Here is a 55,528-nt window from a genome sequence, read left to right as displayed (position 1 = left end):
TTCGGGTGGCCGAAGCTGCCGCCGCCGTGGACGATCACGAGGTCGTCGACGGCGTCGCCGGTCCCGCCGCTACCGTCGCCGCCTCCGCCCGAGCGAGCCGCCGCGACGGCCGACGCCGCCCGGTCGAGCTCCGGGCCGTCGACCGTCTCGTCGCGGTCCTTCTCGGTGACGACGCTGCCGCCCAGCTTGAGGACGGTCGTCATTTCAGGCGCCCTCCATGCGGTCGTCGCTCGGAGGCTGCTCGACGCGCACGCCGTCGCGGTCGAGTTCGGCGCGGAACGCTTCTTCGCAGCCCGGCGTGAACCGGAGCGCGGTACTCGTCTCGTCGGTCTCGTCGAGCGCGACGACGCAGCCGCCGCCGCCCGCGCCGGTCAGCTTCGCGCCCTCGGCGCCGGCGTCGCGGGCGGCCCAGACCATCCGATCGAGCGAGCGCGAGGAGACGCCCAGCGCCTCCAGCAGCCCGTGGTTGAAGTCCATCAGCCGGCCCAGCTCCGCGATATCGCCCTCGGCCAGCGCCTGCTCGCCCTCGCGGACGATGTCGCCGATCGCCTCGATCGTGTCGGCGGCGAAGTCGTACTCCTCGCGGAGCTGTCGGACGCCGGCGACGAGCGCGCCGGTGTCCCCGGCGCCGCCGTCGAAGCCGACGACGATCGGCAGGTCCGGCGCCTCGATCCGCCGGCAGTCGTCGCCCTCGACGCGGACCGCCCCGCCCATCGCCGAGCAGAACGTGTCCGCGCGGGACGCCTCGCCCGACTGAACCTCGTACTCGGCCTGAAACGCCCGATCGGCGACGGTCTCGGGCGACAGCTCGACTCCCAGTTCGCGCGTGGCGGCGTCGATCCCGGCGACCGTGACGGCCGCCGAGGAGCCGAGCCCGGCGCCCAGCGGGATGTCGCTCTCGATCGTGATGTCGAAGCCGACCTCGGAAACGTCCTCGCCGCGTTCTTCGGCGACGGCCTCGCGGGCCTGCTCGACGGCGGCGTCGACGTAGCCCATCGCGGCGTCGATCAGCGACTCGGAGACGGCGACGTCGGGCTTCGACTCCGAGGAACCGCTGTACTCGACCGTGAACCCGTCCAGCGAGAGGTCGTCGGCGTGGACGCGCAGCAGTTCGTCGTCGCGGCGTTCGGCTGTGACCCGCGCCCGCCGCTCGATCGCGCAGGGCACCGCCGGCTCGCCGTAGACGACCGCGTGCTCCCCGAACAGGTACACCTTGCCGGGAGCGCTCGACGTAGTCATGCGCTACGCTCGGCGGGCATCCGTAACAGTAGTTGCGGAATGATGGCGACGGCCGCGGTGCATCCTCGGCCGGCAGCGTCGAGGCGAGCAGCGCGGCGTCGAGGCGGGCAACGCGGCGTCGAGGCGGGCAACGCGGCGTCGTGACGCCGCTCCTGATCGCTCACTGCAACCCGAGTTCGACGGCCAGGGTATCGCTCTCGCCGTCGCCGATCGAGTGCGAGTCCGCAGCCTCGAACTGCTCGCGAGCCGCCTTACTTCGCTCCTCGTACCGGTCGTAGTCACCGTCGTCGCGCGCTGCAGCGGCCTCGCTCCACGCCTCGGCTGCGCTGCGGAAGTGCGCGGCTTTCGCTTCGGCGTCCGCACAGATGTCGACCGCCCCGTCTGCGTCGATGTCGTCCGACTCGGAGGCCGCTTCCCCGAACGAACTGACGGCGGCGTCGTACTGGTCGGCGGCGCTCGTGAACTCGTCGCTCGCGGTCGCCCAGTTTCGCTCGTCTATCGCGTCGTTGGCCGCCTGCCAGCGCTCGGCGCCCTCGTTGAACGAGCGTCTCCCCGCGAGGTACGCCTCGTGGATCGCCCGCCGCGTCTCGTAGTTCGGGATCCGATCGGCGGGGTCGTCCGACATGATCTCTTGGGGATCGTCGTCGTGACCCAGACCGAGCGTGTGCCCCAGCTCGTGAGTGATCGTGGTCTGGGTCAGATCGTCGGAGTAGCCGGTCTTGATCTGGACCGACGCCGTGTCGGGCGCGTCGCCGGTGATCAGCGGCGCGCAGCCCACGACCATGTACCCGTCTTCGCTCCGCTCGCAGGTCGAGATCTCGTCGACGAGCGTCACGCGAACGTCCGGGTCCGCGGCGTCGAAGTCGAGGGCGTACTCCACGTCGTAGCCGGCGTACTGCTCGGCGTGTTCCTCCCAGAACGCGGCCGAGGCCTCGATCAGTTCGGTGAAGTTCTCCCGGCGGTCGACGTCCTCGTCGTACGCGACGCCGAGGACGATCGGTTCGCCGCCCCAGGGGTGGTCGACACCGAAATTCTCTATCTTGGTGCCTTCGGCGGCTTCGTCGACGGTTTCGGAGAGCTGGGCGCAGCCGGCGGTCGCTGCGGTCGCACCCGCAATAGCGCCGAGGAGGGTTCGGCGTCGCACGGTTTGAATGTCAGTCAGTGGAGAGCGGGTTTGAGTGTTTCGCCCAGCATATGCGGGGTTCCCCCGGGGCCTTCATTAGCTTCGATCCCCAATCGGCAGGCGTTGTGTGGGGAGCGATCGCGGAGCTTCCGGAGTGGTTGCTGCTCGGGCTCGGGCTCGCCGGAGCGTCGACGTTGTTGGTCGCGCTCGCGTTCGTCGCAGGACAGCGCGCGTTCCCGCGCCTGGAGGACGATCCCGCCGGGTCGCCCGAGCGCGAGGGCGCCGAGCGACGCTTGGCGGAGATCCGACACTACCTCGAAGCGATCGACGAGCGCTACGTCGAAAAGACGACAGTGGCGGGACAACGCGTCGAGTTCTACCTCCCCGAGCGCGACGTCGCGGTCACGTTCGACGCGAGGGTCTTTTTCCGCCTGGAGGCGACCGACACCGACCCGGTGCTCGTCGAACACGAACTCCCGGGCGGCCACCTCGGCTCGCGACTCCCCTTCGAGACGCCCGAAATCGCGACCGACGAGGACGCGGACGCCGGCGTCGCGACGGCGTTCGCCGCGCTGGGACTGCCTGCTAGCGCGGACGTCGAGGAAGTACGACGCGCCTACCGCCGGCGCGTCAAGGAGGTTCACCCCGATCAGGGCGGCGACGAGGACGAGTTCCGGCGCATCCGCGAGGCCTACGACACCGCGCGGGAGCACGCCGACTGAGCGGGCAGACGGAACGGCGCAATATCGGTCCGGCGGCAGGCGCACACGATGCCGATAGCTCTTTATTTCGATAGCGCTTGCATCCCCACGTGACGACGCTTGCGTCCCCGCTCGCGACCGAGGCGATCTGGGCGACGGGAACCAGGAACCTGTTCGTCTGGGCCGCCATCGCCGCCTTCCTCGCGACCGCGGCGCTCGAACTGACCGGTCGAACGCGCGCCGCAAGAACGAGCGGCGTCGCCGCCTGGGTCGTGTTCGGCATCTTCTGGGGTCTGATGGTGCCGTACTTCTACTTCGACGCACAGAGCATCCTGGAGAGCGCGCTGAGCCTGATCGGAGTCCCGCTGTCGCTGTACGCGGCGTACCTGCTGTATTCGGGCCGGGACTCGCTGCTGATACTCTCCCGGGCGGTCGCGATGATGGGGCTGCTGTACCTCCCCGCGATGACGATCCCGGTCGTCAAGACGGTGCTCATCGAGTCCGTCGCCCGGCAGGCCCACTTCGGGATGGAGCTGCTGGGCTACTCGCCGGGGATCGAGACCGGCGCGAACGGCTACCAGAGCCGCTTCGCGTTCGAGGGGTACTCGACGTACATCGTCCTCTCGTGTACCGGGATCGGTAGCATCTCGATCTTCGGCGGCGCGATCATGGCGGTGCGGGCGCCGCTGGCCCGGAAGGCCAAGGCGTTCGCGATCGCCGTGAGCGTCATCTGGGTGGCGAACCTCGGGCGGAACGTGTTCGTCGGCCTGGCGGCGCCGCTGGGCTGGTTCGACTACCCGATCTTCCACGCGATCACCGACACGCTCGCGGGCGAGGAGATGGTGACCTCCTTTTACGTCTCCCACCACCTCATCTCGCAGACGCTGTCGGTGGTCGCGCTGGTCGGCATCACGCTGCTGATCGTGCGCGTGCTCCCCGAACTGTTCGCCGTGCTCGACGAGATCCTGTTCGTGCTGACCGGCACCGAGTACGACCTCCAATCGGAGCTCGGCCCGTCAGCGGCGTCCGGCGGAAGCGACGACGCCGCGGTCGTCGAAGACGCCGCGGACCCGAGCGACGACTGAATGGCGCCGCCCGACGCCTCGTTTCGCGACCGATCGCTGTACCTGCCCGCAGCGGACGCGCTCGTCTGCGCTGACCTGCACGTCGGCCGGGACCGGAGCTCGAACGTCGAGCTACCCCTGGGCGAGTCCGACGATCTGCTCGACCGGATCGAGGCGCTCCTGTCGAGGTTCGAGCCGAGCGAGTTCGTCGTCGCCGGCGACGCGCTCCACTCCTTCGACCGGGTTCCCCGCGGCGTCGCGACGACGTTCGCGGATCTCGCCGAGCTCGTCGCGGACGCCGGCGCCGAGTTCGTCGTCACGACCGGGAACCACGACACGATGCTCGACAGCGTGATCGGGGGCGACGCCGCGGCGACCGAGGTCGCCGGTGAACTCGCCGACGCCGCGACAGTCGCGGACGAGTACCGACTGTCCGGCATCGACGCCGTCGTCCTCCACGGCCACGAGCAGCCCGGCGCGGACGCCGAACTGTACGTCTGCGGCCACGATCATCCGGCGATCAGGATCGAGGGCAAGCGCCACCCCTGCTACCTGTTCGGCGAAGGCGTCCGCGGCGGGGCCGACGTGCTGGTCGTGCCCGCGTTCAACCGACTCGCTCCCGGGACGCTCGTGAACCGCGCCCGGTCCGACGGGTTCCAGTCGCCGCTGCTCGACCGCTCCAGCGCGTTCCGGCCGATCGTCCGCGACGACGACGCCGCGGAGACGTTCTGGTTCCCGCCGCTCGACGAGTTGCGGTCGATGCTGTAGGCTCGGGCGGCGACGGCTTCCGCCGCGCGACCGTCAGTAGTTACTGCCTCCGCGAGAGAGTACCTCTCATGGTCGACGTGAGCCACGAGTTCGTGGCCGAGAAGCTCTGGCTGGTCGTCGCCGTCGTGACGCTCCCGCTGACGTCGCTGGTCGCGGTGAGCGGCGCGGTGCTCCCCGAGGTGCTGGCGGGGCTGTTGGTCACGAGCATCCCGATCGTCGGCTGGTTCCTCCTGACGCCGCTGCTGTTGCTATTCGGCGAGGAGATCGCGGACTGGCTCGTCGGCGCCGACGCCGACGCGGGCGACGGCGAGCCGGCCGAACGCCCCGAGGACCCCGTCGAGACGCTCAAGCGGCGGTACGCCGCCGGGGAGATCGGCGAGGCCGAGTTCGAACGCCGACTCGATCGAGTGCTCTCGCAGGAGGACGGCGAAGCGACAACCGACAGCCGAGACGGGTCGCGTACGGACGACCGATCGAGAGCGCAGTCGTCCGAGTACGAGGACCTGCTCGAACGCGAGTGAGCGGGTCGCGGCGCCGTCGCACCGGTCGCTCGGAGCCGATCAGAGATCCGCCAGCGCGGTCTGGGCGGCGTCCCGACCGCTCTCCATCGCGCCCTGGATCGACGACCAGCGGGTGTAGTCGCCGGCGAGGTAACACCGCCCGGCGGGCGCGTCGACGCTCGGGAGATCGTCGAGACTGCCCGGCGGCTGGGCGAACTGCGAGAACGGGACGCGTTCGGTCCCCAGAAGCTCGAAGTCCGCGAACGAGTGCTCCGGGTACCACGACGACAGCGCGCGCCGCGTCATGTCGTCGAAGCGTGCGGGCTGCTCGTCGCGATCGCCGAGGAACGTCGCGCTCGCGAGGTGACGATCCTCCGGCGCGTGCTCGGGCGCGATCTCCGAGTTGACGACGACGTGGTTCGGGTCCTCGCCGCCGGCGTTGAGGATCAGGCGCTTGCCGGCGTCGAGCGACTCCGATCGAGGCATCGAGTAGTACTGCGTGACGCAGCCCTCGCCGTCGGTCGGGATCGATTCGACGCCGGTCAGATCGCGAGCCGTCGGCGGATCGGTCGCGACGACGACGGCGTCGGCGGTTCTGGTCTCGCCGCCGACGGACACCTCCGCTTCGGCGTCGTCTGCGTCGACCGACTCGACCTCCGTGTCGGTCATGACGGTCACGCCGGCCTCGCGGGCGCGCTCGGCGAGCTGCTCGGGGATCGCGCCCATCCCGTCTGCGGGAACCGCGATCCGACCCTCCGAGAGCATCTTGAACGTGTACTCGAACACCGTGCTGGACGATGAGAGCGATCGATCGAGCGTGATGCCGCCGTAAAAGGGCGCCGCGAAGTTCTCGACGAACCGCTCGGAGAAGCCCCGATCGCGGAGGTACTCCCGGATAGATCGGTCGCTACCGCTGAAGATCGCCGTCGGCGACTTCCCGGCCAGCTCCCGGCTGAGTTTCAGCGTCCGAACTTTATCCGTCATCGAAACTTCGGTGTTGAGCGCCGATGACAGCAGCGCCGAGCGATCCCGCAGGGGATCGGAGAGGATCGAACGCTCGCCGTCGCGAGCGATGCAGGCGCCCGGCGTGTAGTACCGCAGGTTCAGGGCGTCGTAGTCGAGTTCGCGCTGCGCGGCGGGGTAGGCGGTGAACAGCACCTGGAAGCCCCGATCCATCACGAAGCCGTCCTTCCGAGTGGTCCGCACGCGACCGCCCACCTCCTCTTCGCGCTCGACGACCTCGACGTCGACGCCGGCGTCCGCGAGATGCCGGGCGGCGACGAGCCCCGAGAGGCCCGCGCCGGCCACGATCACGCGCTGGTCGGTTGACATACCGCTCCGTTGGGACTCCCGGGTCAAAACTTCACGCGTGTCGGCTGCGCGCAGGACGGCTTTCGGCCGCGAACTCTCGAACCGGTCCGCCCGTCCCGCTCCGCAGTGTGATTTTGGCGAGGTACGAGCCGGTGCTGGGACGACGGATAAATTGGAGATCGCTATATCAAATCGGCGATGGTGACGACGCGCCGGGAACGTCCCGAGAGCGAACTCCGACGGATGAACAGGGCTTAGGGTCCGGCACCGAAATCGACGAGCATGCAAACCAGCGACGCCTTCGCCGGGCTGGAGTGTCAGGAGTGCGGCGAGCGGTTCGACGCCGCCGACGAGCGAAGCTCGTCGAGCCCTGACTCGCAAGTTCGTCAGGAGGACGAGACGGCCGGCCGCTGTCCCGACTGCGGCGGCGCGCTCGCGCCGACCTACGACTACGACGCGATCGACCTCGACAGGGAGACGCTCGCCGACCGGCCGTTCGGCAGCCAGTGGCGCTACCGCGAGCTGCTGCCGTTCGAACGGTCGGCTGCGGTGAGCATCGACGAGGGCGGGACGCCGCTGGTCGAGGCCGCGTCGCTCGCGGACGAGCTCGGCGTCGGCGAGCTGTACGTCAAAGACGACGGACGGAACCCGACCGGATCGACGGCCGATCGAGGACAGTCCGTTGCCGTCACGGCGGCCCGCGAGCGCGGCGTCGACACGGTCGCGCTGGCGTCGACCGGGGACGGCGGGCAGTCCGCGGCGGCGTACGCCGCCCGCGCCGGCCTCGACGCCGAGGTGTTCGTCCCCTCGCGCGCGACGTTTACGAACAAGGCGATGGTGAACGTCCACGACGGCGAGATGACCGTCGTCGGCGGGCGAGTCGGCGACGCATTGGAGGCCGCTGCGGAGTCGATCGAGGAGGAAGGGTGGCACGATCTGGGCTGGTTCGCGACGCCGTACCGCCACGAGGGCGCGAAGACGGCGCTGTTCGAGATCGTCGAACAGCTGGCGTGGGAGCTTCCCGACGCCGTCGTCGTGCCGACCGGCGCCGGGGTCGGGGCCGTCGGCGTCCACCGGGCCGCGACGGAACTGGAGCGACTCGGGCTGATCGACGAGACGCCGGCGATCTACGCCGCGCAGGCGGCCGGCTGCGCGCCGATCGTCGACGCCTGGGAGGCGGGTCGCGACGAGGTCGAGCCGGTCGAGTACCCCGACACGATCTGCGGCGGCATCGAGATCCCCGACCCGCCGGGCGGCTCGCTCGCGCTCGACGCCGTCGCGGAGTCGGGCGGCGGCGCCGTCGCGACCGAGGACCCCGACATCCTGGACAGCGCGGTCGCCGTCGCCGCCAACGAGGGGCTGGAAGTCGGCGCCAGCGCCGCCGCGGCAGTCAGCGGCGCCTGGGAGCTCTCGCGGCGCGGCGAGTTCGACGACTCGGACACGGTCGTCGTGCTCAACACCGGCGCGGGCTCGAAGTCCGACGACGTGCTCCGCAGTCACCTGATGGGCCAGGGGATCTGAGCGGGAACCGACCCGGTCGCGCTCGGCGCCGAAAGACGGAACGCGCGGCTGTTTCCGCGACGGCTAACGGGCGAGGTCTCGTCGCGAGAGGCTTTTCTTCCGGTACGACAGCCCGTCAGTCGGGGAGACTGTCGTCGACGTCGATCGCGGCGACCTCGTCGTCGAGCCACTCCTGGAACCAGCGGACGCGCTTGAGCCGCCGGTGGGCGATCCCCTCCGCGGCGTCGGTCTCGACGCGCTCGGCGGCGTCCCGCCCGCGTTCGAGCACGCGCTCGACCATCTGGCCGGCGTCCATGTGCGTCCGGGCCTCGTACCCCATGCGCAGCAGCATCAGCGCCGTGCCGTTGGCGCCGACCTTGTCGAGCAGGTCAGCCTCGATCACGCACCGCGTTTCGAGGGGCAGGTCGGTCAGGTCGCCCTGGTAGGAGTGGTCGCGGACGGCTCGACAGACCTCGTCGACGAACGATTCGGGGTACTCCCCGCGGTTCTCGAGGTACTGTCGGGCGACCCGTGCGCCCTCCTCGGCGTGGACGTCCTGATCGGCGTCGAGCTTGGCGACGTCGTGGAACAGCGCGGCGACCCGCGCGACGTCGACGTCGGCGCCCTCGGCGCGCGCGATCTCCTCGGCCAGCTCGACGACGTTCAGGATGTGGTTGTGCCGGTAGTCGGCGGAGTGCCAGGGGTACCAGCGCATCCGTCCGCCCTCGTCCTCGTTCTCGACGCTGGCGGCGAGATACTCGTAGACGAACTCGGACATGTCCGCGAACTCCTCGGCGGAGACCCGCGACTCCTTGATTTCAACCCCCACGGAACCACCTCAGAGAGACGAATCCGGTACTCATTCTTGTCCGAACAAAGGCGTGTTCGACTCTTTAGCGTTACGCAGGCGTCACCGACACTCGGCGGGTGGCCTAACCATCCCCGTGAGCCCCGGTTAGTCGCCTGCAGTCCCATCGAGCCCGTCTCGATCCGCGGCTTCACCGAATGTCGGGCTACAAGCCTGAGCGGTCGAGAGCCCCGGTGACGCGAAACTATATCCCTGTCGAGAATCGAAACACCAAGCCACGGATGCAACTCCGGCGAAAGTTCCTGTTGGCGTTCGTGCTCGTCGCGCTGACGATCGCCGGAGTGCTCGTCGTCACCTTCGACTCCCAGCGAGACGCCGCCGTGGCCTCGGCCAGCGAAGACGCCACGGAGCAGGCCGATCTGGCGGCGTCGACGATCGACCGCCAGCTCGTCGAGAAGCGACAGTCGATCGAGATCGCGGCCGATCACCCCGAACTCGTCGACGCGGACGACGCCACGCGTAACGAGCGAATCGCGACGATCAGGACACAGACCGACTTCGAGGGCGTGTCCGTCGTCGCGGCCAACGGGACGATGACGGCGCTCGCGAACGAGGACGGGACCGGGGGCGCTCCCGTCGGCGAGGACTTCAGCGATCGACCCTACGTTCGGGCGGCGCTGGACGGAAGAGTGTACGTCAGTGACCCGTTCACGGCCAGAACGGGCAACCGGATCGTCGTCGTGAGCGCGCCGATCCGATCGGACGGCGAGATCGTGGGGACGCTGAACGGGGCGTTCCATCTCTCGGGAAGCGCGCTGTTCGATCCGATCGAGGGACAGAGTGACCCGGACACGCAGGTTCGGATCGTGAACGACGGAACGACGCTGTACGCGGGCGACGAGGCGATCGACTCGACGGTCGACGGCCGGGCGATCGTCCACACCACCGGCTGGACAGTCACCGTCGACCGCCGCCAGTCGAGCGTCACGGCGCAGGTTCGACGCCTCGCCGTCGCACAGGGCGTCGCCGGCATCGTGATGCTCGGGGCGGTCGCGCTGTTCGGCCTCTGGATCTACCGATCGGACATCAGACAGGCCGAGCGGCTGCGCGATCAGTTCAGACGCATCGAGGCCAGGGAGTACGATCGTCGCGTCGAACTCACGGGGAGCACGGAGTGGTCGGAGATCGGCGCGAGCGTCAACCGGCTGACCGAGACGCTCGCGCGCCGCGAGCAGATGCTGCTCGTCCTCAACAGGCTGCTCCGGCACAATCTGCGGAACTCGCTCAACGTCATCGTCGGGCGCGCTGACCTGATCGACGCGGATGACGACCGGGACGATGGCCACGCCGCCGAGATCCGATCGGCCGCCGAGGAGCTGCTCCACCTCAGCGGTCGGGCCCGGAAGACGGAGGCGCTGATCACCGACGATCGAACGGGCGTCGGAACCCCGGTCGACGTCGCGGACGTCGTCAGAGAGCGGGTGGCGGCGTTCCGGACGGATCATCCGGATGCCGCCGTCGAGATCGAAGCGCCCGAGGCGGCGCGGGCGTCGATCGGGGGCGAGCTCGCGACGGTGGTCGACGAACTGCTCGCGAACACCGTCGACCACGCCGGCCCCGCGCCGAACGTGCGCGTCTCGGTCGCGCGCGTCGACGGTTGCGCCGGCGACGAAACCGCAGTGCAGTCGAACGCCCTCCGGTGGAACTGGTCGCACCGCGACGCGGCGTCGACGGGCGCGGCCGAACGAACCGGCGAGCCGACCGAACCGATCCGCGAGGTCGGGCGCACCGCAGCGAACGCGGACGTCGTCGAACTCCGCGTCTCCGACGACGGCCCGGGCGTTCCATCCGAGGAGCGAGCCGTGCTATCCGGCGAACGGGAGATCGACCCGCTCCACCACACCGGCGGTCTCGGCCTGTGGCTGACCGACTGGATCGTCTCGCAGGCCGGCGGAACGGTCGATATCGCCTGCGATGAGGGGACGACCGTGATCGTCCGTATCCCCGCCGCGACGGCGTCCGACGACGCCGAGTGACGGGTCGCGGGACAACGGCGTTCGACAACCGAGTGCTACTCCGCTTTCAATAAATCATTTACCGCGAGAGGTCCGGTGGTAGTGTATGAGCTCCGACGACCTGCGCGTGACGATGAAACGCGTCGGCGATCGCTTCGACCTCGGCGAGTACGAGATCGACGCGTACCTGGCGGTGATGGAACACGGAACGCTGACCGCCAGCGAGATCGCCGAACGAACGGATATCCCGCAGCCGCGGGTGTACGACACGGTGCGAAGCCTCAGCGACCGCGGGCTGGTGGAACTCCGCGAGTCGCGGCCGATGAAGATCATCGCCGTCGATCCCGCCGACGCGTTCTCGGACGTGCGAACGTCGCTGACGGACATGATCGACGAACTGGAGGCCCGGTACACCGCGCCGGCGCGGGACACCGAGGCCGTCTCGCTCGTGAAGTCCCGGTCGACGATCCTCCGGTACGTCGAGGAGGTGATCGAGTCCGCGGAGTACGAACTCGCGCTCTCGCTGACGCCGGAGCTGCTGGAGCGGTACGAGGACGAACTTGCCGCCCAGCGAGCCGACGGCGTCAGCATCGACCTGTTGTTGACGCCGGCGCGCGACGCGCCGAGCGCCGACGAGTTCGACTACCTCGAAGTCTGCACGGCCGCGCGGGCGCGCCGCGGCATCACGACGCCGGTGATCGCGGTCGCGGACGGCGAGCACTCGATCTACGCGACCCAGGACGCGATCCGGGACAACGACCGGGACCGCTACGGCGTGATCTTCAACCGCTCGGCGCTGGGCTTTCTCATCTCCGGGTTCTACGGGACGGTGCTGTGGACGACCGCGATGGAGACGCTCGCGGAGGACGGCGCCGATCGGCCGTTCCCCCGGCGGTACGCGTCGATCCGTCGATGCGTCAAGGACCTGCTCGAGGTCGAGGGCGAGATGTACGCGACGATCGAGGGACGCGACGTCGAGACGGGCGAGTCGCGCCTGGTCAAGGGTCGGATCGTCGACGTGTCGTTCGAGACCAACGAGGAGGTCGCCGGCCTGACCGTCGACACCGGCGACAGGCGCGTCGATATCGGCGGGCAGGTCGCGGCCTACGAGGCCGTCGAGGCCCACGAGATCAGGATCGGCCGCGACGAACCGCCGGCGCCCGTTCGCTGACGGGGCGGGCGAACGGTTGGAGCGACCGTAGCGGGCGGAACGGGCGCGGACGACCCGCGGCTACCGCTACCCCGACGCTTTTTGTCGCGGCGTGGTACCACAGCCCATGACGAAACTCGGCGTCGACGAGATGGAGTACACGCGGCTCGGCTCGACCGGACTCGAAGTATCGGAGTTCTGCCTCGGCTGCATGAACTTCGGCAGCGACGAACCGTGGATGATCGGGGACGAAGCCCAGAGCCGCGAGATCATCGACCGGGCGATCGAGCTGGGGATCAACTTCTTCGACACGGCCAACGTCTACTCGCGCGGCGAAAGCGAGGAGATCCTCGGGCGCGCGCTCGCCGAGTACGACCGCGACGAGCTCGTCGTCGCGACGAAAGTGTTCGGCGAGATGGGCGAGGGACCGAACAAGCAGGGTCTCTCGCGAAAGCACATCCGCGACCAGATCGAGGCCAGTCTCGACCGTCTGGATATGGAGTACGTCGACCTCTACCAGATCCACCGGTGGGACGACGACACGCCGATCGAGGAGACGCTGTCGGCGCTGGACGCGCTGGTAGAGGAGGGCAAGGTCCGGTACGTCGGCGCCAGCACGATGCCGGGCTGGAAGTTCTCGAAGGCGCTGTACCGCGCCGATATCGAGAACTACGAGCGGTTCACCTGCATGCAGCCCGAGTACAACGCCGTCGACCGCCACGAGGAAGCGAACCTGCTACCGATCTGCGAGGATCAGGAGATCGGCGTCATCCCGTGGAGCCCGCTGGCGGGCGGCTTCCTGACGGGCAAGTACGACCGCGACACGGATCCGGAGGAGGGGCGGGCCGCCACCGACGAGCACACCCGGAACCGCTTCACCGAGGAGAACTGGCAGGTGCTCGAGGAGATCGAAGCGATCGCCGACCACCGCGACGCCACGCCGGCCCAAGTGAGCCTCGCGTGGCTGCTCGAAAAGGAGGTCGTCGACGCGCCGATCGTCGGCCCCCGGACGATCGAGCACCTCGAGGAGAACGTCGCCGCGCTCGACGTGTCGCTGACCGAGGACGACGTCGAGCGGATCGAGGCGCCGATCGATCCGCGCTGGCCGAAATAGGACGCTTCGCGTCCTCCTGCCGATTGTTACTTCGGCGTCGCGACGACGCCGAGGTGGTCGTCGTGGAACGGGTCGAGCCGCTCGGTCTCGAGGATCTCGAACTCCGCTTCGAGTTCGGCGAGCACGTCGTCGAACACGTCGTCGGGATCGGCGGTCACGTCCTCGCTGCGGGCTTTGTACGCCGCGACGAGCCTGCCATCCTCGGCCAGGAACCGCCGGTTGAGCGTCGAGACGCGGGCCTGCCCGCTGGTCGCGACGTCCTGGACGACGGCGTCGAGGCCGCTCTCGACGACGTGGGCGTACGTCTCGGGCTTCCGGGCGTCCTTGACGAGCGGGAACAGCCGCTCGCGGTCGGCGGCGGCGTCGAGCAGATCGCGAGCGGGTCGGCTCGCGAACTCGACGGCGTAGGTCGGGCCGGCGAAGTCGGCGACGTGGCTGACGGTCGTCCCGCTGGCGGCGCCGAGATACAGGACGCTGTCGCCGCCCGCGAGCCCGGTGTCCATGCCGAGTTCCAGCATCGCGCCGAGCTTCGAGCGGCGGGCGTCCCAGAGCCGCCACTCGCCGTCGGTGGGCTCGCCGTACACCGGCGTCCCGCGCGTCGCCAGCCGATCCTCGCCGTCGAACTCGCGCCGGACGACGCCGTCGGGGAGGCTCACGCGTCCTCACCCCGCGATCGGATGCGCTCGATCCGCCGGTCGAGTTCGGCGTCGAGTTTGGGCTTGCGCTCGCCGGAGTAGTGGTCGACGCGCGCGGCGATCGAGAGCTTGCCGGCCAGCGCTCGCGCCGCCGAACCGCGCTCGTCGCGCTCGGTGCCCCGAACGTACTCGTGGGTGAAGATCACGCCGTGCTTGGGCGAGGGGCCCCGACCCCGGAGATGGGCGAACAGGGCGTCCTCGGCGCCCAGTACCTGCACGGTGCCGCTGGGCTGTTTGGCGAGCGATTCGAGGTCGCCCGCCAGCGCGATCAGCCGGGCGGCCAGCACCGGCCCGGCGAGCGCGCTCAGGTTCGGGGCGACGTCCGATGCCTGGCGCTCGACGAACCCGCGAAGCGCGTCGCGCTCCTCGGCGAGGTCGTCGACCCGCTCGGCCAGCGAGACGAGCTGGCGTTCGGTCGGATCCTCGGGCTCGGCGTCGGCGAGCTCGCGGGCGTAGGAGACGCCCGTTCCGGCGTCGTCGTACAGGCTGCCGGCCCACTCGGCGACGCGCTCGGCGAGCTCGTTTGCGGTGCGCTCGCAGTCGTCCATCGACCGGACGGCGTGGACGAGCTGCTTGTCGTCGGCGCGCTCGGACGCCGCGACCTCCTCGCGCGCCGCGGCCCGCGTGGCCGCTCGGAGCGCGTCGTAGTACGACTCGGCGTCGGCGGCGAAACCCGCCTCGACGGCCCGGTCCGGCCAGTCGGTCGGCGACTCGGCCTCGCCGGATCGGACTCGCTCGGCGGCCGCGTCGGCGTCGCCGGGGTCGATATCGGCGAACCAGCCCTGATCTCCGCTCATGGGCGTCGATTGCGGGCGGGGGCGATTAACCCCTTTGTTGTCCGCGTCGGGTGTCGCCTGGGTTGTCGGCGCCGCTCGTCGTGACAGCTCGCCGTGGGTCCCGAGGCCGTCGCGACGCCGACGCCGGGTCGGAGTGAGCGCTCGCCCCCGCTGTTTTTGTCGCCTGCAGCCGAATATCTCGTATGAGCGACGGTGACGCCGTGCGCGTCGGCGTCGTCGGCCTCGGCGGGATGGGGCGCATCCACGCCGAGAACGTCCGCGACTTCGACCACGAGGTCCGGGCGGGGGTCGACGTCGCCGCGGACACGCGCGAGAGCTTCGAACGCGACTTCGACGCTCGCACGTACGAGAGCCACGAGGAGATGTACGACCGCGAGGACCTCGACGCGGTCGTCGTCACGACGCCGAACAAGTATCACGAGCCGGTGACCGTCGGCGCGCTGGATGCGGGACTCGACGTACTCGTCGAGAAGCCGCTGGCCCACACGCTCGACAGCGCCGAGCGGATCGCCGAGGCGGCCCAGGCCGCGGAGGGGTTCTGTATGGTCGGGTTCCACTACCGCTTCTCGGGCGCGACGTCGATGTTCAAGGCCTACCAGCGCAAGGGGCAGTTCGGCGATATCAGGCACATCGAAGCCAACTACGTGCGCCGACGCGGCATCCCCGCGCTCGGCTCGTGGTTCACCAACCGGGAGCTCGCCGGCGGCGGCGCGCTGCTGGATCTGGGCGTCCACGCGGTCGATCTGGCGCTGTACCTGCTCGACTTCCCGGAGGTGACCGAGGTCGTCGGCGAGACGCGCTCGGAGTTCGGCACCGACGACACCTATGCTGACCCGGACAACTGGAGCAGCGAGTGGACCGTCGGCTCCGAGACGTTCGACGTCGACGACTCGGTCAGCGCCTTCCTCAAGTGCGAGAACGGCGCCACCGTCTCGCTGGAGGTATCCTGGGCGACCAACCGCGAGTCGACCGACGAGTTCGTCGTCCGCGGCGCGGATTCGGGCGCCCGGTTCGATCTGGGCGAGGACTCGCTGACGATCTTCGACACCGGACTGGACGGCGGCGACCACTACATCGACAGCGAGCAGACCGCCCACCCGGAGGTGACCGGTTGGCGCGCCGAGAGCAAGACGTTCCTCGACGCCGTCCGCGCCGGCCAGCCGCCGATGCAGAACTCGGTCGAGGAGGGGTTGCAGGTCCAGCGCGTGCTCGACGCCATCTACGAGTCGAGCGAGCGGGGCGACGAGCACGCGCTGCGAGTGTCGGAGGACTGAGCCGCGGCGTCGTCGGCAGCAGCCCCGCCAGCGGCGTGCAGCCGCGGCGTCGTCGGCAGCAGCCCCGCCAGCGGCGTGCAGCCGCGGCGTCGTCGGCATCGCCCGGTTCCGCGTCAGTCCACGGTTTGCGCGTCCAGCGAGGGGTTGACCTCGCCGGTCTCGGCGCGGACGCCGACCATCAGGACGACGCCGGCGGCGACCGGGATCAGCGCGCAGGCGGCGTACACCGGCGCGAAGCCGATCGACTCGACCAGCGGCAGCGAGACCAGCGGCCCCAGCGCGCCGCCGACGTCGCCGAGCACGTTGTTCGTCCCCATCGCCCGGCCCATGCGTTCGTCGGGCGTCAGATCCGCGATCAGCGCCATCATCGGGCCCGTCGTGCCGCCCTGTCCGGCGCCGATCAGCACGCACGCCGCGACGACGCCGGGGACGCCGCCGGGACGGGGTAACAGCAGGAAGCCGACGCCCGAGACGAGTAACGAACCGAGGACGATCGGCACCCGGTAGCCGTACAGGTCGCTGAGCTTCCCGCCCGCGAGCATCGACACCGAGCCCGCGAGCACGGTCACGGCCATGAGAGCGCCGGAGGTACCCTGCGCGTCGAACCCGAGCAGGCCGATCTCGCGGAACTCCAGGAATAGCACGAGCGTCGAGAACAGCGCGCCGACGTACGCGAAGAAGACGCCGAAGTTGACCAGGCCGACCGTCAGCGCCGGGAGGCTCCGGTCGATCTCCCAGGGCTTGACGGAGCCGCTCGCGCTCGCGGCCTCGACCGCCTCGGCGTGGGTTTCGGGGACGATCCGGTAGGCGAGCACGCTCGCGAACAGCGCGAAGGCGGCCGCGAGCGCGAACGCCACGGCGACGCTGTAGAGCTCGCTGACCACGCCGCCCAGTACCAGCCCCGCGGGGAAGCCGAAGGTGATTCCCGCGCGGACGGTGCCCATGCTCGTCCCTCGCGAGGCCGACTCGCTGACGTCGGCGGTGATCGTGTACGCGGTCGCGAACACGAGCGCGCTCCCGACCCCCCAGCAGACCCGCGAGACGAGGAACCAGAACTCGGGGAACGGCGCCGTGACGGCGACGACGTACCCCAGCGTGGCGACGCCCTCGACGAACAGCCCGACGACGAACGGCGTCCGGGTTCCCGCGCGGTCGACGAGCGCGCCGGCGGGCGCGTTCGCGACGAGCCTGGTGATCCGGTTGGCGCTCAATATTACGCCGACGAGAAACGGCGAGATGCCCAGCACCGCGCCGAGGTTCGGAAGGATCGGAAAGACGACGCCGCCGCCGAAGCCGACGAAAAAGGTGCAGGCGATCACGGCCGCGACGACGCGTCGGCTGTCGCTCACTGTACGAACTGACTAGTCGGTCAGCCTCTTAACCCGCTCGAAAGCGGCCGCTCGGTCGTGCGCCAGTGGTGTTATTACCGGTCGGACTAGACGTAGAGCAGACAATGAGCTGCATCCGGATGACCGACGTGCGCAAGTCCTACGGCGACTTCCTCGCGCTGGACGGGCTGTCGCTGTCGGTCGAGCGCGGCGAGACGTTCGGCCTGCTCGGGCCGAACGGGGCGGGCAAGACGACGACGATCCAGTTACTGACCGGTCAGGCGACCCCCGACAGCGGGGAGCTCTCGGTGCTGGGAACCGATCCGGCGACGGAGCCGATCGAAACCCGGCGGAAGGTCGGCATCGTCCCCGAAAAGGAATCGCCGCCGAGCTTCCAGAGCCCGCGCGAGTACTTCCAGTTCGTCGGGCGCGTGCGCGAGATCGACCCCGACACGCTGGCCGCGCGCGTCGACGAGTGGGCCGAGCGCCTCTCCTTTCGGGACAAGCTCGACGCGATGGCGACGGACCTCTCGCGCGGCCAACAGCAGAAGGTGATGATCTCGCAGGCGTTCCTCCACGATCCCGACGTGGTGTTCATCGACGAGCCCCTCGCCAACCTCGACCCGATCGTCCAGGCCCGCGTCAAGGAGTTCTTCGAGGAATACCGCGAGGACGGCAACGCCCTGTTCCTCTCGACGCACCACATCGAGGTCGCCGAGGAGATCTGCACGCGCGTCGGCGTCGTCGCGGACGGCAAGCTCGTTTCCGAGCGCGAACCCGCGAAGATGGGCGCCGACGAGTCGCTGCTCGACGCGTTCGTCGACGAGGTCGATCGGAGCGGCGACGGCGGTCGCTCCGACGAGTCAGACGCCGAAGGACGCTCGTCGACGCCGACCGCCCGACGATGAGCCGCAAGCTGGACCGGACGCTGTTCGCCGGCATGGTCCGCGAGGAGTGGCGGCTCCACGCCGAGCTGTTCGGCGGCCGCCGGTTCGCCGCGTTCCCCCTGTTCGTCGCGCTGATCGCCGGCGCCGCCGTGGTCGCGCTGACCGAAACTGGAACCTCTGTCGCGGCGGTCGTCGCCGGCCTCCACGCGCTGGTGTTCGCCTTCGGCCTCCACACCGGCACGATCGGGCTGGTCGGCCGCGACGCCATGGACAACCTGCTCGGCGAGGTGAACCTGCTGGTGTTCTCGGCGCGGACGCTGCCGGTCTCGCGCCGGCGCCTGCTCGTCCACTTCCTCGCGAAGGACGCGCTGTACTACTCGGCGCTGTTCGTACTGCCGGTCGCCCTGGCGTTTCTGCCCGCCGTCGGCGGCAGCGGCGGCGAGTTCGGCGTCGCGCAGGTGCCCCTGCTGTACCTCTCGCTGACCGCGACGTTCGTGCTCGGGCTCGTCGTTACGCTCGCATTACTGGGATTGTCATCTCGCGGCGTCGCGGGATGGCTCGTGGCGGGCGCGCTGGCGGCGGGCGTCGGGGGCGCACACGTCGCCGGCGTCGACTGGGTGAGCGCGACGCCGTACGCCCTGTTCGCGTCGCCATCGCTTGCTGCGGTCGCCGGAACCATCGGTTCCATCGGCGCAGCCGCCGCGATCGGGCTCGCCGCGTTCGACCCCTCGACGTCGACGCCGACGCGCTCGGTCGACCCGGCGTTCGAGCGCTGGCGTGCCCGGTTCGGCGACGAGACGGGGTTGACGACCAAGACGTTCCTCGACGTCGCGCGCTCGGAGGGCGGCCTCTGGAAGGTGCCGTTCTCGGGCGGCGTGATCTTCGGCGTCTGCGTCGGGCTGGTCGAACTCGCCGGCCGGATCACCGGCGTCGAGCCCTCGACCGGCGCGACGTTCGGCGCGCTGCTGGGCCTGTCGGCGTTCACGACGTACAACTGGGTCACCCAGTACGACGACGCCGAGTCGTACCTGCAGTACCCGCTCTCGCTCGACGCGCTGTTTGAAGCCAAGCGCCGCGTCGCCGCGCTCGTCGGGCTGCCGACCGCGGTGGCGTACTTCGCGATCGCCGCGGTCGCGTTCGACGCGCGACCGATCGACGCCGTCGCGGGGCTCGTTCTGCTCGTCGGCTTCCACCAGTACCTGCTGGGCATCACGACCTATCTCGCCGGCTTCGATCCCGGCGAGTTCCTCTTCGACACCGTGCTGTTCGCGGTGTTCACCGCCGCCGTCGCCGCGACGCTGGTGCCGCTGCTGATCGTCGGGCTGGTGCTGGCGCCGCTGTCGGGGACCGCGCTGGCCGCGCTGGCCGGCGCGGGCGTCCTGATGCTGGCCGTCGGCGAGCTCGCGTACCGCCGGGCGGTCGATCGGTGGACCGAGCGCCTCGGGGCCTGATCGACTCGCCATCCGGACGGCTCGGCGCTTGATCGGAACGGCGCCTGACCGAGACGAGCGGCGTCGTTCGCGCCGACATACAAACGCCCGCCTTTCGCGCACGAAGTTTTAACCCCGACTATGTGTTATGGTGTACCATGGACGTGCGTCAAGCGCAGCCGGACGACGGCGAGGAGATCAGAACGGTCGCCCGCGAGTCGATGTACGCCTCGTACTCGATGAGCCCGGACACGATCGACGCCGCGGTCGAGGAGTGGTACGACGACGCCGCGATCGAGGACGCTGTCGAGGACGACGATCGGCAGTTTCTCGTCGGCGAGCGCGGGGGCGACGTAGTAGCCTTCGCGGACGCCGTCGTCGTCGGCGACGACGAGACGGGGGATCTCCACTGGCTCCACGTCCACCCCGACCACCGCGGCGAGGGCGTCGCGAAGACGCTGCTCGACGAGACGCGCGACGCGCTCCGCGAGCGGGGCGTCGACGTGCTCCGCGGGATGGTGCTGTCGGATAACAGCGAGGGCAACTCCTTCTACCGGCACCACGGCTTCGAGACGGTCGACGAGCGAGAGATCGAGATCGACGGCCGCCGCCACGTCGAGAACGTCTACGTCGAGCAGAGCGAGCCGGGGCTGACCGCCGCGGTACCGGCCGGCGGGGCGGAGGAAGCCGCTGCCGAGGAATCGGCCGATCGGCTGATCGAGGCGACGACCGACGACGGCCGGACGGTGTACGCCGACCGCTCGGACCCGGACAAGGGATCGATAGCGCCCTTCTTCGTCGCCTACACCGATCGCGACGCCGAGCGCAAGTACGGCTACTACTGCGGGAACTGCGAGTCGCTGGCGACCGCGATGGACTCGATGGGGCGGATCGAGTGCGGCGACTGCGGCAACGCGCGCAAGCCCTCGCGCTGGGACGCGTCGTACCTCTGATCGGGCGGGACTGTGACGATTCGCCGTCGGTCGGTTGCGGCAGCCGCGACGTTTTTGCTAACCGGTAAGAGGCATCAGTCCCAACGGCCGAGCGATGCAAACACGAGTCGAGGACCACGTGCCGCTGCTGACGGGCGTGCTGTCGATCGTCTCGCTGGCGGTCGTGTTCGCGGCGGCGCTGCAGGTCGTACCGACGGACGCGCTGCCGACGGCGCCCGACGCGGTGCTCGAGGCCATCCCGACGCTCAACGCCGTCGTCAGCCTGGCCGCGATCGGTACCATCGCGGCGGGGATCAGGGCGATCCGGCGCGGCGACGTGGACCGACACCGGACGCTCATGCTGACTTCGTTCGGCCTGTTCGTCGCGTTCCTGGCGATGTACCTCTACCGCGTTTCGCTGCTCGGGCCGTCCTCGTTCGCCGGCCCGGGGGTCGTCGAGCGGTTCGTCTACTATCCGGTGCTCGCGATCCACATCCTGCTCGCGATCGCGTCGCTGCCGCCGGTGTACTACGCGCTGTTGCTCGCGCTGACGCGGCCGGTCGGCGAGTTGCCGTCGACGAACCACGCGCGGGTCGGGCGCATCGCCGCCTCGCTGTGGTTGATCTCCTTCGCGCTCGGAATCGTCGTCTACCTGCTGTTGCACGTGCTGTTTTAGGGATCGGCTACGAGTGAACTGTCAGACGGCGCCGGGGGATCCTCCCCCCGTTATCAACTGCTTTCACATGGAAGCTCTGGAGGTAACCCCCGCTACGTCGTTCTTCTACCCATGAGTGGGGGAAACCAGCGGATACGAGGCGAGCGGTCCAGAAGTCCGGAGTTGACGCCGGATCGCGTGTTCGAGATCCTGGAGAGTCAGCGGCGGCGCCACGTCCTCTCCTATCTGCGCCGCCGGGATCGCGAGGTACACGTCGACGAACTCGCCGCGGCGGTCGCGGCCCGCGAGAACGACGTCGACCCCGCGGACGTCGACGAGGACCGGCTTCGGCAGGTCCAGCTCTCGCTTCACCACGTTCATCTACCGAAGTTAGAGAGCACCGGCCTGATCGAGCGCTCGCAGGGCGACGAGCGCACGGTGGAACTGACCGGCGACATCAGCCCGCTCGAACCGGGACTGGACGTTCAGCGGAGCGACGAACGACGGGAGTACTACACCAACTAACGATTCTCATCGGGCGACGAGCGATAGATACGCGATAGGCGACGCCGTAGCGATCGCTCTCAGGCGCCGTCGTCGAGTTCGCTGTCGACCTCGCGGACGCGAACGCCCTTCGACTGGAGGTGCTGGAGCTGGCGGCGCGCGAACTCCTCCTCGGTCGTCCCGCGCGTCGCGAGCACGAACACCCGCGCTTTTCCGGAGGGGCGCATGGTCCGACCGGCGCGCTGGGAGCCCTGCCGGCGCGACCCGCCCAGTCCCGACGCCATGATCGCCAGATCGGCGTCGGGCAGGTCGATCCCCTCGTCGCCCACTCGGGAGACGAGCAGGACGTCCCGTTCGTTCCGACGAAACTGGCTGAACAGTCGCTCCCGGCGCGCGTGGGGCATCTCGCCGCTCACGAACGGCACGGTGAGGGCCTCGGCGAGCTCGTCGCCCTGATCGATGTAGTCGGCGAAGATCAGCGCCTTCGATCCCGGATGGTCGGCGAGGATCTCGCGGACTTCTTCGACTTTGGCGGGGTTCGACGCGGCGAGCTGGCGCTTCTCGTGGCGCTCGGCCGTGGCGTACTCGTCCTGGTAGGTCTCCTGGTCCCACGGGACGTACCGGATCTCGACTTCGGGTTCTTGGACGTAGCCGGCGTCGAATAGCGCGTCCCAGTCGGTGCCGATCGGCGGGCCGATCAGCGTGTAGATCTCCTTCTCGCGGTCGTCCTCGCGGATCGGCGTCGCCGAGAGGCCGAGCCGGGCGCTCGTCTGGAGGTCCGCGCTGCGCCGGTGGACGTCCGCGGGCACGTGGTGGACCTCGTCGTAGACGATCAGCCCCCAGCGGCGCTCGTCGAACAGTTGGCGGTGGCGGTCCATCCCCGCGGTCTGGTAGGTGGCGATGGTCACGGGTCGGACGTTCTTCTCGCCGCCGTGGTACTCGCCGATATCTTCGGGATCGAGGTCGGTGTGGGCCAGCAGCGTGTCGCGCCACTGGCTCGCGAGTTCTCTTGTGGGGACGAGGATCAGCGTCTCGCCGCCGATCGCCGCCATGATCCCCATCGCCGCGACGGTCTTCCCGCTCCCCGGCGGGCCGACCAGCACGCCCGATCCGGAGTCGACGAAGCGGGTCACCCAGTCGGACTGATAGCCGCGCAGGTCGAGGTCCAGCGAGACGTCCAGCGGGTCGCCCTCGTCGAGGTCGCGCTGGTCCTGAACCGGGTAGCCGGCTTCGTAGAGCGTGCGCTTGATCGCCGCCTCGGAGCCCTCGGCGACCCAGCTCTCGGTGTCCGAGATCGGCGCCCTGAGCTGGGACTCGTCGAGCTTCTGGCGCGCGACGTTGCCCATCAGCTCGGCGCTCCGCGCTTCGAGCACGGTGTAGCCGTCCTCGTGGGTGAACAGCCGAAACTGGCGCGCCCGGTCCCACTGGTCCTCGATCCACTCCTCCAGCCCGTCCAGGCGCTCGGGCAGCACCTGGCGGACGGTCTTCAGGAGCCGATCGAACGAGTCGTACGGCGCCTGCCAGACGTCCTCCTTCCGGATCTCGTAGCGGTACGCTTCGTTCCCGGAGACGTCCGCGAGGTGGGCGAACTGCGAGAGCTGGGCGCGGGTGAACTGCGAGGGCTGGTCGACGACGATCTCGCGGCGCTTCGGGAACGGGACGACCCGCTCGCGATCCGCGATCTCGCCCCACTCGGTGGGGTACCAGACCACCGGGTCAGTCTCGACGTCGACGCGCCGGACGTCGCCCCGATCGACCAGTCCTTCCAGCGCTCCGACCGCTTCGGACTGGTCGCGGTCGAGCGTCCGGCCGACCTCGCTCGCCGTCACGACCGGCCGGCCGGCGTCCTCCAGCGCGTCGTGGAACTCGTCGAGCGCGACGGTCGGCTCCGCGGCGTCGCCTTCGGACGCCAAGCCGCTGGAAGCGTCGTCCTCCACAGTTGGATCGTCCCCAGCAGCGGCGTCTTCGTCCGTTTCGGGACCGTTCTCGTCGCCTGCAGCGGGAACCTCGTCGTCTGTCACTGGCGGTCCTAGGGCGTCGGGGAGTCAAACGACTTTCGCGAGCGAGCGATTCGGTCGCTCTTTAGTGCCTTCTATGAGACACTAATGAACATATTTATACAATGTTGGATTAAAATGGCACCCATGACGAACGCGGACACGTTCGAGGTCGGGGAGTTCGCCGTGATCGGCCGGACGTTCGAGGAGTATCGCGACATGTTCGACCTCGATCCTGGCGACATCGACGGGCGAGCGATCCTCGACTGCCCGGCCGGCGTGGCCTCGTTCGTCGCAGAGGCGCGGGACCGCGGCGCGTCGGCGGTCGGCGTCGATCCGGTGTTCGAGCGCGCTCCGGAGGGCCTGGCTCGCGAGTGTCGATCCGATTTCCGCGCCACCGCGGATCAGATCCGGGAGAAACCGGAGCTGTTCGACTGGGAGTACTACGGAACGGTCGAGAACCGGGTTGGATATCTGAAAGATGCCCACGAGCGGTTCCTTCGCGATTTCTCCGCGAACGGCGATCGGTACGTTCCCGCGACGCTTCCGAATCTTCCCTTCGCGGACGACGCGTTCTCGCTGACGCTCTCGGCGAACTTCCTCTTTCTGTACAGCGACCGCCTCGACTACGAGTTCCACCTCGACGCGCTGCGCGAGCTGTGCCGGGTGACGAGCGAGGAGCTCCGGGTCTTCCCGCTCGCGGGCCTGGATACCGAGCCGTACGACCAACTCGATGATGTGATCGCTGCGCTACGGGACGAGGGCTACGACGCGGAGATTCGAGGTGTTTCCTACGAGTTCCAGGAAGGCGTTTCCGACATGCTCGTCGTCGCGCCGTGACGTCGAGTTCGATGTCGCGTCGCCGTCATGTCAGTCCTCCTCGTCGATGCCGCGGGAGCCCAGCGCCCGAACACGGACGCCTCTCGCGGACCAACCGACGGCGACGGCGTGGGCTCCCAGTCCGAGGCAGAACGTCCCGAGGTTCCGGACGGTGTTCCCGTACTGAAGCGTCTCGACCCGGACGGGCGCGTGGCTGATCGGCCACAGCGGGCTCACGGGCTGGGACGCGGGCAGCAACATCAGCACGTCCGCCGCAACGTGCCCGAAAACACCCAGCGAGAGCGCGACCGCGTAGAACACCGCCACTCGGGGCACCGGTGCGGTCGAATCGAATGTATTTGGCGAGGCTAACGTCGACGCGGCGGCGAACACGCCCAGCCCGGCGAGCCCGACGGCGACGGCAAAGCCGAGCGTGTGCGTGACGCCGTGGTGGGTCGCCCCGGGCACGAACAGGTCGAGATCGGGGATCGTCGCGGCGAGCAGCGCGAGGACGGTAAAGCGCGTCGCGACGCGCGGCCGAAGGACGGCGACGAACGGTGCCGACAGCGCGAGCGCGACGCCGAGGTGCCCGATCGGGTACATGTACAGGGACGATAACGATACCCACGATAAAAACTGCTGCTCCGAACCAGATTGGCGAGACGAAACTGCGGGGGCGAACGGTTTTGTCGCACGCTGCCGAACGTCGGCGCACGATGACCGTCGGATCGGCCGGTCTCCCCTACGCCGCCGTGCACGCGCTGACGATCCTCGGGACGACGGTCGCCGTCTACGGCGCGCTCGGCATCGCGCTCAGCCCGGTGATCGGCCCGATTCCGGGCGTCACGTTCTCGCGGGTGGTCGGCGCCGTCGTTTTCGTCCTGGGGGCGTCGCTCACCGTCTGGGGACTCACCAGAGAGTCCGACTAACCGATTGATGCCGCGGTCGAGCTACAGAACTCTCTTCTCGAGTTAGCTTCGGAAGGATGGTGCGTGGGTGCAGTCCCAAGGGAGTGCACCGTATGCATCGTCGGCGGCGAAGCCGCCCTTGCGATGCGTGGGACCGGATTTGAACCGGCGGACCCCTACGGGACAGCGCCCTCAACGCTGCGCCGTTGGCCTAGCTTGGCTACCCACGCTCGCGGTGTCTTGCTGCACTCACTCCTAACCAACGGGTGGATAAAAGGGCTTTCGTTTATGCGTTCGGTCGGGACGCGTTACCACGCGAGGGCGACGGGATCCGAAGGCGAGTTTCGCGGGGCGTCGTGGCAAGCGGCCGTAACGGGGACGACCGGCCCAAACACCTCGGCGTGACCTTGATTGAGGCGGCGGCCGAATCACGCGTATGGCGGAGACCCTACCGGACGAGACTGCCGAGGAGATCGTCAGGACCTGCCGCGCGGCGATCGGCGACGAGGTGCGCAACGTGACGTTCATCACGGAAGACGACTACGACATCTACTACGTCCGCGAGGATGTCGACGCCGACACGGAGGCGACGGGGTTCATCGAGGCCGAACAGCGCGGCTTCGCCTCCCAGCGCACCTACGGCTGGTCGGACATGGGCGAGTACGTGTTCACGATCCGGGCGTTCGAGGACGGCTACATCGGCAGAGTGATCGTCGGCGATCAGGGCGTCTACGTCACCGCCGACGCGCTGACGGTCGACTCCTTTACCGACGCCGCGGAGAGCATCCACGATCTGCTCGCCGACGCGGAGTGACGCCGTTCTCGGAGGTCATTTCTCGGTGACGTCAGCTGCGGCGTCGTCCTCGGCGTCGGCGCCGATCGCGCCGAACGGGACGAGCGTCGCGTACACCACGACGGCGCCGAACAGCACGACGTAGTAGAGCCAGTTGTCGAAGTTCCGCGCGTCGAACAGCCACCACAGCCCGCCGACCAGCCCCAGCACCACCAGCAGGTCCACCGCGATCGCCCTTCGGCGTCGAACGGCGGCGGCGACGGCGTCCCGGAGATCGGACATAGCGGGATCTACGGCGCCGTCGCGTAAAACGACTGGTCCAAGGGGCGACGACCCACGGCAGCCGGTAGCAAGAGCCGAAATCGCCGGGCTTTAAGCGAACCGGAACGCCCGTACAACTGCATGAAGCTACACGAGTATCAGGCGAAGCAGGTCTTCGCCGACGCCGGAATTCCGACGCCGGCATCGCAGCTGGCCGAGAGCGTCGACGAAGTCCTGGACGCCGCCGAGGAGATCGGCTACCCCGTCGCCGTCAAGGCGCAGGTGCAGGTGGGCGGCCGCGGGAAAGCCGGCGGGATCAAGCTCGCCGAGAGCGCCGAGGAAGCCGAGGAGGCCGCCGAGTCGATCCTCGGGATGGACCTCAAGGGGATCCACGTCGACCGCGTGCTGGTCGAGGAAGCGGTCGACTTCGTCAACGAACTGTACGTCGGCGTCACGATGGACCGCGGCGAGGGCGAGCCCGTCGCGATGGTCTCGACGAAGGGCGGCGTCGACATCGAGGAGGTCGCCGAGGAGGACCCCGACGCGATCGTCCGCGAGCACGTCGACCCCGCGTTCGGCATGGAGCCCTACGAGGCCCGGCGCGCCGTCTTCGAGGCCGGCGTCGACCGCGAGGTCGCCATCGACGCCGCCTCGATCCTGCAGACGCTCTACCAGCTCTGGGACGACCGCGACGCCAGCGAGGCCGAGATCAACCCGCTGATGGTCACCAGCGACGGCGACGTGATCGCGGCCGACGCCGTGATGAACATCGACGAGGACGCACTCTTCCGCCAGCCCGAACTCGCCGAGATGGAAGAGGAGTCCGCGAGCGGCGACGAGCTCGAACGGAAGGCCGACGAGTACGGCTTCGACTACGTCCGCCTCTCGGGCAACGTGGGCATCATCGGCAACGGCGCCGGGCTCGTGATGACGACGTTGGACCTCGTGGATCACTACGGCGGCGAGCCCGCCAACTTCCTGGACGTCGGGGGCGGCGCGAAGGCCGAGCGGATCGCCAACGCGCTGGACATGGTGTTCTCCGACGACAACGTCGACTCGGTCGTGTTCAACATCTTCGGCGGGATCACCCGCGGCGACGAGGTCGCCAAGGGGATCAACGAGGCCTTAGAGCAGTTCGACGAGATCCCCAAGCCCGTGACGGTCCGCCTGGCGGGCACCAACTGGGAGGAAGGCATGGAGATCCTCAACGAGGACCTCGTGACGGTCGAACAGACGCTGGAAGACGCGGTACAGCGTGCCGTCGAGCACGCAAAGGAGGTCGAGGCATAATGTCCGTTCTCGTAGACGACGACACCAGAGTCATCGTGCAGGGTATCACCGGCGGGGAAGGGAAGTTCCACGCCGAACAGATGATCGAGTACGGCACCAACGTCGTCGGCGGCGCAGTGCCCGGACGGGGCGGCCAGGAGGTCGCCGGCGTCCCGGTGTTCGACACCGTCGACGAGGCCGCACGGGAGACCGACGCCGACGCCTCCGTGATCTTCGTCCCGCCGGCGTTCGCGGGCGACGCCATCATGGAGTCGCTGGACTCGCCGCTCGATCTCGCGGTCGCGATCACCGAGGGCGTCCCGACCCAGGACATGGCCCGGGTCAACAAGCGCCTCTCGGAGGTCGACACCAAGCTGATCGGCCCGAACTGCCCCGGGATCATCACACCCGGCGAGGCCAAGCTCGGCATCCTGCCCGGCAACATCTTCTCGTCGGGCAACGTCGGCCTGGTCTCCCGGTCGGGCACCCTGACCTACCAGGTCGTCGACAACCTCACCGACCGCGGGCTGGGCCAGTCGACCGCGATCGGCATCGGCGGCGACCCGATCATCGGGACGACGTTCGTCGACGCCTTGGAGGAGTTCGAGAACGACCCCGACACCCACGCGATCGCGATGTGCGGCGAGATCGGCGGCGAGGACGAGGAGAAGGCCGCCCGCTACATCGCCGAAAACATGGACACGCCGGTCGTCGGCTTCATCGCCGGCCGCACGGCGCCGCCGGGCAAGCGCATGGGCCACGCGGGCGCCATCGTCTCCGGCAGCGGCACCGGCACCGCCGAGTCGAAGATCTCGGCGCTCAACGACGCCGGCGTCGAGGTCGGCGACACGCCCGAGGAAGTCGCGGAAGCGATCGAAGACCTGCTGTAGGCCGCACCGACGCGCAGTTTCAGGCCGGACCGGTGGGGACTCCCACCCGTCATTTCCGCTGTTCTCGGCGAACGGACCGGACGACTCTCAGAGCGTCGACTGGTAGGACGTTTCGTCGACTTCGACGGCGTCGGTTTCGGCGAACGCCTCGACGACGCGGTCGACCTTGACGTCGAGATCGTACTGCTTGTACTTCCCGCCGGCGCGACCGGCGTTTTTCTTGTCGACCGTCGCCAGCCCGATCAGGTCGATCTCGGACATGTGGTCCCGCAGCGCTCGAGCCGAGAGCGGATCGGTCGCGTGCTGATTGCAGATCGAGCCGTAGAACTCGTAGAGATCCTTGGTCCGGATCGGCGTCTCGTCGCGCCGTTCGGCGATCGCCAGCGCGTGGAGGGCGTACTGGCCGTGCGGGGACAGCCCCTGAATCATCTCGGAGACGCGCCCGCGTTCGACGACGCCCTTGGCCTCCTCGACGTGCTCCTCGGTGATCTCGTCTGCGTCCTCGCGGCGGGCGATGTCGCCGGCTTCGCGCAGGATGTCGATCGCCTGGCGGGCGCTGCCCTTGTCCTGTGCGGCGTAGGCAGCCGACAGGGCGACGGGCGCCGTGTCGTACGCGTCGGCGTGGAGTCCCTTCTCGGCGCGCTGGAACAGGATCTCCCGCAGCTCCTCGGACCCGTAGGCCGGAAAGAGAATCTCCTTCTCGCACAGCGAATCTTTGACTTTCGCGGAGAGATCGTCTCGAAACGAGAAGTCGTTGCTGATCCCGACGACCCCGAGAGTCGCGTTCTCGATCTCGGGCCGGGAAAGCTTGTAGAGGATCGTGTCGTCGTCGCCGACGTTGTCGACCTCGTCGAGCACCGTCAGGACGACGCCGCCGATCTCGTCCAGTTCCTCGAACAGCCAGTTGTAGATGTCGCTGGGCGCGTGTCCGCGCGTGGCGACCTGTTCGTGTTCGTCGCGCAGTTCGTTCAGGAGTTCGACGGCGACCTGGTAGGACGACGTCAGCGCCTCGCAGTTCAGATAGACGATCGAAAGGTCGATCTCGTCGTCGCCGGCCTCGTTGTGATCCTCGATGTCCCGCCGAAGCCAGTCGAGCATGTACCGCGTAGTGGCGGTCTTCCCGGTCCCCGTCTTGCCGTAGATGAATATGTTGTTGGGCCGCCAGCCGTTGAGAACCGGTTCGAGCGCCGAGGCGTACTCGTTGATCTGCTCGTCCCGTTCGATGAGCTCTTTGGGCTGGAACCCCTCGACGTCGAAGACGTCGCGGTCGGTGAATATGTTCTGAGCCGTGTTGAAAGGCGACTTCCGCGACACGTCCGATCGAATGCGCGATCACGGTATAAAACCTCCGTTCCGCTGTTTCCGCTGTTCCGAGTCTTTTATATGTGACTTCCACCCGTCGTTTCCGATGTTCTCGGAGGATACCCGGCTGGGTTCGATGAACGAACCGTGGAGGAGCCTACCGTGCTATTCCCGCTGTACTACGATCTCTCATTCTACTTCTATAATCATAACAAGTACGTTACGGTAGTGGCAATTTTCTGCGGCGTAGAGCAAAGATCCGCAACGAAGGAGACGCATACGGCGGAACGGAACGACGCCCGGCGGCTCCCGCTAGCGCTTAAGTCAGTCCGCGAGCCCGTAGCGGGAGCGCCGACCGACGGCCGACGAGGACAGCGGAAACGACGGGTGGGTCTCCCCGACCCCTCCCCGGCCTGGCTTCCGCCAGAACAGCGGAAACGACGGGTGGGCGTCCCGGCCACGCAGACGTTGCGGCGCGCGTCGAATCAGTCCCCCGCCGAAGCATCGCCGCCACCGGACGCCGAATCGCGATCTTCCGAGATCGGTCGCGCCGGCACCCCGGCGACCGTCTGGCCGGGCGGGACGTCCTCGGCGACCAGCGAGTTGGCGGCGACCTGCGCGCCGGCGCCGATCTCGACGCCCGGCAGGACAACGGCGCCGGCGCCGATCATCGCGCGCTCGCCGACGACGACGTCGCCCAGCCGGTACTCGTCCTGGAGGAACTCGTGGCACAGAATCGTCGCGTCGTACCCGACGATCGCGTGGTCCTCCACGGTGATCCGGTCGGGCCAGAACACGTCGGGCGTCGACTCCAGGCCCCACGAGACGCCCTCGCCGACCGTGACGCCGATCCGCCGGAGCAGCCAGCTCTTGAGCCGCAGGCTCGGTGAGATGCGGCAGACGACGATCACGAGGTAGTTGAGCATCACCCGGAGCGGGTGACGCGCGTCGGGCCAGTGGCGCAGCGAGTTCAGCGGGCCGGCCGTCCCGTGGCGCGCGAGCCGGTCGTGTCGCGGTTCGTCGCTCACTACCGGATCGTTCGGGAACTCGATACTTAAACGGGTCGGCGCAGGGCGGTAGTGAGCGCGCCATTCCGCGCTCCGGGTGCCGACCGTCACGACGCCGACCAGCGAGCGTCGCGGAACTGTCGGCGGCTACATCGAGGAATCGGCTACATCGACGAGCAGTCCTGCTCGGCGAACGGCAGCCGCCAGTCCCGTCGCTCCGGAAGGTGGCGGTCGCCGACGGTCCACGACGACGGGTCGCGGAGTTCCAGCGGCCGCGCGACCACCGTGGTCAGCGAGCTGAACAGCGACAGTGGCCGGCGGTCGTCCCGGTAGAACCCGTGGGCGTCAAGCGCCGACGACGGAAGCGTATCCTCGGCGGCGGCCACGACGTCGGCGTCGGCGTGGTCGCGCACCGCCGCCGCGACGAGCGCGTCGAACGCGTCCGATCGGTCGTTCTGCCCGACCAGCGGGAACGCGTCGAGCAGCTTGAGACAGGTCATGTCTCCGCTCCGCTCGACGACAGTCACGATCGCCGCATCGGGGTCGCCGTCGCGCTCGGCGGTGTACGTGCGGACGTCCCAGTTCGGGTTCGCGTAGCGCCAGTCGAGGAACGCCTCGGTACGAGGCGTGTGGATGCGATCCGGGATCGCCGACTCGTACAGCGACGCGAGCCGATCGGCCGGGACGCCGTCGTGACGCCGAACGCCGATCGACGACGCGGCGTCCTCCGGGTCGGTCGCTGCCACCGCATCGCGGAGGCGGTTGAACGCGCTCGCGCCGGCGTCGGCCGCCGAGTCCACGACGGCATCGGCGGCCGAGCCCGCGACGCCGTCGCCGCGGCCGCCGAACGCCTCGAAGAACGTCGACGGGTTGTGGACGCGGTAGGCCGTCGCGACGGTGCCGACCTCGACCCATCCGAGCTTGAGGTAGGCCCCCTTGGCCGCCTCGTTGGGGAAGTTGAACACGAACGACGGCTCTCGGCCTCCGAAGTATTCGAGGGCCTGCTCGGTCATCCGGGTGAGAAGGCCGTTCCGCCGGTGGTCCGGATGGACCATCGCGTCGGCGGGCTGGATCGCCAACGTCGTCCCGTCGCCGGCCCGCATCGAAAACGAGATGAACGGCTCGGCACCCACGAGCTCGCCGTTTCGCTCGGCGACGAACATCCGGGGCCGGTCGGCGTAGGGGCCGCCGTACCGCCACGAGAACCACTCCGCTGTCCGGGATTTCCCGAAGACGGTCTCGTACAGTTCGAGGAACTGCTCGCGATCCGACGGCCGGTACGGTCGAACCACGTACCCGTCGCTTGCGGTCGCGTCGCTCCGGCCCGTGGTCCGTGTCGAGTGCCCGGCGCGCCCCCGCGTCGCCTGCTCGGACGAAGCGGTCGGCTCCGAACCGCTGTCCGACGTCGTCGGTTTGCTCATCTACCCCTCTATTCCGCGGGGAGTCACTTAGTTATGGAATCAGTAATAGAAAAGTAAGAAACCGGTTAACGGAACGAAGATGCAAGTATGCGTCGCCTACCACTGTGACGCGTCAGTCCCGGAGCCGGTCGACGTGGTCGATCCGCCGTTGGACCAGCTCGGCCGTACCGATGTCGTGACGGACGCGCAGTCCCTCGGTGCCCGCGCGTTCGAGCGCACCCTCGGCGATCTCCTCGGCCGCCGCGATCGAGTCGGCCACGCCGACGACGGCGTAGGACCGCGAGGTGGTCGTGTAGATGCCGTCGTCGCGCGCGTCCACGCTGGCGTAGTAGAGGATCGCGTCGCCCGCGTTCTCCTCATCGATGGTGACTTTCGCTCCGGCGTCGGGATCTGTCGGGTAGCCGTCCGGAACGGCGTACTTGCAGACCGTCGCCTGGTCGGCGAAGTCGAGTTCGGGGAGGGTCTCGCCCTCGCGGGCCGCGACCAGCACGTCGAGGAAGTCCGTCTCCAGGACCGGCAGCGTGTTCATCGCCTCGGGATCGCCGAAGCGAGCGTTGAATTCGACGACCTTGATGCCGTCGGCGGTGAGCATAAACTGCCCGTAGAGGACGCCCTTGTACCCCTCGAGCGCGTCGACGACCTCGCGCATGATCGCCAGGGCCTCGGCGGAGTCGCCCTCGTCCATGAAGGGCAGCTGGAACGACGCGTCGCTGTAACTGCCCATGCCGCCGGTGTTGGGGCCCTCGTCGCCCTCGTAGGCGCGCTTGTGGTCCTGGACGGCCGGCGTGATCCGCAGTTCGCCGTTCGCGACGAACCCCTGGACCGTGAACTCCTCGCCGACGAGTCGCTCCTCCAGGACGATCCGGTCGTACCCCGACTCCCGGATGTACTCCTTGCCCTCCTCGGCGGTGACCTGGTCGCCGATTACCTTGACGCCCTTACCCCCGGTCAGTCCGGCGGGCTTGATCGCGAGGTCGCCGTCGTACTCGTCGATGAACTCGCAGGCGGCCTCGGCGTCCTCGAACACCTCGAAGTCGGGACAGCCCGAGACGTCGTGCTCGGCCATGAACTCCCGCTGAAACGACTTGTCCGTCTCGATGCGGGCTTCCTCCTGTCTGGGACCAAAGGCGTAGACGCCGGCGTCGTCGAGCGCGTCCGCGACGCCCGCGGCCAGCGGCGCCTCCGGGCCGACAACGGCGAGCGTGGCGTCGACCGACTCGGCGTACTCGACGACCGCCTCGGGATCGGTCGTGTCGAGGGTCTCGACGCTCGCGGCGATCTCTGCGATGCCGGGATTCCTGTTGCCCGCACAGGCGTACAGGGTCGCATCGGACTCGGCCAGTGCGCGCGCGATCGCGTGCTCTCGGCCGCCGCCGCCGACCAGCAGTACGGTCTCTGTCATACCCGAAATCGGTGCGCACGGTAGTGTAAAGGTTGCTGTTTCACCGGCGAGGAGTGCACACGATCGTGCGGTTCGAACCGCGGTCGCCGCCGCCATCGAGCAGAGGCAAGCGTTTACAACAGGTGTTGGTAACCAGCCGAAAGTATGAACTACCATCCCGCAACTATACCGAACGATGGATGTACCCGCTCACCTCGACGGCGCCCTCTTCGAGGCGGTGCAACGCGGCGGCGTGTTCGAGGACTCGAAGACGTTCGTCGACAGCGTTCCCCGGACGGATCCCGACGAAATCCGCCGCCGGTTCGAGTCGCGGCGCGGCGCCCCCGAGTTCGACCTCCGCTCGTTCGTCGAGGAGCACTTCAGGCTTCCACAGACCGCGGCGTCCGGCGTCCCGACGAACGCCGACACGGTCGAGGAACACGTCCGACAGCTCTGGCCGCTCCTGGTCGTCGAACCCGCCTCGATCGCCGCCGATCGCGGGTCGCTGATCCGCGTTCCCGAGCCGTACGTCACGCCCGGCGGCCGGTTCCGCGAACTGTACTACTGGGACAGTTACTTTACCGCCGAAGGGCTGGCCGCCTGCGACGAGGTCGATCGCATCGAGAATCTCGTCGAGAACTTCGCGTGGTTGCTCTCGGAGTACGGACGTGTTCCGAACGCCAACCGCGAGTACTACCGCACGCGCTCCCAGCCGCCGATGTTCATCTCACTACTGGAGGTACTCGAACGCGAGCGGGGCTTCGACGCCGTCGAACCCTACCTGCCGCAGCTCGAACGGGAGTACGAGTTCTGGATGGACGGGCGCGAGTCGCTGACCGACGCTCCGGCGTCGTCCCGACGCGTCGTGAACCTCCCTGAGGGAACGCTCAACCGCTACTGGGACGACGCGGCGACGCCGCGCCCCGAGTCCTACCGGGAGGACGTCGCGCTCGCCGAGCGGGCGTCCGAGCGGGACGCCGCCGATCTCTACCGAAATCTGCGGGCCGCCTGCGAGTCCGGCTGGGACTTCAGCGGCCGGTGGTGTCGCGGCGACGACCTGGCGTCGATCCGCACCACCGAACTCGTTCCCGTCGATCTGAACGCGACGCTGTACGGCGTCGAGCGGTCGCTCGCGCGGTGGTCGGACGCCGCGGGCGACGCCGACGCCGCGGAGCGCTACGCGCGCGCCGCCGAGGACAGGGCCGAGACGATCGAGGAGTACTGCTGGGACGCTGACGCGGGGTTCTACTTCGATTACGACGTTCAAGGCCGGCAGCGTTCGGACGAGTGGACGCTCGCCGCCGTCTCGCCGCTCTTTTTCGGCCTCGCCGACGACGAGCAGGCCGCCGCGGTCGCCGACGCGCTCGAATCGAAGTTCCTCCGCGAGGGCGGGCTCGTGACGACGCTGACCGAGACCGGCCAGCAGTGGGACGCGCCGAACGGTTGGGCGCCGCTCCACTGGCTCGCCGTGATCGGGCTGGAGCGGTACGGCCACGACGACCTCGCTCGCGAGATCGCGACCCGGTGGATCCGGCTGGTCGACGACGTGTTCGAGCGGACCGGGAAACTCGTCGAGAAGTACAACGTACAGGACACCTCGCTACGCGCCGGCGGCGGCGAGTACCCCTTGCAGGACGGGTTCGGCTGGACCAACGGCGTCACCGTGGCGCTGAAAGAGCGGTTCGAACGCGAGCGCCCGCCGACGGCCTGACGTCTGATCGGCCGCTACGGCGTCATTCCCGCGCCTCGACGCGGCGCGGTGTCCCGCGATCGGCGCGGACCGGAACGCCCTTCATACTCCGCCGGCACCTAGTCGCTCATGCAGGAGTATCTGGATCTCGTCGACTCCGTCCTCTCGGAGGGCGCGTACAAGCCCAACCGGACGGGCGTCGACACCGTCTCGGCGTTCAGCCGCCACTACGAGGTCGACCTGCAGGAGGGCTTTCCGCTCCTGACGACCAAGCAGATGGACGGCTACCGGTGGAACTCGCTGATCCACGAGTTCCTCTGGTACCTCTCGGGCGAGGAGCACATCCGCTCGCTCCGCGAGGAGACCGGCATCTGGGACGCGTGGGCCGACGACGAGGGGCGCCTCGACACCGCCTACGGCCGCTTCTGGCGGCGATTCCCCTATCCCGAGGATGGGCTCGACGGCGAGACGTGGCCCGACGAGGACCACCGCTGGGTCAACGAGGACGAACGGACGTTCGACCAGATTCAGTACGCGCTCGACCAGTTGCGGGAGAACCCCCGATCGCGCCGGATCGTCGTTAACGCGTGGCACCCCGCGAACGCCGCCGTCTCGACGCTACCGCCGTGCCACTACTCCTTCGTGTTCAACGTGCAGGGCGACCGCCTGAACGTCCACCTCACGCAGCGCTCGGGCGACATCGCGCTCGGGGTTCCGTTCAACGTCGCGGCGTACTCGCTGCTGGCGACCGCGATCGCCCAGCGCACCGACTTCGAGGTCGGCAAGTTCGCCCACACCGTCGTCGACTCGCACGTCTACTGCGGCAAGGGCGACCGTGGAGCGTGGTACGAGGAGAATCTCTCTGCGCTGCAGGAGCGCCTCGCCGGCGTCGAGTCTGACGAGGAGTACCGCGACGTGAAGTCCTGGCTCGAAACCCAGACGCCCGAGGGCGAGGGGTACGACCACGTGCCGGGCCTGCTCGAACAGCTCGCCCGCGAGCCGCTCGACCGCCCGGAGATCCGCGTGGCCGACAAGCCGCTGGACGAGCTCGCGTACGAGGACGTCGAACTACGGGACTACGACGCCCACCCCGGCATCTCGTTCAAGGTGGCCGAGTAGATGGAGCTGGTCGTCATCGCGGCGGTCGCGGAGAACGGCGTCATCGGCGTCGACGGCGAGATGCCCTGGCACATCCCGGAGGATCTGGCCCACTTCAAGCGCGCGACGACGGGCCATCCGGTGATCATGGGCCGGGTGACCTACGAGAGCATCGCCGCCGACCTCGGCGGCCCGCTGCCCGACCGGACGAACGTCGTGCTCAGCCGGAGCGGCGTCGACGCGCCCGAGGACGTGCTCGTCGTCGACGGGCCGGGCGCCGCGATCGCCGCGGCGGAGGAGCAGGTTGACGGCGAGGCCGGCGAGGACGGCCGCACCTTCGTGATCGGCGGCGCGACGGTGTACGAACAGTTCCTGCCCGACGCCGATCGACTGCTGCTGACTGAAGTCCACGACCGCTACGACGGCGACACGTACTTCCCGGACTGGGATCGCGAGATCTGGGCAGAACTCGCTCGCGACGAGCGCGAGGGCTTCGCGTTCGTCGAGTACGCACGCGACGGCGACGTCACTGCGGAGTTCGTCGACTGAGCGGTGGATCGCCGCGGCGGTGGCGTCTCGACGCCGCGGCGAATGCAACGTCTCCGCATCGGCGTCGAGACGCCGCTGCGGTAGCAGCCCCGTACGGGGCCGCTGCAGGACGCCCGGACGCCGCGGAGAAGGCGGCGTCCCGCGGACCGCGTTCTTCCGATGAGGACGGTCTTTTACGGCCAACGGCCGTACGTCGAGCCATGAGTGACGCCCCCACCGATCGCAACCGGCTCGACGAGGAGGAGAGCCCGTACCTCCGGCAGCACGCCGACAACCCGGTCAACTGGCAGCCCTGGGACGAACAGGCTCTCGAGGCCGCCCGCGAGCGCGACGTCCCGATCTTCCTGTCGGTCGGTTACTCGGCGTGCCACTGGTGTCACGTCATGGAGGAGGAGAGCTTCGAGGACGAGTCGGTCGCCGAGACGCTCAACGAGAACTTCGTCCCGATCAAGGTCGACCGCGAGGAGCGCCCGGACCTGGACTCGGTGTACCAGACCGTCTGCCAGCTCGTCAGCGGGCGGGGCGGGTGGCCGCTCTCGGCGTGGCTCACGCCCGAGGGGAAGCCGTTCTACATTGGCACCTACTTCCCGAAAGAGGAGAAACGCGGGATGCCGGGTTTCGGCAACTTGCTGGACAACATCGCGAACTCCTGGGAGAGCGAGGACCGCGACGAGATGGAGAATCGCGCCGAGCAGTGGACCCAGGCCGCGAAGGGCCAGCTGGAGGACACGCCCGACCAGCCCGGCGAACGGCCCGAGGAGGGCGTCCTGACGGACGCGGCCGACACCGCCGTCAGAGCGGCCGACCGCGAGCACGGCGGGTTCGGCTCGGACGGCCCGAAGTTCCCCCATCCCTCTCGGATCCACCTGCTCCTGAGCGCCTACGACCGGACCGGCGAGGACGCCTACCGAGAGGTCGCCCGCGAGACGCTCGACGCGATGGCCGATCGGGGGATGTACGACCACGTCGGCGGCGGGTTCCACCGGTACGCGACCGACCGCGAGTGGATCACGCCGCACTTCGAGAAGATGCTGTACGACAACGCCGAGCTCCCGCGGGCGTACCTCGCGGGCTACCAGGCCACCGGCGAGGAGCGCTACGCCCGCGTCGCCGAGGAAACGTTCGAGTTCGTCAGGAACGAGCTCACGCACCCCGACGGCGTCGGCGGGCGCGATCACGGCGGGTTCTACAGCACGCTCGACGCCCAGAGCGAGGGCGAGGAGGGGAAGTTCTACGTCTGGACGCCCGACGAGGTGCGCGAGGCGCTCGACGACGAGCTCGCAGAGCTGGCGATCGACCGGTTCGGCGTCACCGACTCGGGCAACTTCGAGGGGCGACGGACGATCCTCACCCTCTCCCAGAGCGTCGACTCGCTGGCCGAGGAACACGACCTCGCGGAGAGCGAGGTCCGCGACCGGCTGGAGCGCGCCCGCGAGCAGCTCTACGAGGCTCGCGAGAAGCGCGTCCGCCCGCGCCGCGACGAGAAGGTTCTGGCGGGGTGGAACGGGCTCATGATCTCGGCGCTCGCGGAGGGCGGGTTCGTGCTCGACGAGCGGTGGTCGTCGGTGGCCGAGGACGCGCTGGCGTTCGTCCGCGAGAAGCTGTGGGACGCCGACGAAGAGCGGCTTTCGCGCCGATTTAAGGACGGCGACGTCAAAGTCGAGGGCTACCTGGAGGACTACGCGTTCCTCGCGCGGGGCGCGTTCGACCTCTACCAGACCACCGGCGAGGTCGACCACCTCGCGTTCGCGCTCGACCTGGCGCGGGCGATCGAGCGAGAGTTCTGGGACGCCGACGAGGGGACGATATACTACACGCCCGCGAGCGGCGAGTCGCTCGTGACGCGCCCGCAGGAACTGCGCGACCAGTCGACGCCGTCGAGCCTCGGCGTGGCCGTCGACGCGCTGCTCTCGCTCGATCACTTCGTCGGCCACGACCGGTTCGGCGAGATCGCCGAGACCGTCGTCGAGACTCACGGCCAGCGCGCGACGTCGGGCCCGATGGAGTACACGTCGCTCGTGCTCTGCGCCGACCGGCTCGAAACCGGGTCGCTGGAGCTGACGGCCGCCGGCGAGCAGTTCCCCGAGGAGTGGCGCGAGCGGCTCGCCGGGTCGTATCTCCCCGACCGGCTGATGGCACCCCGACCGGCGACCGACGACGAGCTCGACGAGTGGCTCGAACGGCTCGACCTCGCGGACGCCCCGCCGATCTGGGCCGACCGCGAGCACGTCGACGACCGACCGACGCTGTACGCCTGTCGCTCCTTTACCTGCTCGCCGCCGGTCCACGACGTCGAGGAAGCTCTGGAGTGGGCCGAGGACCTCGCGCCCGAGGCCTGACGCCGTACCGGCGCGGGCAATACGAACTGGTCGTCACTCGACCGGGTCGGCGCCGTCCGCCAGCCCGTCGGTCTCGGACCGATCCTCGGCGTCGTCGATCGGACCTGATGGGTCGTCGAGCGCCCCGGCTTCGGCGTCCAGCGGCCCCGGATCGTCGCTCGCTGCCGACGCCGCGACTTCGGCGTCCGGAACCGGCTCGATCACCTTCTCGTAGCCCTCGACGTACGTCTTGACCGTGGCGATGAGGACGCCCAGGACGACCGGGCCGACGAACAGCCCGATGAACCCGAGGACGTAGATGCCGCCGAACACGCCCAGCAGGATCAGTCCCGGGTTGAGATTCGCGCGCCGATCGATCACGATCGGCCGGACGAAGTTATCGACCGAACTGACCACCAGCAGGCCGTAGGCCGCCAGCAGCAGCCCGTTCGCCGTGTCGCCGACCGCGACGAGGTAGGCCGACGCCGCGCCCCAGACCGCGAAGGCGCCGACCAGCGGCAGCAATCCGAGGATGATCATCACGAACGTCCAGAAAAACACCTTCGGGATGCCGGCCAGCCAGAGCCCGAGCCCGCCGATCAGTCCCTGCATCACGGCGACGGCGATGTGCCCGATCACGACGCCCCAGGTCGTCTGCTCGATCTGGCCGTAGAGCTCGTCGGAGATTTCCCGCGACAGCGGCGAGTGCTCCTTGGTCCACTCGACCAGCGCGGGACCGTCCCGGAGCGTGTAGTAGACGAGGAAAAAGAGCAGCCCGAAGCCCATCCCGGTGTGCATCGCGGTGGCGAACACGTCGCCGACGCTGCCGGTCAGCAGGTCCAGCCCGTCCTGGCCCGCCGTCCGGAGCATCGGTGCGACGTCGACGTCGATCCCGAACTCCTCTGCGAGCGTCGCCTCGACGGCGGCGATCTGGAGATCGATGTTCCCCCTGGCCAGTTCCCGCATGTCGCGGTAGAGCCGCAGCGCGACGAACGCCAGCGGGACGACCACGGCGACGACCGACGACAGGATCAACAGGACCGCCGAGACCCGGCCGCCGACCCGGTCGGACAGCCGCCCGTGCAGCGGCATCAGGAGGTACGCGAGAACGACCGCACCGAGCACGTACTCGATGAACGGCAGGACGACCGCGAGCGAGACGGCTGCCGCCACCGCGATGCAGCCGAGCAGGAAGGCCTGCTGACGTTTCATGGCGCCCGGTTGTTCCGGCGGTAGCATAAAGGCCCGCTTCGCGCGGGCGCGGCCCGCCGACAGTCCAACTACACCAAAGTTTAATATTTATCGCGGTACGACTGTTCTCACATGGCGGACAAAGCAGAACTCCGAGAGCAGATGATCGACGCCTTCGAGGGCGCTGACTACCCGATCTCCAGCCCGATGGACCTGGTCCCCGCGCTGCCGAACGGCCCGGGCACCAAGTTCGAGTCGGGCGACTTCTCGATGACCGCGATGGAGCTCAACACCAAGCTCTCGGGCGGCGACTTCCCGTACGACTCGCCCGACGCGTTCGTCGACGACGTCCTCGAGGAGCTCGAAGCGAACGGCCACATCTGAACGCGCGACCGTCGCTTTTCGCGCACGAGGCGTACCGGACGAACTCCCGCAAGATTATTTATAGGTCCGCTCCGGAGAGACGTGCATGCCGGAGATCGAAATCACGGACGATCAACGCGAGTATCTCGAGGATCTGCGCGCGGAGCTGGAGGAGGACGTCGTCTACGGACACGTCCGACTGACTGACGCGCTCCAGTTCCTGATCGACAGCAGAGAAGAAGAGCTGACGGCCGAGGAGGAGGCGGTCGGGTCAGCGACGGCCGACGACGAGACGGTCGATGACGCCGCCGACGCCGCAGCGGCCGACGAGGAGGACGCCGACGCCGAAGCGGAACCGACCGGCGAAGACGGCAACAGTGACGACGCGGACGACGCCGAGGCCGGGGATGACGACGACGCCGAAGCCGGGGATGACGACGACGCCGAAGCCGGGGATGACGACGACGCCGAAGCCGACGAGACGGACGACGGCGAAGCCGACGAGACGGACGACGGCGAATCAGACGCTGAAACCGGCGAGGACGACGCCGAGGCCGGGGATGACGACGCCGAAGCCGACGAGACGGACGACGGCGAATCAGACGCTGAAACCGGCGAGGACGACGCCGAGGCTGACGACGCCGCCGAGGAAGATACCGACGAGGACGCCGAACCCGCCGCGGCGCCGACGCCGGGGGGCGGCGACCGGCTGAACGCGATGATGCAGTTACTCGACACCCACGACGACAAGTGGCGCGAGGGGTCGGGCGACGCGCGCTACGAAGTCGATCTCCCCGACGGCTCGACCGAGACCGCCAACACGAAAGACGACGTGCGCGCGCTGCTGTTCAAGAACTACTGATCCTCGCGCGCGATTTCGGCCGGACGCCGACGCGCCCCGCCTTAGACCGGCAGCCAGCCGAGGCGGGTGAACGCGAAGTACGCCGCGACCGCCGAGACGCCGAACACGGCGGCGAACGCCAGTTTGCTCCACGCGATCACCGTTTTCCCGTCGAGCGGGCCGAACGGGATCATGTTGAACGCGGCGAGGAACACGTTGATGAACACGCCGAAGGCGCCGACGCTCGCCAGGAACTCGACCGGGGCGAACGCGAATGGGAGGAAAATCGCCGCCAGTAGCAAGTTCGTCACCGGCCCGGCGACGGCGATCAGCCCGTTCTCGCGGGGCGTGATCCGGCCGCGGTGGTGCACCGCACCCGGCGCGGCGAAGATGAACCCGATGAACGCGCCCATCAGCGCCAGGAATAGCATGCTGTAGTCGGCGCGGAACTCCGCGAGCTGGCCGAACCGGACCGCGACGACCTTGTGGGCGAGTTCGTGGAGCATGAAACCGACGCCGACCGTCACGATACAGAGGACGACGACGGTGACGAAGCCGTCGGTCCCGATCGCCGACGGCCCGGTCAGGAACACCGCGAACGCCGCCGAGAGCACGGTCCACGCGACCGCCAGATCCCGAAGTTCGCGGTTGCTAAAGGACAGCGACTGGCCGCCGCGCCGTCCGGATCGTCGTGCGCCCGCCATCTCAGGTCACCAGCTCCGCGATCAGTTCTGCGCTGTTGCGCGCGCCGGCGACCAGTTCGGCCATGATACCGCTGACGCCGCCGATCTCCGGCGCCATGGCCGGGATGACGACGGTCGCGAACAGGAAGCTGGCGACGATGCTGCCGATGTTGGTCATCGCGACGATCATGATCAGTCTGAACAGGGGCACGTCGAACATCCGCCCGAGCAGGTCGGAGATCGGGCTCTCGGTGTCGTCGAGGATCTGGTTGAGCGTCTGGATGTCGCCGACGTTCACGGGCCGGTGGCGCAGTTCGACGTAGCCCGCGAACCAGCCCGGCGCGAGCAGCGGGTTGATGCTGGTGAGCCAGGCGACCGCGCCGCCGACGCCCGCGCTCGACCAGCGCGCGCCGGCCAGCCGGGCCATCCCGAACGCGAAGACGCCGTTGATCAGGAACCACGCGCCGAACAGCTTCAGCAGGAACGTGTCCTGGACGCCGGCCATCAGCAGGAGGAAGAAGAAGGCCGCGAAGCCGACCGTGAACAGGTAGCCGACGATCTTGCCGATCGAGAAACGGCGTCCCGACGCCGTCTCGGAGATCGACTCGATCTCGGGCAGCTCCTCGGGATGCTCCAGGTAGCGCTCGATGCCGGCGCGGTGGCCGGCGCCGACGACCGCGACGACGTCGTGACCCTGGGCGCGCAGCGCGTGGAGCTTGTGGGCGATGAAGGCGTCGCGCTCGTCGATCAGCGCCTCGGCTCCCCGCGGGCTGAACTTGCGGAACTCCTCCATCATCGCCGTGACGACGTCGCCGTCGGTCAGATCCTCGATGTCGAAGTCGTCGTCCAGCTCCGCGGCGTCGTCGACGTCCTCGACGCTGGACGAGAGCACGAGCCCGACGACGGCGCCGATCGCGATGCCGACGAGGCCGCCGAGCGCGGCGCCTGAGAGGAGCCGGAGCACCGTCTCGCCGAAGCTCTCGAAGGCCCCCGCTCCCAGAATCCCGGCGGGAAGCGGGTTCGCGATCGCGAGCGCGAGGCCGACGGCGGCGCCGCCGACGATCCCCACGAGCAGTCGAAACGTGAACGCGTCGAACGTGTCCGCGAGCCCGCCCGGCGGGCGGATCGAGGGCAGCGCGAACAGGCCGACGCCCAGCCCGACCGCGGCGCCGCCGACGAGGCCGCCGAGGATCTGGAGGGCGATGCCGCTCGTCACGCCGAGCGTGAGCAGTCCGCCCAGCCCGACCATCGGCGCGAGGAACTGGCCGAAGACGGCGCCCAGCACCATCCCGACGCCGGCGCCGCCGACGACGCCGAGCGTCAGCGGGTCGGTGATCCCGAGCGCCAGCCCGCCGATCAGCTTGAACTTCTCGCCGAGCGAGAGTCTCGTCCAGAACCGCTGCATCGTCACCTGGATGTCCCGGTCGACCAGCGCGACGCCCAGCCCGAACTCCTCGGCCGTCTCGATGGCGGCCTTCATGTCGGCGCCGGGCTCGATGTCGAAGCGGTCGCCCATCTGGGTCTGGACGTACGACAGCATCCAGTAGGCGAGAAACTGAAATACGGTGTTGCCGCCCAGCAGGTCCTTGGCCTCGATGTCGTCGGGCGCCTCGCCTTTCATCTGGCGGTAGCGGCCCTCGTCGAGTTCGACCGCGACGACGTCGGGCCGGCGCTCGCGGATCTCCTCTTCGACCCGCTCGGCGCTTTCGGCCGACACGTGGGCGGTGCCGACCACGGTCACGCTGCCGGGCGCGTCGGCGTCCGGCGACGCGGCGTCCGGCTCCGCAGGCTCTGTCATCTACGGCGTCGTACAGTCGGCGGGGTTTTACGCTTGTCGAACGCCGAGACGCCGGCCCGTCCGCGGCTTCGAGCGGCGGTTCGGCGGGGCCCCGGACGGCACCGTCGCGGCGATTCGATGGTCACCGTCGCGGCGATCCGGTGCAGTCTTTCGTCCCCGCACGGAACGGAGCCACATGACGACGAGGCTGACGGAGACGTACATCGAGAACCGGGCGATGGTCCAGCCCAACCACGCCAACATGCTCGATACGGCCCACGGGGGCAACGTGATGAAGTGGATGGACGAGGTCGGCGCGATGTCGGCGATGCGCTTCGCGGGCGAAACCTGCGTCACCGCGCGGATGAGCCAGGTCGACTTCGAGCGGCCGATCCAAGTCGGCGACACCGCGCTGATCGAGGCGTACGTCTACGCCGCCGGAACGACGAGCGTCCGGGTGCGGGTGAAGACGTACCGCGAGAACCCGACGACCGGCGAGACGGAACCGACCGCGGACTCCTACATCGTCTACGTGGCCATCGACGAGGATCGGAACACCGTCGAGGTTCCAGACCTGCGCGTCGAAACGGACCGCGCACAACGCCTCCGAGACGAGGCGCTCGCGGGCGAGAACGGCGGCGACTGAGCGGAGTTACGGTCGTCGCCGGCGTCAGGGCAACACGGACTCTATCTCCTCCGACGCGCCCGCGCTCTCGGCGGCGCCGCCGCGGCGCCTGTACCACCAGAGGAACCCCTGCGCGAGGACGCTGGCCACGGTCGATCGATACGCGAGCGCTCCGAGACCGACCAGCACGGCGCCGGCCTTGCTGTCGCCGCGCCGGAACTCCCGCGCGGCCTGCGCGAGCGCCGAGACGACGGTGAGCGAGCGGCTCGCCTTCGATCCGAGGAGTCGTTTGAGAACCATACCGGAACTTCCACGCGCCGAGTGAAAAGCGTCGGGCACTCACCGGCCGCCGGTCGACCGTCCGATCGCGCCTCGCGCGACGACCGACCCGTCCTCGCCGACCGCGATCGCGCGCTCCCCGCGGACGGCGACGCCGTACAGCGCCGCGTCCTCGAACTCGTGACGGTCCCAGTCGTCGGCGGTCCCCGACCGCTCGAAAACGGCGTCCTCGCCGCAGGCGACGATTCGATCTTCCCAGCGCGCGATCCCCGCAAGCTCGTCGTCGTGGAGCCGATCGGGCGTCCAGGCTCGGCCGTCGTAGCGGTGGACGACGCCGTCGTCGGCCGTCGCGAGGCAGTCGTCGCGGTCGGCCCCGGCGACGTCGGTCAGCGTCCCGCTCGCGCCGTCGACGCCGACGCGCTCGAACGATCGGCCGCCGTCGGTCGTCTCGAAGACGCCGTCGTTCGTGTCGCAGCAGTAGCCCAGCGACGCGTCGACGAGGTCAACCGCGCTGATGCTCGACCCGCTGCCGGGCTTGATCGGGTCGCCCCACGAGGGCCCGTCCTCGTCGAACTCGCCGCGGAGCACTTGCCCGGAGCCGTTGACCAGCAGGATCGTCTCCTCGCCCGCCGACCCGCCGACCGCGACGCCGGTCCAGTTGTCCGTGATATCGGCGGGCGCCGTGTAGTCGGTGTGGCGCCACGTCTCGGCGTCGATCCGGGCGAGCGCGCCGCTGTCACCCGCGACCCAGACCGCGGCGCCGTCCGCGGTCGCGTCGACGCCGGTGAGGTCGTTTCCGTCGGCTGCCGGGCCGTCCGACAACTGGACGGTCCAGCCGTCCCCGTCGCCGGACAGGGCGACGCCGCCGTCGCCGACGGCGCACGCTCCGCGGTCGGTGAGCGCGACGTCGTGGAGGTCCTCGTCGGTCGGCGCGTCCGTCCCGGTCCACTCGCGCACCTCGTCGTCCTCGGCCGTCGCGCTTTCGCCCGCCGCGATATCGGACGAGTTCGGTTCGGCGTCCGCAGCGGCGTCGGACGAGTTCCGTCCGGCGTCCGCGCTCGGTTTCGCTTCCTCGCCCTCCGCGACGCCCGACTCGCTGCGGTCGACGACCGTATCGGTCTCTGCCTCCAGTTCCTTTCCGTCCGGCTCCGAGTCCCGACGCCCCTCGACGACGTCCGCGGCGTCGGCGCCGTGTGCGAGATACAGCGCCGCGGGCGGGACGACGTAGGCGGCGAGAGCGAGCACGACGAACCACCGGTTGACGAACGTCAGCAGTCCAAACGCGGTGAGGCCGGCGGTCGACACCGCGTGAACCCAGGTCTTGGTGTAACTCCGGAAGAACGCGACGAAGCCATCCTCGGACGACCGCTCGACGGCCATACTACCGTATCGTAGCGGGACGATGATAATCACCGGCCACGACCGGCCGCTCGTTGCACGCACGGTCGAACGTCTCGGCGTGAGCCCCGCCAAAGAACACGAGTCGGGGTCTCTAGTAGCCCCCCTCGGCCCCTTGTTCGTCGATCGGCCCGGCGAAGACGTCGTAGAGGAACTTGAAGTACCACAGCACGAGCACCAGCACCGGGAGGCCAAGCACGGTGACGAGGTTGAGCGCGAGCGGCGACACCACCGCGCCCTCGATCGTGAGTCCGCTGGCCGGATAGATCGTCGGATACAGCAACCGGGCGACGAGAGCGACGAGCAGGGCGGAGAGGCCGACCGTACTGGCGAACCAGAGCCGGTGGCGCCCCCTTCGGGCGAGAACGATCCCCCCGACGCCCAGCAGGACGCTCCCGAGCACGACGGCGACCGCCGACGGCGTCAGTAGCAGGCTCCGGACGCCGACGGGGTCGGTCCAGAGGACGACCGTGAGGAGGACGACGACGCCGCCGAGATACGAGAGCGTGGACGCCGTCCCATACCGGACCATATCGGCTGCAAGCGAGCCTCGCGTCTTCGCGGCGACGAAGGCCGCGCCGCTAGCGAGCGACAGCGCGACCAGTCCGATCCCGGTCAGAAGACTCGGCGCACTGAGCGCGGGCGTCCCGAAGATCCAGCTCCCGACGAGCGTCCCGAGCAGGAGCGGCGTGATCGTGCTGCCGAAGACGAACAGCCGGTCGCAGATCCGCTGCCAATCGTCGTCATCTCGCTGTTCCCTGAGTTCTGGCGAGACGCCCCGGAACACGAGGCCCATCACGATGGCGATGGCGAGCAGGTAGTGTTCGCTGAGCAGCCGCGAGTAGATCGGCGGGAACGCGGCGAGCAGGGTGGTTCCGAACGCGACCAGCCACACCTCGTTGGCGTCCCAGACCGGTCCGAACGCCGCGAGCAGGGTCTCTCGGTCGTGCTCGTCGCGGGTGGCATAGAGCATGCCGATTCCGAAGTCGAACCCGTCGAGGGCGACGTACATCGCGAGCGTGAACAGGACGACGCCGAACCAGATCGTCGGGAGCGACGGGACGAGGTACTGCTCGGTCGAGAGCATCAACGGGCTAGTCATCGGAGCTCACCAGCGGGAGCTGCGGTCGGTCAGGGTCCGATTCCTCTCGCACGCCCATCCGTACGAGTTCCCCCTCGATCAGCCACTTGAACGCGAAGCCGAAGGCGGCGAGCAAGACGACGTAGAGCGCCACGAACGCAACGAGCGTCGCGGTCGCCTCGGCCCCCGTGAGCGTCGTCGAGACGGCGTCGTTAGTCTTGAGGACGCCCTGGATCACCCACGGTTGTCTTCCGATCTCGGTGACGTACCAGCCGGTCAGGAGCGCCGCGAAGCCGAGCGGCGTCGCAAGGATCATCGACCGCAAGTACCGGTCGCTCTCGCGTAACCGGCCCTTGCGAAGGAGGTTGCCGCCCCAGAGTGCGAGCCCGATGAACAGGAAGCCGAGCCCGACCATGAAGCGGAACGACCAGAACACCAGCGCGACGGGCGGGTTGTCGTCGTACTCGTGTAAGCCGACCACCTCCTCGGAGAAGTCGCCGCCGCTCGCGAGGAACGAGCCCATCGCCGGGAGGCTGATCGTCCAGAGGTTGTCGGCTCGCGGGTCGGTCAGCGAGTCGGCGCTTTTGGGGATGGCAATGAGATGAAGATCAGCCTGCCCCGTGTCGTAGTGGGCCTCCATCGCGGCGAACTTCTGTTCCTGCGTGTCGGCGACGTGCCGGCCGTAGGCGTCGCCGTGGACCGCCTGCAGCGGCGCGGTGATTACCAGGAGGACGACGGCGGCCCGCAGCGCGGTGTTCCACGCCTCCGAGTTGCGTTTCCGCCAGACGAAGTACGCCGAGACGCCGGCCACCAGCAGCGTGACCGAGATGACCGAGGCGTTGATCATGTGGACGTACATCCAGGGCATCCGCGGCGTGAAGAAGGCGGCCACCGGATCGGTCAACTGGGCGATCTGCATGCCGTTGCGCTCGACGAGCTCGAAGCCCCGTGGCGTCTGCATCCAGGCGTTGACGACGAGGATCCAGAAGCCCGAGAGCCACGCGCCGACGCCGGTCAGCACCGACGAGAGGATGTACGTGCGATCCGAGACGCGCTCGCGGCCGAACAGCAGGACGCCGAGGAATACGGCTTCGAGGAAGAAGGCCATCTTGGCCTCGAACGCAAGCGGCCCGCCGATCATCTCGCCCGCCGCCTCGGCGAAGACGGGGAAGTTCGTGCCGAACTGGAAGCTCATCGGAATGCCGGTGACCGTCCCCATGACGAACCCGATGCCGAACAGCTTCACCCAGAACTCCCGAAGGCGGGCGTACCGCGGATCGTCAGTCCGAACGTCCTTCCAGGTGAAGTACACGATGAACGGAGCCAGTCCGATCGACAGCGAGGCGAACAGGATGTGGACGCTGATCGTCCAGCCGAACTGGAGCCGGCTCGCGAACTCCGCCGACAGGAGCGGGGCGGCCGGTATCGCCTCGAGTATCCTCGCAAACAGGATTGGGGATGCTTGGTCCATATGGACAATCCTCCTAGTTACCGGGAGGGACCAATAGAGGGTTAAATCTGAACGCGATTCTACGACCCCGAGAATGGCGGGTCTTTTTATATACCTGGGACAGCGGTGTCCGCAGTAACCGCGAAATCAACCGTCGTCGTAGACGTAAAACCCCTCACCGCTCTTCTTCCCGAGATCGCCGGCGTCGACCTTGCGACGGAGGAGGTAGGCGGGTTTGTACCGGTCGCCCAGCTCCTCGTGGAGCGTCTCGGAGGCGTGGAGCACGACGTCGAGGCCTATGTGGTCGGCCAGCTCCAGGGGCCCCATCGGGACGTTCGTGCCGAGTTTCATCCCGCGGTCGATGTCGGCCTTCGTCGCGACGCCCTCGTCGAACGCGCGGATCCCCTCGTTGAGCCACGGCATCAGGATGCGGTTGGTGACGAAGCCGGGCTTGTCGTCGGCTTCCCATGTCTCCTTGCCCAGGTCCTCGGCGAACGCGTGGGCCAGGTCGACGGCGTCGTCGGTCGTCTTCTCGCCGACGACCACCTCGACGCCGTCCATCACCGGGACGGGATTCATGAAGTGAAGGCCGACGACCCGCTCGGGGCTGCGTGTCGCGTTGGCGATCCGGGTGATCGAGAGCGTGCTGGTGTTCGTGCCGAGCAGCACGTCGCCGTCGACCCGCTCCTCCAGCTCGTCGAACACGTCCCGCTTGACGTCCATGTCCTCGACGACGGCCTCGACGACGAGATCGCAGTCCGCGAGGTCCGCGAGATCGGTCGTTCCCTCGATGCGCTCGCGCGCCGCGTCGGCGTCGCTCTCGCCGAGCGCACCGCGATCGACCAGCCGTCCGAGACTGTCGTCGATCGAGTCGAACCCGTCGTCGACGTACCCCTGCTCGACGTCTCGCAGTACCACGTCGTAGCCCGCGGTCGCCGCGACCTGCGCGATGCCGCTGCCCATCGTTCCCGCGCCGACGACGCCGACGCGCGAGACCGAGTCGAGTGTCCGGACCATGCGTGAACGTGTGACGCGAGCGCGATAAACATTTGTTGCCGACGACCGGTAACGCAACGAACCGGTGTCAGACGCCGTCGCGTCCCCCGAACGAGGGAAGAAAGTTTCAAGAACCCGGGGTGATACCTTAGCACAACCCGGTGAGGGCCGTGACAGGAAACGACAGCGCCGACGAGGAGCTCATCGAGCTCCGGTACGTCGGCCCGGCGACGGCGTCCACGCTCGCGGCGGAGTCGGTGACGGTCGACGACGTTCGCGAGAAGCGAGTGTCCTACCAGATGCTCGTCGACGCCGGCATCAACGCCGGCGTCGCGACGAAGATCCGGCGGTGGCACTCGCTGCCCTGGACGTTCGACGGCGAGGAACACCACCTCGACCGGCGCTCGAAGAACGTCCGCCATCTGCAGGACGACGAGCGCGAGTGGGTCGCCGCGAGCAGCGACTGGCGGGAGGACGATGCGGCGTCGAGCGGCGACGACGAACCGGCCCGAACGGACGACGACTGGGAGCGCGACGACGCCGCGGCGCGGGACGAAACTGCAGATCGAGACGACGATGAGGACGATCGTCCGATCCTGACCGCCGGCGACTGGCAACCCGCGAGTGCCGACGCCGACGGCTCGGGCGACGCAAGCGCATCGGCGAGCGCGGCGGCCGACGATCCGCTGACCGAGGGGGACTGGTCGCCGAGCGAGGTCGGCGACGCCGCGGAAACAGACGGAAGTGGCTCCGCGGAGGCGCGCGAGACAGCGTGGCGTCGCGAGGCGCGGGCCGACCCCGTCACCGCGGTTCCGGAACTCGACGAGGACGTCGCCGCGACGCTGGTCGACGCCAGCGTGACGAGCGCGCGGCGGCTCGCGACCGCCGATCCCGAGCACGTCGGCAAGGTGCTCGGCCTCCCGACCGAGACGGTCGCGGAGTGGGTCGAGGCCGCGTCGAACCACCTCGACGGGTAGTCCCGTAGCGATTAACTACGTTCGTAGTAACGCGAACTTGAGGGCCATTGGATTCTGAAAATGCCCCAAAACTCGTCTAAAAGCTTCTAAATCCTTCATTCGATTTTCGCCACTGACCGTTACGTATATATACTACGTGATTGGATTTCGAAATAGATGTACCCGCTGACCGACGAGGCGCTCGCGCGCGACGGGAAGGTACTGATTCTGGCGATGGACCACGGACTGGAGCACGGGCCGACGGACTTCGAGGCGGTGCCCGAGACGCTCGACCCGGAGACCGTGTTCGAGGCCGCGACCCACGACGCGGTGACGGCGATGGCAGTCCAGAAAGGCGTCGCCGAGACGTACTACCCCTCCTACGAGGACGACGTGAACCTGCTGGCGAAGCTCAACGGGACGAGCAACCTCTGGATGGGCGAGCCGTACTCGCCCCAGAACTGGTCGGTCGAGTACGCCGCCGAGATCGGCGCGGACGCGGTCGGCTACACCGTCTACCCGGGGTCGAACCGCGAACCGGAGATGTTCGAGGAGTTCCGCGATGCCCAGGAGTCCGCGCGCGACCACGACCTGCCGGTGGTGATGTGGTCGTACGCTCGCGGCCAGGGCCTGAAGAACGACACCAAAGACGAGGTGATCGCCTACGCCTCGCGGATCGGACTCGAACTCGGCGCCGACGTGGCGAAGGTGAAGTATCCCGGCAGCAAGGAGGGCATGGAGTGGGCCGTCGACGCCGCGGGCGACACCAAGGTCGTGATGAGCGGCGGCTCGAAGGTCGACGACTACCAGTTCCTCGAGAGCGTCGAGGCCGTGATCGACGCCGGCGGCGCCGGACTCGCGGTCGGTCGAAACGTCTGGCAGCGCGAGAACCCCGAGCGCATCCTCGACGCGCTCGAGAAGGTGATCTTCGAGGAGCAAAGCGCCGAAGACGCGCTCTCGGAGGTGGAGTCGTGAGCGAGCAACTCGCGCCGACCGACGCCGACCGGTACGACCGGATCGTCGACGAGGTGTTCGAGACGGTCGCCGACGCCGCGCCGGAGCTCCGGGACGCCATCTGCGGGCGTCGCGGCGAGGCCGACGGCGAGAACCCCAGCGGCGACCAGCAGCTCGAAGCCGACCGGTGGTTCGACCGGTTGCTCGCCGACCGTCTCGGCGGGATCGACGGCGTCGGCGCCTACGCCAGCGAGGAACGCGAGGACCCGATCGACTGCGGCTCGGGCGTGAGCCTCACGGTCGACCCGCTGGACGGTTCCTCGAATCTCGTCTCGAACAACCTCGTGGGGACGATCGTCGGCGTGTACGACGCCGCACTCCCCGCCGCGGGGCGGGAAATGATCGGCGCGGGCTACGTCGTCTACGGCCCGACGATCACGATGATCCAGGCCCGCGGCGAAACGGTCGCGGAGTACGAGATCGTCGACGGCGAACGCAGGCCGCTCCGCGAGGGCTTCGAGTTGCCCGACGATCCGACCGTGTTCGGGTTCGGCGGCGGCGACGACGAGTGGCCGCCGGCGTTCCAGCGGTACGCCGACGACGCCCGCGAGGAGCTGAAGCTGCGCTACGGCGGCGCGCTCGTCGGCGACGTCAACCAGGTGCTGCGCTACGGCGGCGTGTTCGCCTATCCGACGCTCCAGTCGCGCGAGGAAGGCAAGCTCCGCCTCCAGTTCGAGGCGAACCCGATCGCCTACATCGCCCGCGCGGCGGGCGGCGCGGCGTCAGACGGCGACCGGTCGATTCTGGACGTGCCGGCCGATCGACTCCACAAGCGGACGCCGCTGTACGTCGGCAACGAGAAATTGATCCGGGAGCTACCGGACGATCTCTAGCTGATCGTCGCGCGCTGGAACCGGAGGTAGCCGATCGCCAGCGGGACGGCGATCCACAGCAGAACGACGATGCCGCTGAACCACTCTTGGAGGAAGAACGGAACCTCGGCGAGCTGGTCGTTGCTGACGCCGGTACCCCCGAACGCGCCCTCGAACTCGAAGATGCTCGCGAGGAACGTCGCGATCGCGTTCGACGGAGCGAGTCGCGTCAGGACGAGGAACCAGTTCGGGAAATCGCTCACGGAAGTGAACGCCGGCAGCTCCCGGTTGATAACGTAGTAAACGCCCATCGGGATCACCGACCAGAGGTACTCGAACAGGGCGAAGGCGCCGACAGCGAGTGCCATCGCCTTGCCGCGGGAGTTCGTGCTCGCGGAGATGCTCACCGCGATCGCGACGTAGACGATGCCGACCGTGAGCGCGAACACCATCATCTCAGCGTACGCTCTGCCCGGCGTCGTGCCGTACAGGACGGTTGCAATGGCGGAGCCGATCGCGAATCCGGCGACGATCGGAATCCAGAGGACGCCGACGCGGCCGACGAACTTTCCGACGATGACCTCCCAGCGGACGATCGGAAGCGCGAGCAGGGCGCGGATGCTACCGCTCTCTCGCTCCCCGACGATCGACATGTAGCCGACGATCAACCCGAGAATCGGGATCAACAGCAGCATCGGCGTCGACATGAAGAACAGCGCGTCCTGGATCGCGGGATCCTCGTTGATCGCGTGGGCCGCGTACACCGCGATGCCGACGAACAGTATCATCAGCGCCGACAGCGCCCACAGCATCTTCGAGCGCGCGGCGTCCGCGAAGTCCTTCTTCGCGACGTCGAGCCAGACGTTGGATTTGGTCATGCGTCCACCTCCGCGGTCTCGGGACCGGTGTCGACTCCCTTCGACGTGTAGCTCGCGAACAGATCGTCGAGGCTCGCCTGTTCAGTCGAGAAGTCGTCGACCGTGAGGCCGGCGTCCTCGATGGTCGAGAGCACCGCCGTCTTGCTCCCGCGCTCCGAGAGACCGACCCTGATCGTCGAGCCCTCGACGGAGACGCTGGTGACGGCGTCGAGCTCGCGCAGTTGCCCGGCAACGCCGTCGGGATCCCCGCCGACCTGAACAGTCAGCTGGGTGTCCGAACCGACCTCGTCGCGGAGGCCCTCGATCGTGTCCTCGACGACCATCCGGCCGTTGTTCATGATGCCGACGCGGTCGCAGACCGCCTCGACCTGACCGAGGATGTGACTGGAGAAGAACACGGTGGTGCCGCGCTCGTTCTCCTCGCGGACGATCTCGCGGAGCTCGCGCGCGCCGTTGGGGTCGAGCCCGGAGGTCGGCTCGTCGAGGATCAGCAGCTCGGGATCGCCGACCAGCGCCATCGCGAGGCGAAGCCGCTGACCCATCCCCTTCGAGAAGCCGCCGGCCTTCCGATCCGCGGCGTCGGCGAGGCCGACCCGTTCGAGGAGGGCGTCGGGGTCGTCGTCGGTCTCTTTCACGTCGATCGCGAACTCGACGTGCTTGCGCGCCGTGAGGCGATCGTACAGCCCGACGTCGTCCGGGAGGACGCCGACGCGCTGGTGGATCTCCTTGATGTCGGTCTGGGCGTCCAGGCCGAGCACCGTCGCCGACCCGTCGGTCGGGCGAATGTAATCGAGCAGCATGTTGATCGTCGTCGACTTCCCGGCCCCGTTGGGACCGAGGAAGCCGTAGATCTCACCCGAGCGGACGGTGAGATCGAGGCTGTCCACGGCGAGCACGTCGTCGAACTGCCGCGTCAGGTTTTGGGTTTCGATTGCGGAGGGACTCATCGGTCGGAGCATCTTCGGCCATACTTATAAAACAACCTACATTGTATGAGCGGAATGAACTGTCACGAGATTGAGCGGGGACCGCTCTCCGCCGAGAAAGGGCCCCTTACCGAGACGTAGACGCTCTATTACAAAGGGGAACAGTGCGCTCTGTCAGACCGGACGCCGGACGCGTCCGTCCGAATCGGGGGATTCGGGGATCGACCGGAGACGGTCAGGAGAGAGGACGTCCGCGCAACCCGCTGATGTGGGGCGGAACCCTGCGCCGGGATCGACCAGCCATTTTCGTTCCGCCTTCGGTTCTGCAACGGCCTCCAGTCGATGCGGACGAGTGACGGTAGCCTCGCGTTTGGCAACCTAGCCCGCGAATTACAATCAGACGCACGGACGCTCGTTGTGACCATGGCCGATCGAACGTCGTACACCGACACCGTGACGCGGGATCAGATCGCGGACCAGCTGCGGGAACTCGCGGACGCGTTCGAGTCCAGCGAGACGAACGTCCGGGTCGGCAACAAGACCGTCAACCTGTCGCCGCCCGACTCGATCAACTACCAGATCGACGTGGTGGAGCGCTCGTCGCTACTGCGCGGGAAAAACGAATCCGTCGAGATCGAACTCGGATGGAAACCCGAGCAGCGCGACGAAAGTACCGAGGAGTAAGCGACGGCGGTGTTCAGATAAGCTCTGAAGAAGGAGGCGGTGTGATTTCTAGGTGTCCATGCCAGAAATCGCCCGC

55 protein-coding genes and 1 tRNA gene (1 of these 56 cut by a window edge) are annotated in these 55,528 nt (G+C 68.5%); 30 read left to right on the top strand and 26 right to left on the bottom strand.

Annotated elements, in window-relative coordinates; translation table 11 throughout:
• From ABDZ81_RS13385 to ABDZ81_RS13375, 3 genes are all read right to left on the bottom strand, one after another.
• Positions 1-203 carry the beginning of an isopentenyl phosphate kinase gene (locus ABDZ81_RS13385; protein WP_343774503.1) on the bottom strand. 607 nt of this gene lie to the left of the window's left edge, so 203 of the gene's 810 nt are visible here — the first part of the coding sequence; it begins with the start codon at positions 201-203; the stop codon falls past the left edge of the window.
• Position 204: 1 nt separating this feature from the next.
• On the bottom strand, positions 205-1,239 hold the full coding sequence (gene mvk, locus ABDZ81_RS13380) for a mevalonate kinase (protein WP_343774502.1): 1,035 nt from the start codon (positions 1,237-1,239) through the stop codon (positions 205-207).
• Positions 1,240-1,399: 160 nt separating this feature from the next.
• Positions 1,400-2,383, bottom strand: a complete 984-nt coding sequence (locus ABDZ81_RS13375) for a zinc-dependent metalloprotease family protein (RefSeq protein ID WP_343774501.1) — start codon at positions 2,381-2,383, stop codon at positions 1,400-1,402.
• Between the two features lie 104 nt (positions 2,384-2,487).
• Between ABDZ81_RS13375 and ABDZ81_RS13370 the strand changes: the two genes are divergently transcribed.
• The 4 genes from ABDZ81_RS13370 to ABDZ81_RS13355 all read left to right on the top strand — a co-directional run bounded on the left by ABDZ81_RS13370 (position 2,488) and on the right by ABDZ81_RS13355 (position 5,416).
• On the top strand, positions 2,488-3,084 hold the full coding sequence (locus ABDZ81_RS13370; RefSeq protein ID WP_343774500.1) for a J domain-containing protein: 597 nt from the start codon (positions 2,488-2,490) through the stop codon (positions 3,082-3,084).
• An 89-nt stretch (positions 3,085-3,173) separates the two neighbouring features.
• On the top strand, positions 3,174-4,148 hold the full coding sequence (artA, locus tag ABDZ81_RS13365) for an archaeosortase A (protein WP_343774499.1): 975 nt from the start codon (positions 3,174-3,176) through the stop codon (positions 4,146-4,148).
• The gene (locus ABDZ81_RS13360; protein ID WP_343774498.1) at positions 4,149-4,895 is read left to right on the top strand and encodes a metallophosphoesterase; all 747 of its coding nucleotides are present in this window, start codon (positions 4,149-4,151) and stop codon (positions 4,893-4,895) included.
• Between the two features lie 68 nt (positions 4,896-4,963).
• Positions 4,964-5,416 (top strand): SHOCT domain-containing protein, encoded by a 453-nt coding sequence (locus ABDZ81_RS13355; protein WP_343774497.1) that lies wholly within the window; start codon positions 4,964-4,966, stop codon positions 5,414-5,416.
• Between the two features lie 39 nt (positions 5,417-5,455).
• Here the strand turns inward: ABDZ81_RS13355 and ABDZ81_RS13350 are convergent, their stop codons facing one another.
• The gene (locus ABDZ81_RS13350) at positions 5,456-6,727 is read right to left on the bottom strand and encodes an NAD(P)/FAD-dependent oxidoreductase (protein ID WP_343774496.1); all 1,272 of its coding nucleotides are present in this window, start codon (positions 6,725-6,727) and stop codon (positions 5,456-5,458) included.
• Positions 6,728-6,988: 261 nt separating this feature from the next.
• On the opposite strand from ABDZ81_RS13350, the gene ABDZ81_RS13345 reads away from it, so the two are divergent.
• Complete coding sequence (locus ABDZ81_RS13345; RefSeq protein ID WP_343774495.1) at positions 6,989-8,227, top strand: threonine synthase; 1,239 nt, start codon at positions 6,989-6,991, stop codon at positions 8,225-8,227.
• Positions 8,228-8,342: 115 nt separating this feature from the next.
• Here the strand turns inward: ABDZ81_RS13345 and ABDZ81_RS13340 are convergent, their stop codons facing one another.
• The gene (locus ABDZ81_RS13340) at positions 8,343-9,035 is read right to left on the bottom strand and encodes an HD domain-containing protein (protein WP_343774494.1); all 693 of its coding nucleotides are present in this window, start codon (positions 9,033-9,035) and stop codon (positions 8,343-8,345) included.
• Positions 9,036-9,295: 260 nt separating this feature from the next.
• Between ABDZ81_RS13340 and ABDZ81_RS13335 the strand changes: the two genes are divergently transcribed.
• The 3 genes from ABDZ81_RS13335 to ABDZ81_RS13325 all read left to right on the top strand — a co-directional run bounded on the left by ABDZ81_RS13335 (position 9,296) and on the right by ABDZ81_RS13325 (position 13,293).
• Positions 9,296-11,050 (top strand): cache domain-containing protein, encoded by a 1,755-nt coding sequence (locus ABDZ81_RS13335; protein ID WP_343774493.1) that lies wholly within the window; start codon positions 9,296-9,298, stop codon positions 11,048-11,050.
• Positions 11,051-11,135: 85 nt separating this feature from the next.
• The gene (gene trmB, locus ABDZ81_RS13330) at positions 11,136-12,200 is read left to right on the top strand and encodes an HTH-type sugar sensing transcriptional regulator TrmB (RefSeq protein ID WP_343774492.1); all 1,065 of its coding nucleotides are present in this window, start codon (positions 11,136-11,138) and stop codon (positions 12,198-12,200) included.
• 130 nt (positions 12,201-12,330) lie between these two features.
• Positions 12,331-13,293: an aldo/keto reductase gene (locus ABDZ81_RS13325; protein ID WP_343775278.1), complete on the top strand. Its 963-nt coding sequence runs from the start codon at positions 12,331-12,333 to the stop codon at positions 13,291-13,293.
• Between the two features lie 26 nt (positions 13,294-13,319).
• Here the strand turns inward: ABDZ81_RS13325 and ABDZ81_RS13320 are convergent, their stop codons facing one another.
• On the bottom strand, positions 13,320-13,949 hold the full coding sequence (locus tag ABDZ81_RS13320; RefSeq protein ID WP_343774491.1) for a fibrillarin-like rRNA/tRNA 2'-O-methyltransferase: 630 nt from the start codon (positions 13,947-13,949) through the stop codon (positions 13,320-13,322).
• Positions 13,946-14,785, bottom strand: coding sequence for an NOP5/NOP56 family protein (locus tag ABDZ81_RS13315; RefSeq protein WP_343774490.1), 840 nt, complete (start codon positions 14,783-14,785; stop codon positions 13,946-13,948). Before ABDZ81_RS13315 ends, ABDZ81_RS13320 begins: the two co-directional genes overlap by 4 nt.
• A gap of 182 nt (positions 14,786-14,967) precedes the next feature.
• Here ABDZ81_RS13315 and ABDZ81_RS13310 point away from each other — a divergent pair, with 182 nt between their 5' ends.
• Positions 14,968-16,059, top strand: a complete 1,092-nt coding sequence (locus ABDZ81_RS13310) for a Gfo/Idh/MocA family protein (RefSeq protein ID WP_343774489.1) — start codon at positions 14,968-14,970, stop codon at positions 16,057-16,059.
• 113 nt (positions 16,060-16,172) lie between these two features.
• Here ABDZ81_RS13310 and ABDZ81_RS13305 read toward each other — a convergent pair whose 3' ends face one another.
• Positions 16,173-17,408 (bottom strand): MFS transporter, encoded by a 1,236-nt coding sequence (locus ABDZ81_RS13305; protein WP_343774488.1) that lies wholly within the window; start codon positions 17,406-17,408, stop codon positions 16,173-16,175.
• Positions 17,409-17,512: 104 nt separating this feature from the next.
• Here ABDZ81_RS13305 and ABDZ81_RS13300 point away from each other — a divergent pair, with 104 nt between their 5' ends.
• From ABDZ81_RS13300 to ABDZ81_RS13280, 5 genes are all read left to right on the top strand, one after another.
• Complete coding sequence (locus tag ABDZ81_RS13300) at positions 17,513-18,295, top strand: ABC transporter ATP-binding protein (protein WP_343774487.1); 783 nt, start codon at positions 17,513-17,515, stop codon at positions 18,293-18,295.
• On the top strand, positions 18,292-19,725 hold the full coding sequence (locus ABDZ81_RS13295) for a hypothetical protein (protein ID WP_343774486.1): 1,434 nt from the start codon (positions 18,292-18,294) through the stop codon (positions 19,723-19,725). Before ABDZ81_RS13300 ends, ABDZ81_RS13295 begins: the two co-directional genes overlap by 4 nt.
• Before the next feature lie 137 nt (positions 19,726-19,862).
• Positions 19,863-20,657 (top strand): GNAT family N-acetyltransferase, encoded by a 795-nt coding sequence (locus tag ABDZ81_RS13290; protein ID WP_343774484.1) that lies wholly within the window; start codon positions 19,863-19,865, stop codon positions 20,655-20,657.
• A gap of 94 nt (positions 20,658-20,751) precedes the next feature.
• On the top strand, positions 20,752-21,312 hold the full coding sequence (locus ABDZ81_RS13285; RefSeq protein WP_343774483.1) for a DUF420 domain-containing protein: 561 nt from the start codon (positions 20,752-20,754) through the stop codon (positions 21,310-21,312).
• A gap of 111 nt (positions 21,313-21,423) precedes the next feature.
• A complete protein-coding gene (locus ABDZ81_RS13280) occupies positions 21,424-21,816 on the top strand; it encodes a DUF7344 domain-containing protein (protein WP_343774482.1) in 393 nt (130 codons plus the stop codon).
• Between the two features lie 59 nt (positions 21,817-21,875).
• Here ABDZ81_RS13280 and ABDZ81_RS13275 read toward each other — a convergent pair whose 3' ends face one another.
• Positions 21,876-23,816, bottom strand: coding sequence for a DEAD/DEAH box helicase (locus ABDZ81_RS13275; RefSeq protein ID WP_343774481.1), 1,941 nt, complete (start codon positions 23,814-23,816; stop codon positions 21,876-21,878).
• A gap of 123 nt (positions 23,817-23,939) precedes the next feature.
• Here ABDZ81_RS13275 and ABDZ81_RS13270 point away from each other — a divergent pair, with 123 nt between their 5' ends.
• On the top strand, positions 23,940-24,632 hold the full coding sequence (locus tag ABDZ81_RS13270; RefSeq protein ID WP_343774480.1) for a hypothetical protein: 693 nt from the start codon (positions 23,940-23,942) through the stop codon (positions 24,630-24,632).
• Positions 24,633-24,662: 30 nt separating this feature from the next.
• Here ABDZ81_RS13270 and ABDZ81_RS13265 read toward each other — a convergent pair whose 3' ends face one another.
• On the bottom strand, positions 24,663-25,214 hold the full coding sequence (locus ABDZ81_RS13265) for a metal-dependent hydrolase (RefSeq protein ID WP_343774479.1): 552 nt from the start codon (positions 25,212-25,214) through the stop codon (positions 24,663-24,665).
• A gap of 113 nt (positions 25,215-25,327) precedes the next feature.
• Here ABDZ81_RS13265 and ABDZ81_RS13260 point away from each other — a divergent pair, with 113 nt between their 5' ends.
• A complete protein-coding gene (locus ABDZ81_RS13260) occupies positions 25,328-25,540 on the top strand; it encodes a hypothetical protein (protein WP_343774478.1) in 213 nt (70 codons plus the stop codon).
• A 124-nt stretch (positions 25,541-25,664) separates the two neighbouring features.
• Here the strand turns inward: ABDZ81_RS13260 and ABDZ81_RS13255 are convergent.
• A tRNA-Leu gene (locus tag ABDZ81_RS13255) sits at positions 25,665-25,749 on the bottom strand.
• 206 nt (positions 25,750-25,955) lie between these two features.
• Between ABDZ81_RS13255 and ABDZ81_RS13250 the strand changes: the two genes are divergently transcribed.
• Positions 25,956-26,333: a DUF7522 family protein gene (locus ABDZ81_RS13250; protein ID WP_343774477.1), complete on the top strand. Its 378-nt coding sequence runs from the start codon at positions 25,956-25,958 to the stop codon at positions 26,331-26,333.
• 15 nt (positions 26,334-26,348) lie between these two features.
• Here ABDZ81_RS13250 and ABDZ81_RS13245 read toward each other — a convergent pair whose 3' ends face one another.
• A complete protein-coding gene (locus ABDZ81_RS13245; protein ID WP_343774476.1) occupies positions 26,349-26,594 on the bottom strand; it encodes a DUF8119 family protein in 246 nt (81 codons plus the stop codon).
• 120 nt (positions 26,595-26,714) lie between these two features.
• On the opposite strand from ABDZ81_RS13245, the gene sucC reads away from it, so the two are divergent.
• Positions 26,715-27,863, top strand: a complete 1,149-nt coding sequence (sucC, locus tag ABDZ81_RS13240; RefSeq protein ID WP_343774475.1) for an ADP-forming succinate--CoA ligase subunit beta — start codon at positions 26,715-26,717, stop codon at positions 27,861-27,863.
• On the top strand, positions 27,863-28,732 hold the full coding sequence (gene sucD, locus ABDZ81_RS13235) for a succinate--CoA ligase subunit alpha (protein WP_343774474.1): 870 nt from the start codon (positions 27,863-27,865) through the stop codon (positions 28,730-28,732). Before sucC ends, sucD begins: the two co-directional genes overlap by 1 nt.
• An 87-nt stretch (positions 28,733-28,819) precedes the next feature.
• Here sucD and ABDZ81_RS13230 read toward each other — a convergent pair whose 3' ends face one another.
• The 4 genes from ABDZ81_RS13230 to purD all read right to left on the bottom strand — a co-directional run bounded on the left by ABDZ81_RS13230 (position 28,820) and on the right by purD (position 33,864).
• Positions 28,820-30,046 carry an orc1/cdc6 family replication initiation protein gene (locus tag ABDZ81_RS13230; protein ID WP_343774473.1) on the bottom strand — a complete coding sequence of 409 codons (1,227 nt, stop codon included), beginning with the start codon at positions 30,044-30,046 and terminating at the stop codon, positions 28,820-28,822.
• Positions 30,047-30,519: 473 nt separating this feature from the next.
• Positions 30,520-31,062: an acyltransferase gene (locus ABDZ81_RS13225; protein ID WP_343774472.1), complete on the bottom strand. Its 543-nt coding sequence runs from the start codon at positions 31,060-31,062 to the stop codon at positions 30,520-30,522.
• Positions 31,063-31,205: 143 nt separating this feature from the next.
• A complete protein-coding gene (locus ABDZ81_RS13220; RefSeq protein WP_343774471.1) occupies positions 31,206-32,462 on the bottom strand; it encodes a GNAT family N-acetyltransferase in 1,257 nt (418 codons plus the stop codon).
• A gap of 112 nt (positions 32,463-32,574) precedes the next feature.
• Positions 32,575-33,864: a phosphoribosylamine--glycine ligase gene (purD, locus tag ABDZ81_RS13215; RefSeq protein ID WP_343774470.1), complete on the bottom strand. Its 1,290-nt coding sequence runs from the start codon at positions 33,862-33,864 to the stop codon at positions 32,575-32,577.
• A gap of 175 nt (positions 33,865-34,039) precedes the next feature.
• Between purD and treF the strand changes: the two genes are divergently transcribed.
• The 4 genes from treF to ABDZ81_RS13195 all read left to right on the top strand — a co-directional run bounded on the left by treF (position 34,040) and on the right by ABDZ81_RS13195 (position 39,519).
• Positions 34,040-35,554 carry an alpha,alpha-trehalase TreF gene (gene treF / locus ABDZ81_RS13210; protein WP_343774469.1) on the top strand — a complete coding sequence of 505 codons (1,515 nt, stop codon included), beginning with the start codon at positions 34,040-34,042 and terminating at the stop codon, positions 35,552-35,554.
• 108 nt (positions 35,555-35,662) lie between these two features.
• A complete protein-coding gene (thyA, locus tag ABDZ81_RS13205) occupies positions 35,663-36,652 on the top strand; it encodes a thymidylate synthase (protein WP_343774468.1) in 990 nt (329 codons plus the stop codon).
• Positions 36,653-37,180 carry a dihydrofolate reductase gene (locus ABDZ81_RS13200; RefSeq protein ID WP_343774467.1) on the top strand — a complete coding sequence of 176 codons (528 nt, stop codon included), beginning with the start codon at positions 36,653-36,655 and terminating at the stop codon, positions 37,178-37,180.
• Between the two features lie 200 nt (positions 37,181-37,380).
• A complete protein-coding gene (locus ABDZ81_RS13195) occupies positions 37,381-39,519 on the top strand; it encodes a thioredoxin domain-containing protein (RefSeq protein WP_343774466.1) in 2,139 nt (712 codons plus the stop codon).
• Positions 39,520-39,552: 33 nt separating this feature from the next.
• Here ABDZ81_RS13195 and ABDZ81_RS13190 read toward each other — a convergent pair whose 3' ends face one another.
• Positions 39,553-40,710 (bottom strand): AI-2E family transporter, encoded by a 1,158-nt coding sequence (locus ABDZ81_RS13190; RefSeq protein ID WP_343774465.1) that lies wholly within the window; start codon positions 40,708-40,710, stop codon positions 39,553-39,555.
• Between the two features lie 111 nt (positions 40,711-40,821).
• Here ABDZ81_RS13190 and ABDZ81_RS13185 point away from each other — a divergent pair, with 111 nt between their 5' ends.
• Both ABDZ81_RS13185 and ABDZ81_RS13180 read left to right on the top strand, forming a co-directional pair.
• On the top strand, positions 40,822-41,073 hold the full coding sequence (locus tag ABDZ81_RS13185) for an MTH865 family protein (RefSeq protein ID WP_343774464.1): 252 nt from the start codon (positions 40,822-40,824) through the stop codon (positions 41,071-41,073).
• Positions 41,074-41,158: 85 nt separating this feature from the next.
• A complete protein-coding gene (locus ABDZ81_RS13180) occupies positions 41,159-41,914 on the top strand; it encodes a hypothetical protein (RefSeq protein WP_343774463.1) in 756 nt (251 codons plus the stop codon).
• 41 nt (positions 41,915-41,955) lie between these two features.
• Here ABDZ81_RS13180 and ABDZ81_RS13175 read toward each other — a convergent pair whose 3' ends face one another.
• Positions 41,956-42,597: a zinc metalloprotease gene (locus tag ABDZ81_RS13175; protein WP_343774462.1), complete on the bottom strand. Its 642-nt coding sequence runs from the start codon at positions 42,595-42,597 to the stop codon at positions 41,956-41,958.
• Between the two features lies 1 nt (position 42,598).
• Positions 42,599-44,374 carry a TraB/GumN family protein gene (locus tag ABDZ81_RS13170; RefSeq protein WP_343774461.1) on the bottom strand — a complete coding sequence of 592 codons (1,776 nt, stop codon included), beginning with the start codon at positions 44,372-44,374 and terminating at the stop codon, positions 42,599-42,601.
• Between the two features lie 175 nt (positions 44,375-44,549).
• Between ABDZ81_RS13170 and ABDZ81_RS13165 the strand changes: the two genes are divergently transcribed.
• Positions 44,550-44,999 carry an acyl-CoA thioesterase gene (locus ABDZ81_RS13165; RefSeq protein ID WP_343774460.1) on the top strand — a complete coding sequence of 150 codons (450 nt, stop codon included), beginning with the start codon at positions 44,550-44,552 and terminating at the stop codon, positions 44,997-44,999.
• 24 nt (positions 45,000-45,023) lie between these two features.
• On the opposite strand, the gene ABDZ81_RS13160 is transcribed toward ABDZ81_RS13165, so the two are convergent.
• The 5 genes from ABDZ81_RS13160 to ABDZ81_RS13140 form a co-directional block, all read right to left on the bottom strand.
• The gene (locus ABDZ81_RS13160; protein ID WP_343774459.1) at positions 45,024-45,278 is read right to left on the bottom strand and encodes a hypothetical protein; all 255 of its coding nucleotides are present in this window, start codon (positions 45,276-45,278) and stop codon (positions 45,024-45,026) included.
• A 39-nt stretch (positions 45,279-45,317) separates the two neighbouring features.
• Positions 45,318-46,637, bottom strand: a complete 1,320-nt coding sequence (locus ABDZ81_RS13155) for a WD40/YVTN/BNR-like repeat-containing protein (RefSeq protein ID WP_343774458.1) — start codon at positions 46,635-46,637, stop codon at positions 45,318-45,320.
• A 112-nt stretch (positions 46,638-46,749) separates the two neighbouring features.
• Entirely contained in the window at positions 46,750-47,757 is a 1,008-nt protein-coding gene (locus ABDZ81_RS13150; RefSeq protein WP_343774457.1) for a cytochrome d ubiquinol oxidase subunit II, read from the bottom strand.
• Positions 47,750-49,207, bottom strand: a complete 1,458-nt coding sequence (locus ABDZ81_RS13145) for a cytochrome ubiquinol oxidase subunit I (RefSeq protein ID WP_343774456.1) — start codon at positions 49,205-49,207, stop codon at positions 47,750-47,752. The genes ABDZ81_RS13150 and ABDZ81_RS13145 overlap by 8 nt, the downstream gene beginning before the upstream one ends.
• Before the next feature lie 126 nt (positions 49,208-49,333).
• The gene (locus ABDZ81_RS13140) at positions 49,334-50,203 is read right to left on the bottom strand and encodes a 3-hydroxyacyl-CoA dehydrogenase family protein (RefSeq protein ID WP_343774455.1); all 870 of its coding nucleotides are present in this window, start codon (positions 50,201-50,203) and stop codon (positions 49,334-49,336) included.
• Between the two features lie 149 nt (positions 50,204-50,352).
• Here ABDZ81_RS13140 and ABDZ81_RS13135 point away from each other — a divergent pair, with 149 nt between their 5' ends.
• The 3 genes from ABDZ81_RS13135 to ABDZ81_RS13125 all read left to right on the top strand — a co-directional run bounded on the left by ABDZ81_RS13135 (position 50,353) and on the right by ABDZ81_RS13125 (position 52,985).
• The gene (locus ABDZ81_RS13135; RefSeq protein WP_343774454.1) at positions 50,353-51,159 is read left to right on the top strand and encodes a DUF7409 domain-containing protein; all 807 of its coding nucleotides are present in this window, start codon (positions 50,353-50,355) and stop codon (positions 51,157-51,159) included.
• Between the two features lie 156 nt (positions 51,160-51,315).
• Positions 51,316-52,113 (top strand): class I fructose-bisphosphate aldolase, encoded by a 798-nt coding sequence (locus ABDZ81_RS13130; protein ID WP_343774453.1) that lies wholly within the window; start codon positions 51,316-51,318, stop codon positions 52,111-52,113.
• The gene (locus ABDZ81_RS13125; protein ID WP_343774451.1) at positions 52,110-52,985 is read left to right on the top strand and encodes a class 1 fructose-bisphosphatase; all 876 of its coding nucleotides are present in this window, start codon (positions 52,110-52,112) and stop codon (positions 52,983-52,985) included. Before ABDZ81_RS13130 ends, ABDZ81_RS13125 begins: the two co-directional genes overlap by 4 nt.
• Here the strand turns inward: ABDZ81_RS13125 and ABDZ81_RS13120 are convergent.
• Entirely contained in the window at positions 52,982-53,842 is an 861-nt protein-coding gene (locus ABDZ81_RS13120; protein ID WP_343774450.1) for an ABC transporter permease subunit, read from the bottom strand. The genes ABDZ81_RS13125 and ABDZ81_RS13120 overlap by 4 nt on opposite strands.
• A complete protein-coding gene (locus ABDZ81_RS13115) occupies positions 53,839-54,789 on the bottom strand; it encodes an ABC transporter ATP-binding protein (protein ID WP_343774449.1) in 951 nt (316 codons plus the stop codon). Before ABDZ81_RS13115 ends, ABDZ81_RS13120 begins: the two co-directional genes overlap by 4 nt.
• 402 nt (positions 54,790-55,191) lie before the next feature.
• Here ABDZ81_RS13115 and ABDZ81_RS13110 point away from each other — a divergent pair, with 402 nt between their 5' ends.
• Positions 55,192-55,452, top strand: a complete 261-nt coding sequence (locus ABDZ81_RS13110; RefSeq protein WP_343774448.1) for an amphi-Trp domain-containing protein — start codon at positions 55,192-55,194, stop codon at positions 55,450-55,452.
• Positions 55,453-55,528: the final 76 nt, after the last annotated feature.

It is taken from the genome of Natronoarchaeum mannanilyticum (assembly GCF_039522665.1).
GTDB classification, from domain to species: domain Archaea; phylum Halobacteriota; class Halobacteria; order Halobacteriales; family Natronoarchaeaceae; genus Natronoarchaeum; species Natronoarchaeum mannanilyticum.
The sequence above is the reverse complement of the archived record's forward strand: the minus strand, read 5'-3'. Positions and strand labels throughout refer to the sequence as shown.

Bases quoted from the DNA above. Each gene is read 5' to 3' on its own strand.
- ABDZ81_RS13250 (WP_343774477.1), top strand. From the start codon at position 25,956: ATGGCGGAGACCCTACCGGACGAGACTGCCGAGGAGATCGTCAGGACC.
- ABDZ81_RS13110 (WP_343774448.1), top strand. From the start codon at position 55,192: ATGGCCGATCGAACGTCGTACACCGACACCGTGACGCGGGATCAGATC.
- purD (WP_343774470.1), bottom strand. From the start codon at position 33,864: ATGACAGAGACCGTACTGCTGGTCGGCGGCGGCGGCCGAGAGCACGCG.
- sucD (WP_343774474.1), top strand. From the start codon at position 27,863: ATGTCCGTTCTCGTAGACGACGACACCAGAGTCATCGTGCAGGGTATC.
- ABDZ81_RS13145 (WP_343774456.1), bottom strand. From the start codon at position 49,207: ATGGACCAAGCATCCCCAATCCTGTTTGCGAGGATACTCGAGGCGATA.
- ABDZ81_RS13220 (WP_343774471.1), bottom strand. From the start codon at position 32,462: ATGAGCAAACCGACGACGTCGGACAGCGGTTCGGAGCCGACCGCTTCG.
- mvk (WP_343774502.1), bottom strand. From the start codon at position 1,239: ATGACTACGTCGAGCGCTCCCGGCAAGGTGTACCTGTTCGGGGAGCAC.
- ABDZ81_RS13165 (WP_343774460.1), top strand. From the start codon at position 44,550: ATGACGACGAGGCTGACGGAGACGTACATCGAGAACCGGGCGATGGTC.
- ABDZ81_RS13265 (WP_343774479.1), bottom strand. From the start codon at position 25,214: ATGTACCCGATCGGGCACCTCGGCGTCGCGCTCGCGCTGTCGGCACCG.
- ABDZ81_RS13280 (WP_343774482.1), top strand. From the start codon at position 21,424: ATGAGTGGGGGAAACCAGCGGATACGAGGCGAGCGGTCCAGAAGTCCG.
- ABDZ81_RS13160 (WP_343774459.1), bottom strand. From the start codon at position 45,278: ATGGTTCTCAAACGACTCCTCGGATCGAAGGCGAGCCGCTCGCTCACC.
- ABDZ81_RS13335 (WP_343774493.1), top strand. From the start codon at position 9,296: ATGCAACTCCGGCGAAAGTTCCTGTTGGCGTTCGTGCTCGTCGCGCTG.
- ABDZ81_RS13130 (WP_343774453.1), top strand. From the start codon at position 51,316: ATGTACCCGCTGACCGACGAGGCGCTCGCGCGCGACGGGAAGGTACTG.
- ABDZ81_RS13195 (WP_343774466.1), top strand. From the start codon at position 37,381: ATGAGTGACGCCCCCACCGATCGCAACCGGCTCGACGAGGAGGAGAGC.
- ABDZ81_RS13140 (WP_343774455.1), bottom strand. From the start codon at position 50,203: ATGGTCCGGACACTCGACTCGGTCTCGCGCGTCGGCGTCGTCGGCGCG.
- ABDZ81_RS13245 (WP_343774476.1), bottom strand. From the start codon at position 26,594: ATGTCCGATCTCCGGGACGCCGTCGCCGCCGCCGTTCGACGCCGAAGG.
- ABDZ81_RS13310 (WP_343774489.1), top strand. From the start codon at position 14,968: ATGAGCGACGGTGACGCCGTGCGCGTCGGCGTCGTCGGCCTCGGCGGG.
- ABDZ81_RS13180 (WP_343774463.1), top strand. From the start codon at position 41,159: ATGCCGGAGATCGAAATCACGGACGATCAACGCGAGTATCTCGAGGAT.
- ABDZ81_RS13350 (WP_343774496.1), bottom strand. From the start codon at position 6,727: ATGTCAACCGACCAGCGCGTGATCGTGGCCGGCGCGGGCCTCTCGGGG.
- ABDZ81_RS13300 (WP_343774487.1), top strand. From the start codon at position 17,513: ATGAGCTGCATCCGGATGACCGACGTGCGCAAGTCCTACGGCGACTTC.
- ABDZ81_RS13190 (WP_343774465.1), bottom strand. From the start codon at position 40,710: ATGAAACGTCAGCAGGCCTTCCTGCTCGGCTGCATCGCGGTGGCGGCA.
- ABDZ81_RS13270 (WP_343774480.1), top strand. From the start codon at position 23,940: ATGACGAACGCGGACACGTTCGAGGTCGGGGAGTTCGCCGTGATCGGC.
- ABDZ81_RS13115 (WP_343774449.1), bottom strand. From the start codon at position 54,789: ATGAGTCCCTCCGCAATCGAAACCCAAAACCTGACGCGGCAGTTCGAC.
- ABDZ81_RS13170 (WP_343774461.1), bottom strand. From the start codon at position 44,374: ATGACAGAGCCTGCGGAGCCGGACGCCGCGTCGCCGGACGCCGACGCG.
- ABDZ81_RS13345 (WP_343774495.1), top strand. From the start codon at position 6,989: ATGCAAACCAGCGACGCCTTCGCCGGGCTGGAGTGTCAGGAGTGCGGC.
- ABDZ81_RS13120 (WP_343774450.1), bottom strand. From the start codon at position 53,842: ATGACCAAATCCAACGTCTGGCTCGACGTCGCGAAGAAGGACTTCGCG.
- ABDZ81_RS13150 (WP_343774457.1), bottom strand. From the start codon at position 47,757: ATGACTAGCCCGTTGATGCTCTCGACCGAGCAGTACCTCGTCCCGTCG.
- ABDZ81_RS13355 (WP_343774497.1), top strand. From the start codon at position 4,964: ATGGTCGACGTGAGCCACGAGTTCGTGGCCGAGAAGCTCTGGCTGGTC.
- ABDZ81_RS13200 (WP_343774467.1), top strand. From the start codon at position 36,653: ATGGAGCTGGTCGTCATCGCGGCGGTCGCGGAGAACGGCGTCATCGGC.
- ABDZ81_RS13295 (WP_343774486.1), top strand. From the start codon at position 18,292: ATGAGCCGCAAGCTGGACCGGACGCTGTTCGCCGGCATGGTCCGCGAG.
- ABDZ81_RS13175 (WP_343774462.1), bottom strand. From the start codon at position 42,597: ATGGCGGGCGCACGACGATCCGGACGGCGCGGCGGCCAGTCGCTGTCC.
- ABDZ81_RS13325 (WP_343775278.1), top strand. From the start codon at position 12,331: ATGGAGTACACGCGGCTCGGCTCGACCGGACTCGAAGTATCGGAGTTC.
- ABDZ81_RS13290 (WP_343774484.1), top strand. From the start codon at position 19,863: ATGGACGTGCGTCAAGCGCAGCCGGACGACGGCGAGGAGATCAGAACG.
- ABDZ81_RS13260 (WP_343774478.1), top strand. From the start codon at position 25,328: ATGACCGTCGGATCGGCCGGTCTCCCCTACGCCGCCGTGCACGCGCTG.
- ABDZ81_RS13155 (WP_343774458.1), bottom strand. From the start codon at position 46,637: ATGGCCGTCGAGCGGTCGTCCGAGGATGGCTTCGTCGCGTTCTTCCGG.
- ABDZ81_RS13285 (WP_343774483.1), top strand. From the start codon at position 20,752: ATGCAAACACGAGTCGAGGACCACGTGCCGCTGCTGACGGGCGTGCTG.
- ABDZ81_RS13185 (WP_343774464.1), top strand. From the start codon at position 40,822: ATGGCGGACAAAGCAGAACTCCGAGAGCAGATGATCGACGCCTTCGAG.
- ABDZ81_RS13360 (WP_343774498.1), top strand. From the start codon at position 4,149: ATGGCGCCGCCCGACGCCTCGTTTCGCGACCGATCGCTGTACCTGCCC.
- ABDZ81_RS13315 (WP_343774490.1), bottom strand. From the start codon at position 14,785: ATGAGCGGAGATCAGGGCTGGTTCGCCGATATCGACCCCGGCGACGCC.
- treF (WP_343774469.1), top strand. From the start codon at position 34,040: ATGGATGTACCCGCTCACCTCGACGGCGCCCTCTTCGAGGCGGTGCAA.
- sucC (WP_343774475.1), top strand. From the start codon at position 26,715: ATGAAGCTACACGAGTATCAGGCGAAGCAGGTCTTCGCCGACGCCGGA.
- trmB (WP_343774492.1), top strand. From the start codon at position 11,136: ATGAGCTCCGACGACCTGCGCGTGACGATGAAACGCGTCGGCGATCGC.
- thyA (WP_343774468.1), top strand. From the start codon at position 35,663: ATGCAGGAGTATCTGGATCTCGTCGACTCCGTCCTCTCGGAGGGCGCG.